Annotated in this window: 47 protein-coding genes, 1 tRNA gene and 3 rRNA genes (1 of these 51 running past the window's edge); 40 read left to right on the forward strand and 11 right to left on the reverse strand. The window is 34.8% G+C overall.

All coding sequences use genetic code 11. The features are described 5' to 3' along the window. The 7 genes from BN1075_RS12615 to BN1075_RS12645 form a co-directional block, all read left to right on the forward strand. Nucleotides 1-52, forward strand: a 16S ribosomal RNA gene (locus BN1075_RS12615); the annotation flags it as partial. Nucleotides 53-403: 351 nt separating this feature from the next. Then, nucleotides 404-3,860: ribosomal RNA gene (locus tag BN1075_RS21955) — 23S ribosomal RNA — on the forward strand. A gap of 251 nt (nt 3,861-4,111) precedes the next feature. Continuing rightward, nucleotides 4,112-4,229: ribosomal RNA gene (gene rrf / locus BN1075_RS12625) — 5S ribosomal RNA — on the forward strand. A 5-nt stretch (nt 4,230-4,234) separates the two neighbouring features. Further along, nucleotides 4,235-4,309 (forward strand) — tRNA-Glu (locus BN1075_RS12630). Between the two features lie 324 nt (nt 4,310-4,633). Next, entirely contained in the window at nt 4,634-4,960 is a 327-nt protein-coding gene (locus tag BN1075_RS12635) for a PadR family transcriptional regulator (protein WP_040193583.1), read from the forward strand. Next, nucleotides 4,960-5,307: a DUF1048 domain-containing protein gene (locus tag BN1075_RS12640; protein WP_040193584.1), complete on the forward strand. Its 348-nt coding sequence runs from the start codon at nt 4,960-4,962 to the stop codon at nt 5,305-5,307. Before BN1075_RS12635 ends, BN1075_RS12640 begins: the two co-directional genes overlap by 1 nt. A gap of 9 nt (nt 5,308-5,316) precedes the next feature. Further along, nucleotides 5,317-5,676, forward strand: coding sequence for a DUF1048 domain-containing protein (locus tag BN1075_RS12645; protein WP_040193585.1), 360 nt, complete (start codon nt 5,317-5,319; stop codon nt 5,674-5,676). Between the two features lie 117 nt (nt 5,677-5,793). Here the strand turns inward: BN1075_RS12645 and BN1075_RS22355 are convergent, their stop codons facing one another. Together BN1075_RS22355 and BN1075_RS22525 are read right to left on the reverse strand one after the other, a co-directional pair. After that, a complete protein-coding gene (locus BN1075_RS22355; RefSeq protein ID WP_040193587.1) occupies nt 5,794-7,092 on the reverse strand; it encodes a M56 family metallopeptidase in 1,299 nt (432 codons plus the stop codon). Next, complete coding sequence (locus BN1075_RS22525) at nt 7,089-7,469, reverse strand: M56 family metallopeptidase (protein WP_148315510.1); 381 nt, start codon at nt 7,467-7,469, stop codon at nt 7,089-7,091. Before BN1075_RS22525 ends, BN1075_RS22355 begins: the two co-directional genes overlap by 4 nt. Nucleotides 7,470-7,663: 194 nt before the next feature. Between BN1075_RS22525 and BN1075_RS12660 the strand changes: the two genes are divergently transcribed. From BN1075_RS12660 to BN1075_RS12670, 4 genes are all read left to right on the forward strand, one after another. Beyond that, nucleotides 7,664-8,047, forward strand: coding sequence for a BlaI/MecI/CopY family transcriptional regulator (locus tag BN1075_RS12660; RefSeq protein WP_040193590.1), 384 nt, complete (start codon nt 7,664-7,666; stop codon nt 8,045-8,047). 192 nt (nt 8,048-8,239) lie between these two features. Next, complete coding sequence (locus BN1075_RS12665; protein ID WP_040193592.1) at nt 8,240-8,524, forward strand: HAD family hydrolase; 285 nt, start codon at nt 8,240-8,242, stop codon at nt 8,522-8,524. Nucleotides 8,525-8,548: 24 nt separating this feature from the next. Further along, the gene (locus tag BN1075_RS21175; protein ID WP_197072313.1) at nt 8,549-8,845 is read left to right on the forward strand and encodes an HAD hydrolase-like protein; all 297 of its coding nucleotides are present in this window, start codon (nt 8,549-8,551) and stop codon (nt 8,843-8,845) included. 94 nt (nt 8,846-8,939) lie between these two features. Continuing rightward, entirely contained in the window at nt 8,940-9,668 is a 729-nt protein-coding gene (locus BN1075_RS12670; RefSeq protein ID WP_040193593.1) for a DUF6994 family protein, read from the forward strand. A gap of 143 nt (nt 9,669-9,811) precedes the next feature. Here BN1075_RS12670 and BN1075_RS12675 read toward each other — a convergent pair whose 3' ends face one another. From BN1075_RS12675 to BN1075_RS12685, 3 genes are all read right to left on the reverse strand, one after another. Then, entirely contained in the window at nt 9,812-10,657 is an 846-nt protein-coding gene (locus BN1075_RS12675; protein WP_040193594.1) for a pyridoxamine kinase, read from the reverse strand. After that, nucleotides 10,614-11,249, reverse strand: a complete 636-nt coding sequence (locus BN1075_RS12680; RefSeq protein ID WP_042387318.1) for an ECF transporter S component — start codon at nt 11,247-11,249, stop codon at nt 10,614-10,616. The genes BN1075_RS12675 and BN1075_RS12680 overlap by 44 nt, the downstream gene beginning before the upstream one ends. A gap of 486 nt (nt 11,250-11,735) precedes the next feature. Further along, a complete protein-coding gene (locus BN1075_RS12685) occupies nt 11,736-12,326 on the reverse strand; it encodes a TVP38/TMEM64 family protein (RefSeq protein WP_040193596.1) in 591 nt (196 codons plus the stop codon). 398 nt (nt 12,327-12,724) lie between these two features. On the opposite strand from BN1075_RS12685, the gene BN1075_RS12690 reads away from it, so the two are divergent. The 5 genes from BN1075_RS12690 to BN1075_RS12710 all read left to right on the forward strand — a co-directional run bounded on the left by BN1075_RS12690 (nt 12,725) and on the right by BN1075_RS12710 (nt 22,455). After that, a complete protein-coding gene (locus BN1075_RS12690) occupies nt 12,725-18,181 on the forward strand; it encodes a M60 family metallopeptidase (RefSeq protein WP_197072314.1) in 5,457 nt (1,818 codons plus the stop codon). Then, nucleotides 18,181-19,563, forward strand: coding sequence for an immunoglobulin-like domain-containing protein (locus tag BN1075_RS12695; RefSeq protein WP_040193598.1), 1,383 nt, complete (start codon nt 18,181-18,183; stop codon nt 19,561-19,563). The genes BN1075_RS12690 and BN1075_RS12695 overlap by 1 nt, the downstream gene beginning before the upstream one ends. A gap of 249 nt (nt 19,564-19,812) precedes the next feature. Further along, nucleotides 19,813-20,673 (forward strand): molybdate ABC transporter substrate-binding protein, encoded by an 861-nt coding sequence (gene modA / locus BN1075_RS12700; RefSeq protein WP_040193599.1) that lies wholly within the window; start codon nt 19,813-19,815, stop codon nt 20,671-20,673. Between the two features lie 67 nt (nt 20,674-20,740). Next, on the forward strand, nt 20,741-21,409 hold the full coding sequence (gene modB, locus BN1075_RS12705) for a molybdate ABC transporter permease subunit (protein ID WP_040195142.1): 669 nt from the start codon (nt 20,741-20,743) through the stop codon (nt 21,407-21,409). Further along, entirely contained in the window at nt 21,406-22,455 is a 1,050-nt protein-coding gene (locus tag BN1075_RS12710) for a sulfate/molybdate ABC transporter ATP-binding protein (protein WP_040193600.1), read from the forward strand. Before modB ends, BN1075_RS12710 begins: the two co-directional genes overlap by 4 nt. A 184-nt stretch (nt 22,456-22,639) precedes the next feature. Here the strand turns inward: BN1075_RS12710 and rfbH are convergent, their stop codons facing one another. After that, the gene (rfbH, locus tag BN1075_RS12715; RefSeq protein WP_040193601.1) at nt 22,640-23,974 is read right to left on the reverse strand and encodes a lipopolysaccharide biosynthesis protein RfbH; all 1,335 of its coding nucleotides are present in this window, start codon (nt 23,972-23,974) and stop codon (nt 22,640-22,642) included. Nucleotides 23,975-24,380: 406 nt separating this feature from the next. Continuing rightward, complete coding sequence (rfbG, locus tag BN1075_RS12720) at nt 24,381-25,463, reverse strand: CDP-glucose 4,6-dehydratase (protein ID WP_040193602.1); 1,083 nt, start codon at nt 25,461-25,463, stop codon at nt 24,381-24,383. Between the two features lie 431 nt (nt 25,464-25,894). On the opposite strand from rfbG, the gene BN1075_RS12725 reads away from it, so the two are divergent. Continuing rightward, nucleotides 25,895-26,869: an aminopeptidase gene (locus tag BN1075_RS12725; protein ID WP_040193603.1), complete on the forward strand. Its 975-nt coding sequence runs from the start codon at nt 25,895-25,897 to the stop codon at nt 26,867-26,869. A gap of 207 nt (nt 26,870-27,076) precedes the next feature. Then, nucleotides 27,077-28,219 (forward strand): beta-aspartyl-peptidase, encoded by a 1,143-nt coding sequence (gene iadA / locus BN1075_RS12730; protein WP_040193604.1) that lies wholly within the window; start codon nt 27,077-27,079, stop codon nt 28,217-28,219. A 168-nt stretch (nt 28,220-28,387) separates the two neighbouring features. Here the strand turns inward: iadA and BN1075_RS12735 are convergent, their stop codons facing one another. Beyond that, the gene (locus BN1075_RS12735) at nt 28,388-29,368 is read right to left on the reverse strand and encodes an AraC family transcriptional regulator (RefSeq protein WP_040193605.1); all 981 of its coding nucleotides are present in this window, start codon (nt 29,366-29,368) and stop codon (nt 28,388-28,390) included. A gap of 177 nt (nt 29,369-29,545) precedes the next feature. On the opposite strand from BN1075_RS12735, the gene BN1075_RS12740 reads away from it, so the two are divergent. The 7 genes from BN1075_RS12740 to BN1075_RS12770 all read left to right on the forward strand — a co-directional run bounded on the left by BN1075_RS12740 (nt 29,546) and on the right by BN1075_RS12770 (nt 37,471). After that, entirely contained in the window at nt 29,546-30,892 is a 1,347-nt protein-coding gene (locus tag BN1075_RS12740) for an MFS transporter (protein ID WP_040193606.1), read from the forward strand. A 65-nt stretch (nt 30,893-30,957) separates the two neighbouring features. Continuing rightward, on the forward strand, nt 30,958-31,812 hold the full coding sequence (locus BN1075_RS12745) for a creatininase family protein (RefSeq protein WP_404988864.1): 855 nt from the start codon (nt 30,958-30,960) through the stop codon (nt 31,810-31,812). Between the two features lie 340 nt (nt 31,813-32,152). Then, nucleotides 32,153-33,751: an amidohydrolase gene (locus BN1075_RS12750; RefSeq protein WP_040193607.1), complete on the forward strand. Its 1,599-nt coding sequence runs from the start codon at nt 32,153-32,155 to the stop codon at nt 33,749-33,751. Between the two features lie 114 nt (nt 33,752-33,865). Then, nucleotides 33,866-34,096: a hypothetical protein gene (locus tag BN1075_RS12755; RefSeq protein WP_040193608.1), complete on the forward strand. Its 231-nt coding sequence runs from the start codon at nt 33,866-33,868 to the stop codon at nt 34,094-34,096. Nucleotides 34,097-34,479: 383 nt separating this feature from the next. Further along, nucleotides 34,480-35,733 carry a chloride channel protein gene (locus tag BN1075_RS12760; RefSeq protein ID WP_040193609.1) on the forward strand — a complete coding sequence of 418 codons (1,254 nt, stop codon included), beginning with the start codon at nt 34,480-34,482 and terminating at the stop codon, nt 35,731-35,733. A 297-nt stretch (nt 35,734-36,030) separates the two neighbouring features. After that, on the forward strand, nt 36,031-36,408 hold the full coding sequence (locus BN1075_RS12765) for a thioesterase family protein (RefSeq protein WP_040193610.1): 378 nt from the start codon (nt 36,031-36,033) through the stop codon (nt 36,406-36,408). Between the two features lie 172 nt (nt 36,409-36,580). Next, complete coding sequence (locus BN1075_RS12770; protein ID WP_040193611.1) at nt 36,581-37,471, forward strand: DMT family transporter; 891 nt, start codon at nt 36,581-36,583, stop codon at nt 37,469-37,471. A gap of 80 nt (nt 37,472-37,551) precedes the next feature. On the opposite strand, the gene BN1075_RS12775 is transcribed toward BN1075_RS12770, so the two are convergent. Further along, nucleotides 37,552-37,779: a hypothetical protein gene (locus tag BN1075_RS12775; protein ID WP_040193613.1), complete on the reverse strand. Its 228-nt coding sequence runs from the start codon at nt 37,777-37,779 to the stop codon at nt 37,552-37,554. 236 nt (nt 37,780-38,015) lie between these two features. Further along, nucleotides 38,016-38,933 (reverse strand): LysR family transcriptional regulator, encoded by a 918-nt coding sequence (locus BN1075_RS12780; RefSeq protein ID WP_040193616.1) that lies wholly within the window; start codon nt 38,931-38,933, stop codon nt 38,016-38,018. A 404-nt stretch (nt 38,934-39,337) separates the two neighbouring features. On the opposite strand from BN1075_RS12780, the gene BN1075_RS12785 reads away from it, so the two are divergent. Continuing rightward, nucleotides 39,338-40,645, forward strand: a complete 1,308-nt coding sequence (locus tag BN1075_RS12785; protein WP_040193617.1) for an NCS2 family permease — start codon at nt 39,338-39,340, stop codon at nt 40,643-40,645. An 11-nt stretch (nt 40,646-40,656) separates the two neighbouring features. After that, nucleotides 40,657-42,384 carry an adenine deaminase C-terminal domain-containing protein gene (locus tag BN1075_RS12790; protein ID WP_040193618.1) on the forward strand — a complete coding sequence of 576 codons (1,728 nt, stop codon included), beginning with the start codon at nt 40,657-40,659 and terminating at the stop codon, nt 42,382-42,384. Between the two features lie 66 nt (nt 42,385-42,450). On the opposite strand, the gene BN1075_RS12795 is transcribed toward BN1075_RS12790, so the two are convergent. Next, nucleotides 42,451-43,011: a TetR/AcrR family transcriptional regulator gene (locus BN1075_RS12795; protein WP_040193619.1), complete on the reverse strand. Its 561-nt coding sequence runs from the start codon at nt 43,009-43,011 to the stop codon at nt 42,451-42,453. Nucleotides 43,012-43,157: 146 nt separating this feature from the next. Here BN1075_RS12795 and BN1075_RS12800 point away from each other — a divergent pair, with 146 nt between their 5' ends. The 13 genes from BN1075_RS12800 to BN1075_RS12850 all read left to right on the forward strand — a co-directional run. Then, complete coding sequence (locus BN1075_RS12800) at nt 43,158-44,885, forward strand: NAD(P)/FAD-dependent oxidoreductase (protein ID WP_040193621.1); 1,728 nt, start codon at nt 43,158-43,160, stop codon at nt 44,883-44,885. Further along, on the forward strand, nt 44,875-45,189 hold the full coding sequence (locus BN1075_RS22190) for an FAD-dependent oxidoreductase (RefSeq protein ID WP_052406536.1): 315 nt from the start codon (nt 44,875-44,877) through the stop codon (nt 45,187-45,189). The genes BN1075_RS12800 and BN1075_RS22190 overlap by 11 nt, the downstream gene beginning before the upstream one ends. Further along, entirely contained in the window at nt 45,174-45,923 is a 750-nt protein-coding gene (locus BN1075_RS12805) for an FAD-dependent oxidoreductase (protein WP_052406537.1), read from the forward strand. Before BN1075_RS22190 ends, BN1075_RS12805 begins: the two co-directional genes overlap by 16 nt. Further along, nucleotides 45,923-46,363: a DUF1667 domain-containing protein gene (locus tag BN1075_RS12810; RefSeq protein ID WP_081911587.1), complete on the forward strand. Its 441-nt coding sequence runs from the start codon at nt 45,923-45,925 to the stop codon at nt 46,361-46,363. The genes BN1075_RS12805 and BN1075_RS12810 overlap by 1 nt, the downstream gene beginning before the upstream one ends. After that, nucleotides 46,356-46,940: an FGGY family carbohydrate kinase gene (locus BN1075_RS22195; RefSeq protein ID WP_235777799.1), complete on the forward strand. Its 585-nt coding sequence runs from the start codon at nt 46,356-46,358 to the stop codon at nt 46,938-46,940. The genes BN1075_RS12810 and BN1075_RS22195 overlap by 8 nt, the downstream gene beginning before the upstream one ends. Then, nucleotides 46,937-47,890, forward strand: coding sequence for an FGGY-family carbohydrate kinase (locus BN1075_RS22200; RefSeq protein WP_235777800.1), 954 nt, complete (start codon nt 46,937-46,939; stop codon nt 47,888-47,890). The genes BN1075_RS22195 and BN1075_RS22200 overlap by 4 nt, the downstream gene beginning before the upstream one ends. A 124-nt stretch (nt 47,891-48,014) precedes the next feature. Next, complete coding sequence (locus BN1075_RS12820) at nt 48,015-49,757, forward strand: FAD-binding oxidoreductase (protein WP_040193622.1); 1,743 nt, start codon at nt 48,015-48,017, stop codon at nt 49,755-49,757. Nucleotides 49,758-50,063: 306 nt separating this feature from the next. Further along, nucleotides 50,064-51,455, forward strand: a complete 1,392-nt coding sequence (locus BN1075_RS12825) for an APC family permease (RefSeq protein WP_040193624.1) — start codon at nt 50,064-50,066, stop codon at nt 51,453-51,455. A 15-nt stretch (nt 51,456-51,470) separates the two neighbouring features. After that, nucleotides 51,471-53,087: an amidohydrolase gene (locus tag BN1075_RS12830; RefSeq protein ID WP_040193625.1), complete on the forward strand. Its 1,617-nt coding sequence runs from the start codon at nt 51,471-51,473 to the stop codon at nt 53,085-53,087. Between the two features lie 128 nt (nt 53,088-53,215). Then, nucleotides 53,216-54,778, forward strand: coding sequence for an amidohydrolase (locus BN1075_RS12835; RefSeq protein WP_040193627.1), 1,563 nt, complete (start codon nt 53,216-53,218; stop codon nt 54,776-54,778). Continuing rightward, on the forward strand, nt 54,772-55,941 hold the full coding sequence (locus tag BN1075_RS12840) for an AfsR/SARP family transcriptional regulator (RefSeq protein ID WP_040193628.1): 1,170 nt from the start codon (nt 54,772-54,774) through the stop codon (nt 55,939-55,941). The genes BN1075_RS12835 and BN1075_RS12840 overlap by 7 nt, the downstream gene beginning before the upstream one ends. Before the next feature lie 414 nt (nt 55,942-56,355). Continuing rightward, nucleotides 56,356-57,414, forward strand: coding sequence for a BMP family ABC transporter substrate-binding protein (locus BN1075_RS12845; protein WP_040193629.1), 1,059 nt, complete (start codon nt 56,356-56,358; stop codon nt 57,412-57,414). 219 nt (nt 57,415-57,633) lie between these two features. Beyond that, on the forward strand, nt 57,634-57,671 hold the 5' portion of the coding sequence (locus tag BN1075_RS12850) for an ABC transporter ATP-binding protein (RefSeq protein WP_404988881.1). 1,498 nt of this gene lie beyond the right edge of the window; 38 of the gene's 1,536 nt are visible here — the first part of the coding sequence; its start codon is at nt 57,634-57,636; its stop codon lies beyond the right edge, outside the window.

Raw genomic sequence — 57,671 nt, forward strand, 5'->3', positions numbered from 1 at the left:
GAAGTCGTAACAAGGTAGCCGTAGGAGAACCTGCGGCTGGATCACCTCCTTTCTAGGGAGTCGACATAAGGTTAATCCCTTATGACACTACTGGTACTTATTACTCTGTTTAATTTTGAGAGACTAACTCTCAAAATGTTCTTTGAAAATTACACAGTGAAAGTTAAATCTTTAAATTAATTTTAAAGTTATAATTTCGTCAAGAATTTTAATGAATTCTTTGTAGAATTAATAGTTTTGGAGTGATTTTATCGCTAAAATCATGAAAGAACAAGATTACGAAGATAGAAGCGAGAAGTTCAAGGAAGCGAAGGCGCGAAGCGGCGAGCTTACTTTAGGGTAAGTGAGCAATGAGCAACTGAAGCTGACGCAGAAATTCGAAGCTTATATCGTAGTAAAGATAGGTCAAGCTACAAAGGGCGCATGGTGAATGCCTTGGCACTAGGAGCCGATGAAGGACGTGATAAGCTGCGATAAGCTTTGGGTAGGCGCAAATAGCCAGTGATCCAGAGATTTCCGAATGGGGAAACCTACATAGTCAACACTATGTACTGTATACTGAATAAATAGGTATATAGAGGTAAACCCGGGGAACTGAAACATCTAAGTACCCGGAGGAAGAGAAAGAAAAATCGATTTCCTGAGTAGCGGCGAGCGAAATGGAAAGAGCCCAAACCTAAGTCTTTGACTTAGGGGTTGAGGACAGAACATAAATGCACAAATTTTTTAGTCGAAGACAGCTGGAAAGCTGCTCCGCAGAGGGTAATAGGCCCGTAGGCGAAAGAAAATGAGTGAAAGTTCTGCTCCAGAGTACCACGAGACACGTGAAACCTTGTGGGAAGCAGGGAGGACCACCTCCCAAGGCTAAATACTACCTAGTGACCGATAGTGAAGAAGTACCGTGAGGGAAAGGTGAAAAGAACCCCGGAAGGGGAGTGAAATAGAACCTGAAACCGTGTGCCTACAACCGGTCGAAGCACTTTATATGTGTGACGACGTGCTTTTTGTAGAACGAGCCAACGAGTTACGATATGTAGCGAGGTTAAGTACTTAAGGTACGGAGCCGAAGGGAAACCGAGTCTGAATAGGGCGCATAGTTGCATGTCGTAGACCCGAAACCGGGTGACCTATCCATGGCCAGGATGAAGCGACAGTAAAATGTCGTGGAGGTCCGAACCACGTTGGTGTTGAAAAACCATGGGATGAGCTGTGGATAGCGGAGAAATTCCAATCGAACTCGGAGATAGCTGGTTCTCCTCGAAATAGCTTTAGGGCTAGCGTCGGTTAATTGAGTAATGGAGGTAGAGCACTGAATAGGCTAGGGGGCATAGCGCTTACCGAACCTTATCAAACTCCGAATGCCATATACTTGTATTCCGGCAGTCAGACTGCGAATGATAAGATCCGTAGTCAAAAGGGAAACAGCCCAGACCATCAGCTAAGGTCCCAAAGTGTAAGTTAAGTGGTAAAGGATGTGGGATTTCTAAGACAACTAGGATGTTGGCTTAGAAGCAGCCACTCATTTAAAGAGTGCGTAATAGCTCACTAGTCAAGAGATCCCGCGCCGAAGATGTCCGGGGCTAAAACTTACCACCGAAGCTATGGATGTGTACTATGTACACGTGGTAGAGGAGCTTTCTGCATTGGCTGAAGTCGTACCGTAAGGAGCGGTGGACGATGCAGAAGTGAGAATGTTGGCATAAGTAGCGAGAGCAAGGTGAGAATCCTTGCGGTCGAAAACCTAAGGTTTCCTGAGGAAGGCTCGTCCTCTCAGGGTTAGTCGGGACCTAAGCCGAGGCCGAAAGGCGTAGGTGATGGACAACGGGTTGATATTCCCGTACCACTTGCAGACGTTATTACAAACGGGGTGACGCAGGAGGATAGGTTGTGCATACTATTGGATGTATGTCTAAGCATTTAGGAGTAGCTAGTAGGAAAATCCGCTAGCCGAATCTGAGGTGTGATGGGGAAGCCCTACGGGGTGAAGTAACTGATTCCACGCTGCCAAGAAAAGCCTCTATGGAGGAAGCAAGTGCCCGTACCGCAAACCGACACAGGTAGGTGAGGAGAGAATCCTAAGACCATCGGAAGAACTGCTGTTAAGGAACTCGGCAAATTGACCCCGTAACTTCGGGAGAAGGGGTGCCTACGCAAGTANATGTACTATGTACATGTGGTAGAGGAGCTTTCTGCATTGGCTGAAGTCGTACCGTAAGGAGCGGTGGACGATGCAGAAGTGAGAATGTTGGCATAAGTAGCGAGAGCAAGGTGAGAATCCTTGCGGTCGAAAACCTAAGGTTTCCTGAGGAAGGCTCGTCCTCTCAGGGTTAGTCGGGACCTAAGCCGAGGCCGAAAGGCGTAGGTGATGGACAACGGGTTGATATTCCCGTACCGCTTGCAGACGTTATTACAAACGGGGTGACGCAGGAGGATAGGTTGTGCATACTATTGGATGTATGTCTAAGCATTTAGGAGTAGCTAGTAGGAAAATCCGCTAGCCGAATCTGAGGTGTGATGGGGAAGCCCTACGGGGTGAAGTAACTAATTCCACGCTGCCAAGAAAAGCCTCTATGGAGGAAGCAAGTGCCCGTACCGCAAACCGACACAGGTAGGTGAGGAGAGAATCCTAAGACCATCGGAAGAACTGCTGTTAAGGAACTCGGCAAATTGACCCCGTAACTTCGGGAGAAGGGGTGCCTACGCAAGTAGGTCGCAGAGAATAGGCCCAAGCAACTGTTTAGCAAAAACACAGGTCTCTGCTAAAGCGAAAGCTGATGTATAGGGGCTGACGCCTGCCCGGTGCTGGAAGGTTAAGGGGAATGCTTAGCGCAAGCGAAGGTGTGAACTTAAGCCCCAGTAAACGGCGGCCGTAACTATAACGGTCCTAAGGTAGCGAAATTCCTTGTCGGGTAAGTTCCGACCCGCACGAATGGCGTAATGATTTGGGCACTGTCTCAACAGCAAATCCGGCGAAATTGTAGTACCAGTGAAGATGCTGGTTACCCGCGATTGGACGGAAAGACCCCGTAGAGCTTTACTGTAGTTTAGCATTGAGTTTCGGTATTGTCTGTACAGGATAGGTGGGAGACTGAGAAGCATGGCCGTCAGGTTGTGTGGAGTCAACCTTGGGATACCACCCTGACAGTACTGGAATTCTAACTGGAGGCCATGAATCTGGTCACAGGACATTGCTAGATGGGCAGTTTGACTGGGGCGGTCGCCTCCTAAAAAGTAACGGAGGCGCCCAAAGGTTCCCTCAGAACGGTCGGAAATCGTTCGAAGAGTGCAAAGGCAGAAGGGAGCCTGACTGCGAGACCTACAAGTCGAGCAGGGACGAAAGTCGGGCTTAGTGATCCGGTGGTACCTCGTGGGAGGGCCATCGCTCAACGGATAAAAGCTACCTCGGGGATAACAGGCTGATCTCCCCCAAGAGTCCACATCGACGGGGAGGTTTGGCACCTCGATGTCGGCTCGTCGCATCCTGGGGCTGAAGTAGGTCCCAAGGGTTGGGCTGTTCGCCCATTAAAGCGGCACGCGAGCTGGGTTCAGAACGTCGTGAGACAGTTCGGTCCCTATCCGTCGCGGGCGTAGGAAATTTGAAGGGAGCTGTCCTTAGTACGAGAGGACCGGGATGGACAGACCTCTGGTGCACCAGTTGTCACGCCAGTGGCACAGCTGGGTAGCTATGTCTGGAAGGGATAAACGCTGAAAGCATCTAAGCGTGAAGCCCACCCTAAGATGAGATTTCCCATAACGTAAGTTAGTAAGACTCCTGGAAGACTACCAGGTTGATAGGTGAGGGGTGTAAGCATGGTAACATGTTCAGCTGACTCATACTAATAAGTCGAGGGCTTGATCTAATAAATTGACGAAACAATATTCACTGTGTAATTTTGAGAGAACATTTTTCTCTTACAATAATTTTATTGATAGAAGCGAGAAGTTCAAGGAAGCGAAGGCGCGAAGCGGCGAGCTTACTTTAGGGTAAGTGAGCAATGAGCAACTGAAGCTGACGCAGAAATTCGAAGCTTATATTTTTAAAGGAATACAAATTGCTAAAGCAATTTGCATAAGTGACCATCACAAAAACAAGTTTTTGGATGTCTACTTATCTGGTGATGATGCTCTTAATGGATACACCCGTTACCATACCGAACACGAAGGTTAAGCATTAAGAGGCCGATAGTACTGCACGGGAAGCTGTGTGGGAGGGTAGGTGGTTGCCAGGTCATAAGGCTCCTTGGTCAAGCGGTTAAGACACCACCCTTTCACGGTGGTAACAGGGGTTCGATTCCCCTAGGAGTCACCATATAACACTTCATTATGAAGTGTTTTTTTATGCAATGAAATAAATATTTCATTAATAAGCATATTAAAATGAAGATAAGTCATTAGTTTATATAAGTAAAGAATTGTTTTAACTCCTTCCAAGGATTGATTGGAAGGAGTTTTTATTTTTTTAGAAATAAAAAAGAGCCATGTTTTAGCATTATAGTATGATTTTATTTTAGTGTGATAAAGATAAGTTAAAAGAAGATCATTAAGTTGACATTGCGACTACTAAGTGTTACTATATAGTAGTAGTAAGTAATACTGAATACCGGTAATACTAGATAGTGAAGAGGTGACCTATATGGAGAATATAACAGAAATGCTAAAGGGAGTATTAGAAGGCTGTGTCCTTGAGATTATCAGCCATGAAGAGATATATGGTTATGAAATTACCAAAAGGCTTAATGCCCTTGGATTTTCAGAGGTTGTAGATGGTACAGTTTACACCATCTTGGTGAGGCTTGAGAAAAAGAAGTTAGTTGAAACTAGCAAAAAGCCATCTGAAATGGGACCTCCTCGAAAATTCTTTACCCTTAATGATGCTGGACGTGAAGAACTGAAGAGGTTTTGGGAAAAGTGGGAATTTGTATCATCAAAAATTAGTGAGTTAAAAAAGGAGAGGAAATAATGAATTTCTGGGAAAAAATCACGGGAAGTGATATGAATAAGGAATTTAAGATTTTTGAAGCACGAGCTGAAAAGTTGCCAGAGGATTATAAGGGAGCATGGGAGGAAATTAAGAGTAATCTTTGGATTCATTCAGACTTTACCGGTCGTAATCTCATGCCAATTCTTGAGGATGTTCTAGGCATGCTGGAGGAAAAAGCTGCAGATGGCGTTAGTACAAAAGAAGTTTTTGGTGAGGATATCAAGGGTTTCTGCGCAGAATTAATGGGAGGTGAAGGCGCAAATTCCTTTAGAGATAAGTGGCGTAAGCAGCTAAATAATAATATTGCTAAGAAGTTAGGTAAATAGGAGGACAAAATGGGAATAAAAGATATGATAGAAGACAAGAGAGCGTGGCGAGCGCATACTGCTCGTGTGAAAGACCTTCCTAAAGATTATCAAGTTGTTTATAAAGAGATTCAAAAATATCTTTTTAAGGTTGGACCTGTTGAACTAACAGAGGGAATTGAGCTATTGTCAGGGATTGTTGATTTATTCGAAGAAGGTGCAGCTTTAGGAAAAGGTGTTCTTGAAGTGACAGGCAAGGATGTGGCAGCCTTCTGTGATGACCTAGTTAAGGATTCTAAGACCTATGAGGATGTGTTTCAAGAATCTGTTGCTAAGGAAGTTGATAAGGCAATGAAAAAAGCTATGCATAAAGTAAAGCAAAGAAGTTAATGTGTTGCACATATATTAGTGAATATTTAACAAGATTTTAAGTAGGAAAAAGTATACCTATATGAGAAAGTGGTATGTAAATAGAATTTGCATACCACTTTTATTATAGGATAAAATTTATTTTAAAACTGATTTTAAAGCTTCTCCAAGTTCTGTTATTAGATAAGTACTTTGCTCTCCATTTATACTGTCAGTTCCTACGTCTATAATTAAACCCTTTATACCAAGTTCCTGATTATAACGATTAATTCCTTCTTTATATTGCTGAATTCGAGTCTTAACACCATTATTATCAAGCTCGGTGCATAGAGCTTGAGCTAATTCTAGGTTTTCTTCAAAATTTGAAGCAGATTCACTTAGAAGTATAGTAATCATTTCAGGGAATTTGCTATTTTCTCGAACATCTCTATGAATATCAAGTAGAATTCTTTCAGTATAATCATTACTATTGGCTTTAATGAGTTCTTCTGATTTATAGTAGGAAGCATTATACTCTACCGTTGGATCACATTCTATAAATTCAGAGTCCATTCCAGATTTATTTAAGTTTTCATTTAAAAGTTTAGCTGTATCAATAACAGAAGAATTATCACTGTATGTCTCACCAGCATGGCTATTATATATAAGAACTTTACTATTACCAGTATAGGTACTTAGCTTTATATTAGTTTTTCCATTTAGAAAAGTGTTAGTTACATCATTTGAATTATCTTTAGTAGTAGCTTGAACATTTGATTTGCCGCTAGTTAAAGCTAGCACGGAGATTATTAGAAGAATAATAACCCCTCCGGCTATATTTTTAATTCCAAATTTTTTATTATGTCCAATCATACTAATTCTCTCCTTTAAACTTTTTTTATTGTTAGCAATAGAAGTTACACCGATTATAGAATTAGATTTATTTATTAAACTAAATACCTTTAAAATCGTATAACCATAATTTAAATTTTCATCATTTTTAAAATTTGATATCACCATATTATCGCAGGCTATTTCACAATCTTTTCGCATAGTGTTTAGAGCAAAGAAAATTACAGGATTAAACCAATAGATAATTTTTAAAAGATAGATAATCCAAGTTATTAATATATCTTTTCTTTTATAGTGACATAGCTCGTGGAGAATTATATAGTTTATATCTTCGCCCTTCATATTTTCAAAGATATTTATAGGTATTAAAATCTTAGGGTATAAAACTCCACATAAAGCGGGACTACTTATATTTTTTACAACTAATATTTCAATATTTCTTTTGATTTTTAACTTATTTAATGCATTATTTAAGACGGCATAATTATTTTTATTAAGCTTATAAAGCATTGAACCTTTAATTTTTAAAAGCTTAAAGTAGGATATAACAGCTAAAAATGTAGCTATTAAAGCCCCAAAGCACCATATACAGCTAAGTAATCTCATAGAAAGATTGCTAATGAAGTATCTATGGGTGGGGAATAAGTAGTAATATTACTATCAGATGGTATTTTTTCAAAATTCATATTATTAATAGTTTGTGAATTATCTGTAGTGGAATGATTAATTTGTAAATCTTCACTAGTGATTTTCCTGGAAAGCTTATTAGGGATATTATAAATACTTAGTTCACTTTGTTGTCCATAGGGGATTATTAGCTTTATAATAAGTATTAACCAAAGACAAGAAAGAATCATAGGCCCAAAGAATCTTTTTATTATTGGTCTTATACAAAATATTATGAGGGCAAATACAGAGCCCATTAAAGAAATATTAATTAAATTCTCAAATAAATCTACTATATTAATAGAAATCCCCCCCACTTTATCTATAGATGTAGTTCATAATTTAAGTTTACAATTGTAAACGGTACAAGTCAATATAAAATTTACTTTATTTTACAATTAAATTTTATTCTATGACTACTTATCTTACTATGTATTTATATTGACAGCCTAAGATTATATACTTAAAATTAAATTATAGATTACAAATGTAATTGAAAGAGGGGTTGAGAGTGAGTGAATTACCTAAGATTGCAGATTCTGAATGGGAAATAATGAAAATAATTTGGAAGAGTCCTAATATAACTTCTACTGAAATAATAAAGGAGGTACAAAACACAAAAGACTGGAAAGCCTCAACTATTAAGACTTTAATTAATAGACTATTAAAAAAAGAAGTTATAAGTTTTAATCAACATGGAAAAGAATATTCTTATTTTCCATTAGTAGGTGAAGCTCAATGTGTTAATGAAGAAAGTGAAAATTTTATTAATAGAGTTTTTAATGGATCAATAAATTCTATGCTTGTGAATTTTGTAAATTCTAATAAGTTGACTAATGATGATTTAGAAGAATTAAAAAGTTTGCTACATAAGGCAAAAGCAAATGAGGATTAATGTAAAGTATCTAGTAATTAGATACTTTTTATTTTTAAAGAATCAAAGATAGAAGGTTGTTTTTAATGGTAAATATTGTTTGTTTATTTCTTAAGCTAATATATAATAAATGTATTATTATTTAAGTAAATTTAGTTCCTAGACTAAGTTATAAATAGGATTTTAACGAATAGATTAAAAAAGGAGTCTAAGATGATAAAAGCAATATTATTTGATTTTGATGGAGTTCTAACTATTGATAAAACGGGTTCTGAATCAATTATTAGGTTTATTTCAGATAAAAGTGGAATTCTATTAGAAGTTGTTAAGACAAACTACTATAAATATAATAGAGAGCTATTATATGGGGAAATTACTCATAAAGATATGTGGAATAGTTTTTGTAATGACATTGGTCAAAAGTTAGATTATAACATATTGATAGAATCATTTAAAAACACTTTACTAGATAAGGAAATGATTGAATTTTTAAAATAGTTAAAATTAAATTAATTAATAGCATTGGTAACTGATAACAAAGTTGATAGAATTGATACTATTTTAGAGTATAGTAATTTAAAGAAATATTTTGATGTAGTTTCAATTTCAGCAAAATTACAGTCGGGGAAAGATAAAAGGTATATTTTTGAAGATACTATATTAAATCTTAAAATACAACCAGAAGAATGTGTTTTCATAGATAACACAGATCGAAATTTAATAATTCCTAAAAGTACGGGAATATGCACTATATTGTTTGACGATGAAAGAAGATGTATTCATAAGGTTAAACAAGATCTAATGTCATTAATAAGATAAATACAAATTCCAATTGTCAGTGAGTTTAAGTTAATGAGAATAAATTTATTTAATATAAACTAAGAGAAAAATAGGAATTTATCGGGAGGTTTTTATGAACAGAAATGAAGCTCAAGCTAATTATAATCGTAAAGTTGAAGTGACCTTAAAGCAAGATTTTTGGAATTATGAATCAAAAGAAGAAGTATTTGATGCTATAGAAAAATACGGAGTATATACAGATCCAGATGAAGCGTATGAAGTTTCATTTTCAGCATATGAAAATATTATTCTACAAAATGAGAGTGAAAAATCTAATATAGTGGAAAGTATTACTTTATCATCAGATGGGTTATGTGGCATAAAAAAAATTATACAATTTAGCAGTTCGGTAAAAGAGGCTAAAGAAAATTATAAATTGATTAGAGAAGGTATGTTTGAATGTTTAATATGGCCAGCTCATGTACAGAGTATTAATATATGTAGGGGATTTAAATATCCCTTTGATGATAGAATTGATTTAGCTCTTGTTGATATTCAGAGTTTTTATGAAAAAATTGATAATGAGAAGAAATTATCAGTATCATTAATAAATAGTATAAAAAATGATAAAAGAAATTGTCTTTTTGATAGGGCTTATTTGAATTTAATGACATTTACTTGGCTATGTTCATTTGGTAATTTTAATAATTTTATAGTAGAGAGAAACTTAGAAGCGTTTGTGAATAATACGGAAGGTAAATTAAAAGCAGAACTATGGACTGAAACAAAAAAATTTGATGAAGAATATTTTAAAAAGTTAATAAGTAAAACACATAAATACAGAACTAAAAATATTAACTAATGCAGAAACAGAAGAAGCACCACTATAAATTCCAAGTTAGCGAGTAAATTAATCTTATTCCCACATTATTTTAAAACAAAGCTAATAAAAACAAGTAAAAGAAAAAGCTCTCCAAGGTAAGCTGCTACCAAGGAGGGCTTTTACTATAACCCTATTAAATTTGATAAAAATAGCTCTAAGGCAACTCCTTCTTGAACTGGAATGTTGAGCTGTGAAGTTGCAGATGTGCAGGCTCCAATGAATTCACTTGCTCTATTTACTGCATCAACCAGGTCATATTCACGAAGTACTAAGGCAGAGATAATACTTGCAAAGATATCTCCCGTGCCAGGTCTTGATTCACCTGCAATTGGAGTCTCCATAAGTATGTAATTATTATTGTGTTCATAAATGAAGTTGTAAAAATTATGGTCATCCTTTATGCCTGTAATAACTATCTTGGAAGCACCTAACTCCTGAAGTTTTAAGCAGATTGAAAGAAGTTCCTCTTCGGAATATCTGCAAGGGTGATAGGCTGTCTCTGTAAGAATACAGGCTTCTGTAATGTTAGGAGTTATAATATCTGAATAAGGAAGTAATGAACGCATTTCATTACAAAATTCTGGGGTAATAGTGCGATAACAAGTGCCGTGATCACCCATGATTGGGTCAAGGATAACTAGCGGATTGTATTCTTCCTTGGATTTCCTTATGTAGTTACCCACAAGCTGTATTTGTTTCATAGAACCGAGATAGCCACAATATATGCCTTGAAAATCAACAGGCACTTTAGAAAGTCCCTCAAGATAAGAAGGCAAGGCATCAGTTAAGTCTTCCTTAAAGAAGTTAGGAAAGCCCGTATGATTTGAAAATACAGAAGTAGGCACTGGACACGCTTGTACTTTACAAGCTGAAATAACAGGGATAGCCACTGTCATAGAACAGCGGCCAACTCCTACCATATCGTTAATTACAATTAGCTTTTTTGGAGGCTGCAGATAGTTTTTCATTACTTCCACCCTTTCCGATTTTGAACATCATCCCATTTCTTATTAAAACAGGTCTAAGTGCCATATAAATAGCTACAGCTACGATACAGGAAATTACTGCGTTGATGCTGGTGGCACCAATGTTCCACGCAAGGGTAATGTCTGCAGCCGGCTTGCCAAGGATGAGTAGTTTATAAAAGTATCCTATTAGTGGATCGAAAACTACATTAAATAATAATCCACCTACAGCTGCAAGGACAGTAAAACGGAATACATGTCCTTTATCAGTAGAGGTAGATATTTTACCAATACGATGAGCAATTACTCCAGTTATTAATCCGATACATAATTTTAAAATAAAAGTTTTTGGAGCATATACAATATAAATTGGGTCAAATAAGTCTCCGATGGTCATACCTAGTGCACCACCGATTCCTCCGTAGGTTCCTCCTAATATTAGGGCTCCAAGGACACAAACAGCGTTTCCAAGATGGATGGACGTTGCATCTCCTCCAGGTAAAGGAATTTTAATTTGTAAGAACGTAAATACAACATAGGATAGTGCTGCAAATAGAGCGGTGATTACTAGTTTAAAAGTTTTTTCTTGTCTCATTTGTTTACAATCTCCCTTCCTTATAAGAGTGCCAAAGGTGACACTCTAGAAGTTTCATTAAATTTACATTTTTATTTTGAAACTTCATATTTGTTCATTTTTATTTAGTTCATAGGAATTTAGTCCACAGAGTGAAATAGAGTTTCCTTATAATAGTATCCAAATATTAATTTGAATCCCATGAAGATTTTCTAGTTAACAAAATAATGTGGAGTTTCCTTTTTATACTATTTATTATACGGAAAATTGACGTTGTTAAAATATCCAGATTTGTTTATTTTTTAGAGTACAGTTTAAAAGGATTAATTTGAACATGAGAAAACGCAGAATACGATATTAAAGCCCTGAAAAGTTTTTTGACTTTTCAGGGCTTTAACATCTATAACATAAGCAGCATTATCACTTCTTTAGCTTTAATTTTTTATAAATACTTAAAATGTTTAAGTAATGCAGATTAAATTTTCATAAAAATAAGTCAGAAATATATTAATTTAAGGCTAAGTTTTTTTCTGCAGCAAGTTCCATTCTATTACTTACCTTTCTGCCAAGGATAAAAGCAATAGTAATGATAGATAAAGCGATAACTATTTTTAATGGATTAGTTATAAACCCTACAATATCATTTCCTATATAACTAGCAACAGAAAAAAAGATTAACTTTCCGCAAAATAATCCAGGTAAGAATTTTTGTAAACTCTTTTTTGATACACCTGAAGCAATAGTAATTAAAACATCAGGTATAAAAGGACACGCATAACATATTGTCATTGGCACAAAGCCTTGCTCTCTAACCCAGCAAACAACTTTATTTACCTTAGAGTTATTTAATTTTTTCATTAGTTTACTGTTTCCAAACTTCTTACATAGAGTGAATAATATTATTGAACCTAGAAGAGAACCAAGGATAGATGCTGTAAGTCCAGGGAGAAACCCTAACAATATTGAATTTGTTACAACTATACCTATTATAGGGAGTGGGGAAAAGAAGGGTTCACTAAAGGCTGCAAGAAATCCAATTGCAAAGGTTAAAATAAAATTGTTTTGGGCTAATTGAAATAATCCATCTATAAATTCCATAAGGGTTCCTCCTTTAATTCAAATAATCATTAATACAAGATTTATTTTAAAGTATTAATCTTACAAAGTGACTATTATAATTCTTACAATTTCCTTACAGACGCACTTTATGGATATGAGGGGGAGTGGTAGGTATATGGGGAAACAGGTTAAATCTTGTTTTATTAAGTGAAAAAGACGACTGAATATATAAATGTAAAGAAATGCAATATGTGACCGATAATATAATTGACTGATTTATTACAATTAGTATAATTTGCAGATAAATATGTTATATGATGTAGATATTTGTATTCATGTTTTGGTAAGGAACTTATTTATGAAGGTCTCACACAGATTTGAGAATCTAATTTATGGAATTTGGAATATTGATCACAGGGAAAGGAATGATAATTAATATGAAGAAAAGGTATATTATTTGTACCCTTGCTTTAGCTATGACAGTTGCAGCAGCTCAAAATACTTATGCAAATGAAATGATTGAAGGAGAGCTGGAAAATTTATTGATAGAAGAAAATAATGGAGAAATTAATCATAAAAGTGATTCCTATAAAATGCTAGGCAGCTTAGAGTTAGATATTAATTTTTCATCACCAATAAATAGTGTTGAAAATGGAATAATCGTAGAGCTTAAGAAAGAAGGTACGTTAATAGGGAAAATTTATTTAGATAAAGATAGAGAAGGCTCAATTGGAACAGTTGATGGAAGTGATGCAACGTATAAAATAGAAGTGTTAGATCATAAAAAGTCACAAATAGAAGAGGGCGAGGAAAACATAAACTATTACCATATTACTTTTACAAACCTACCACAAGGAAATTATAACTATACCTTAACTGGAGAGGGCTTTAATACTTTATCAGAAGATATTTCTATAGATACTCATTCTAAAAGGGTGAAGATTGGAAGTAGCAAAAATGAGTTAGGATATAAAACCTCTTTCTTGTTAGGTGATGTTAACAATGATAAAAAGGTTTCAGAAGAAGATTATAATGAAATTTATAATAATAGGAGCTCCATAGTTTCAGAAGAAACAAAGAAATATGATTTGAACAGAGATGGAAAGATTGACATAACAGATTTAACTTACGTACATAAAAATATTGGACAAGTAATTGAAGATTCCGTTGTTGAAGAAACTAATCCAATAGTAAATTTAAATGAGGTAGAGGTATCAGCACAAGGGGTAACAGTTCAAGAGGGGTTAAGTCTAAAGGATATATTAAAATCAAATGATACTCCAATTAAATTGGAGTTAGAAAATGGACAACCTATATCTAAGGAAAACCCAATTGAAATAAAAGTAGATTTAACTGCACAGTTAAATAGAAGCGATACCATGTATATGGATAAGGTTATTATCAAGGCTTCTGGAGAAAATGCTCCAAGTGAAGGTGTAATAACTTTAAATGGGAAAGAGTACAGTTTTAATAATGCAGCTAGAAGTATTGGTGACAATATTATTATAGAACTAGGAGAACAGGTGGCTGTAAGTGAGATTACAATTAAAATTACAGGAAGCAAGGGAAATAAAAATTTAGCTGAAATAGCTCAAGTGGAGTTCTTAAATAATGTATACAAAGAAATACCACAACCTGAAATGAATATACCAAAGATTGATAATATCAAGACCTCCACAGCGGTTCATAATGAGAAGATAATTTTATCTTGGAACCATGAGGTGAATGTAACTGGTTATGAGGTTAAGGTTGAGAAGCTGGGTGAAGGTGGTAAGGTATTAGAGACTAAGATATATCAAACTACAGATAACACCTTAACGGTTTCAAAGGTGGATCCTTATGGAATTTATAGAGTATCCATGCAGTCACTAAATGGAGAGTGGAAAAGTGGAGAAAAGATAAATCCAACAAAGGAAGATAAGGATGGAATTCCTGAAAATGTTGATGGCAATTATAATGAAACAGGCTGGGTTTCAACTACTGGGAAACTTGAGACACCGGATAGTATTGTTGAGATTCAAGTAGTTCCAGAATCAGTTCCTGAAGGACCAGAAGGGCTTTACATAAAGGGTGGCTATGGAAATCTTAATGTAAGCTGGAAGGAGCATAAGAAGGCAAGAGAGTATAAGATTTATTATAGGAAGATTGGAGAAACTCTTTGGTCGGATGCAACTCCAGATAAGTGGTTAAAGGGAACGAGTCATACTATTTATGGTTTAGAAGAAGACAGAACCTATGAGGTTCAAATGAACGCTAAAAATCATCATGGAGAAGGTCCAAGAAGTAAAACCTATATTGGAACAACAACCTCACTAATACCTCCAATATCATCAAATTATAAGGTGATAAACACTCCAGGGGCTAAGGGTGAGTTAACAAACAATATTGAGAGTATTGAAATGGTTACAGGGGAATATGTAAGTCCTATAAGTATAGCAGATAATGATTATTCAACTCACTGGGTGGTGAATGACTGGGATACGGCTCAATACAGCAAAAGAGGTCCAATCATAACATTTAATGATACTTATGAATTAGATACTATTATGATTGCCACTAGATTAGATGGCAGTGGCTTTGGATTACCATACTACTTTAATGTAAAGTACTGGGATGAAAGTGGTAAAGAGAATTTAGTAGGCGGTAGAATAGTAGATAAAAAAGATGCCCAGGGGAAATGGTATTCTAATCTTGTATTAGATGAACCAATAAAAACTAAAAAGCTTCAAGTAAACCTTAGTGTTTATGGAGGAAATAAAGTAAGTGTTTCAGAGATGAAGTTTTATCATTATGATTCCTTAGAAAAAGAGGTCAAGAATCTATTTAAGGATGATTTAAGGATTGAAATAAGTGATGAGGTAACGACGGAAAGTATTAAGGATCTAAGGGAGAGAGCCAATACTATAGACGAGGTTTCTGGAGAGTATCATCCTAATAAGGAAAATCTTCTAAAGGAAATACAAAGAGCAGAAGAGATATTAATGGATAAAAACCTTACTGAAGATATATTTACCATGGATACTTCCATACAAAATGGAGGCCACAAAATTGGTATGAACAATAACTGGCAGTCCACAGGCTATACTGTGAAGTCAGGAGAGGAAATTAATATATACCTTGGAACAAGTGATACAGGTAGAAAAATAGAACTTGGCATTCGTCAGCATTATGGTGAAAGTGGAAGGTATATGAGTAAGACTTATACTCTTCAATCAGGAAAGAATACTATAACTATACCTAAAATTCATAGCTTAGATGCTGAAAATGGTGGAACCTTATATGTTAGGACTACCTGGGATAATGAAAATATAACGCCAAAGGTTAAGTTAAGAATAAGTGGCGCTGAGAAAACTCCCTATTTATCTGTAAATAACTTGATTAATGATGATTCAAAGGAAGCTGAAGCAAAAGAGTTAATCAGAGAATATATAAGAGGGCTAAAGGACTATGTAAATAGCCTTGAAACTAAGTATCCATCCAAGGAAGAAGAGGATAGAGAAAATAATATTTATAGCTATGATGAGAAAACCTCAATATTAAATACAACGGATATAGAAGGAGATAGATTTACCTTAACTGTACCAGCCACAAAAGCTTTAGAGGGAATATCAAGTGGCTTAACAACAGAAGATGAACAGGTGGAAAGACTTTATAACTCATTAAAAGCCTGGGAGCAGCTTATGGAAATTACTTATGCTAAAAAAGGAGTTTACGAGGAGCCAATAGACTTTAACGATAATGGTGAAATTGATAATGTATTTGATGAAACCACAGGAGTAAATGAACGAGAGCACTTTAACACAAATAGAGCTCCAAGAAATAGAATGAATATTAAATATCAAAGAATGTTCACAGGAGCATTTATGTATGCATCTTCAGACCATATAGGAGTTGAGGGAGGTTCCGTTCCAGCTTTAATGCAAGGTATGCCTTATGAATTTGATGATAACGGAAATATAACGAATCCAGATGCCGGCAATTTATTTGGATGGGGTATATCTCATGAAATTGGACATGTTGTTGATATAGGTAAGAGGACCTACTCAGAAACTTCAAATAATATACTTTCGTTACTTACTCAAACCTTTGATGGTAAGGATCACTCACGCCTTGAAGATGGGGGAGTATATGAGAGAATTTATCATAAGGTAACGTCACAAACCTTGGGCTTGCCATCAGATGTATTTACCCAGCTGGGGATGTTCTGGCAGTTGCATTTAGCTTATGATAGTGCTCCAACCTCAGCTATTATTATAAATAATATTGATACAGACATATCTAATGATTCTTACTTTACAAAGATGAACAGGTTATACAGAACACTGCCAAGTGAAATGCAAAACTTAGATAAGGACCAACTGTTAATAAGAATAGCTTCAGATACTGCTGGAAGGGATTTAAGAGAGTTCTTCTTAAATTGGGGAATTGTAGCGGATGAAAACACTAATATCTATCTGACTAAAAAGGGCTATGAAAGAGAAACCAGAAAGATATGGTATCTAAATGATGAAGCTAGACGTCAGGTTTTAAGTGGAATACAGAATATTTCAGCTGATACTTCAGTTCAAGCTTCCTTTGACAATGGTATAATTGATGGAACCAGAATAAATGATAGGAAGGTTGATTTAACGTTAGATGTGACAAAGGAAGATGAGAAAATTTTAGGTTATGAGATTATAGTAAATGGTGAGCCAAGTGCCTTTGTTGAAAGAGATAGAAATAATGAAGTTACTAAGTATAGCTATATGCCTGAAACTATTAATAACAGAACCTTATCCTTTGAGGTTGTGGCCTATGATTATAATTTAAATGCTACGGAAAAGGTTGATTTAGGAACAATTAAAATCTCCCATGATGGAAGTATAGCTAAAAATAATTGGATTATTGATACTAACATGAATACAGGAGATGTTAATAACTCTGAAGATACAACAGGTCCAGTAATGAATTCAAATACCAATAAAATAAAGGATAATGATGTTACTTCCGTCTTTGAAGGAACTAAGAAGGCAGCAGCTGATCCATATGTAATAGTAGATATTGGCGAAGAAGCTCCAATAGTTGGCCTTAGATATACAACAGCTATTACTGAAAATACTGGATTTATTTCTAAGATGTTTAATAAGAAAAAGGTTCAAGAGGGTACTATAAAGGATTATGTTGTAGAAGTTAGTGAAGATGGTACAAATTGGACAAAGGTTAAGAATGGTGTCTTTGACCTTTCACCAGAGAAAACTTCTCAAGAAATATTCTTCAATAAAGAAGGTGTTGATGGTGGAAATCAGTATTGGATGCATAACGTAAAATATTTAAAGCTAACGGCTAAGGGAGCAACTGCCATGACTATCGCTGAGCTTGATATACTTTCTCCAACAGGGGACAATATTGAAATTGGTGTAGATAACAATGATCAAGTATATGAAAATGGAATAGGTATCTTAAAGAATGATTATGTATATGCAGAAGGTAAGATGATTCCAAAGGGGTCACTAATTGTCACAGGAGAGTACAAGGGAAATCCGGCCTTTAATATTCCTCTAATATTAGATGAGAAAAATGAAAATATCGCCTATAATGCTAAGGCCATACTTTTAGCAGAGGTACCTGAGAACTCAGTGCCAACAGAGATTGCAGAAGGAAATTATGTATACTTTATAGAGCCAGAAAACTTAAGTGAGCTTACTGCAGCTAAAATAAAAGGAGAGCTATATAGAGTAAATGATCCTGCAACTTTACAAGGGCAAAGACTGGTTTCTGATACATTCTATATTCAGGTTCCAGAAGTTCTACCGGAAATTGATTTAAAGGGTGGAACAGGAGAAAGGGCAATACAGGAGATAATTGAGTTTGAGGAATTGAAAATTAAGGAGATAAATGAAGGGAGAGCAAAATAATGATGAAGAAAAGCTTAGGGTTAAAGATAGTAGCTCTTTCAATTTTAGCGGCAGGTACCTTTACAGGAGTAGCCTTATCCAGCACAAAAGAAAAGGAAAGAGCAATTTCAGCTGAAAATGGAGTGGAATTATCCATAGAAAAAGTTGATAGAGACACAGTAAGAGTAGCACTAGATAATGTAGAGGATATAGTTAAATCAATAGAGCTATCCCTTCAAGTAAGTGGTGATATAACAATTAAAGAAAATGGAGTAAAGTGGGCAAATGTTGAAAATGCAATTTCCAACTATAAGTATAATGAAGGTGAAAAAGCATTAGATTTAATAGTTACTTCTCTTGAACCACTAAAAAAAGAGGGGAATAAAATATATCTATGTGAAATAGATATTGATTCCACAAAAGGTGAGGGAACAGCTCCAAAGTATAAGATTACACCTAAAAATAATGATGTTTATAAATATGTTACGTTAACCGATAAAGAAAAATCAGGGGATAGTGTAGTATTTGAGGATACAGAATTATCCATGAATACAGCTCCAACTATTGAGTTTAAAGGAAAGCCTGATGGAGTATTAACAGCATTACAAGGGGAAGAATTTGATTCTAGTACTCTTGTGGAAAAGGGAATGATAACTGCCTTTGATGAAGAGGATGGAGACCAGGTAAAGATAGAAGCTGTTAATAAAATTGACACTTCAAAGCTAGGCACAGTAGAAGCTGAGTTTAAAGCTATTGATTCACAGGGAGAGGCTTCAATATTAAAAGTTCCTGTGGTTGTTGTTACAGAGGAATTAAAGGTAAAACCGACAATCGAAGGGGCAACGAATAAAACCATTAATGCAGGTGAAGCCTTTGATCCATTAGCTGGAATTATTGCAAAGGATAGTAGGGGAGAACCACTAGACGTTGAAGTTAAGGGTGAGTTTGATACTGAAAAGCCAGGAGAATATTCACTAACTTATAAGGCTGAAGATAGATATTATAATGAAGAAGTAGTTGCTACTAAATTGAAAGTCAATGAAAAGGATAAGCCAGTAAAACCAGAAGTGCCTGAAGAACCAAGTAAGCCTGTTATTCCAGGTGGGCAAGAAAATCCAAATGAAAAAGAGGATGCTTTAGTAGCTGGAGAAAGTGGAGCAGGAACAAGTGGAACGGAAAATACCACTAATAAAGAGTCTTCATCAAATAACAATTCAAATGAAATTGCTAAAAATGATGTTGATTCAAGTAAAGATACAGCGTCAGATAAGTCTGAAAAGGAAGAGGCAGAAGCGAAGGGTGATGATTCAGAAAAGAAGTCAACCTCAACGGTATTGTTGATATTTTCTTTAATTATAGGTTGTGGAGTTGCTTTATCTGGAATGTATAAATTTAATAAGTAAATTCAATAATTCATGTAAGATATAAATTATCAAAATTAAAAAGATTAACTCCTTGATTGTGTCAGGGAGTTTTTTTATGCAAAAATTTATTGAGATACATTGAAAATAAGTACAATGCTCATCTTGTTTAAAATGGAATAAATGTTATATAATGTAATAAAAGTATCCTGAGAGTTAAATTGCTTATCTGGCATGTAAATCCATGCTGATAAAATATATTGCCCTGAAAAATGGGAGAAGGAGAAAAAGATGAAAAAACTAGTATCTTTATTTATGGCAGGGGTTCTTGCTCTTAGCCTTGTTGGTTGTGGTGTAAAATCATCAGAGCCAGATACTGAAAAGGATCAAGCAAAAGAAGATCAAACAAAGGAAAATGTTGAACTGGTTATTTTTGCTGCTGCATCAATGACTGAAACTCTCGAGCAGATTGCAGAGAAGTACAAGGAAGTTGCACCAAATGTAACTTTAACCTTCAACTTTGATTCCTCTGGTACCTTGAAAACACAAATTGAAGAAGGTGCTGAATGTGACATTTTTATTTCTGCAGCACAAAAGCAAATGGATCAGTTGGATATTGAGGGAGCAAAAGACGTTAATACAGCAGGGCTTGATTTTGTAGATAGTTCTACACGTATAAATCTTCTTGAAAACCGTGTTGCCTTAGTTGTACCAGAAGGAAACCCTAAAGAAATAAAAAGTTTTGAGGATATGGCTTCTAAGTTAAAAGAAAAAGAAATGCTTTTATCCATGGGGAACAGTGATGTGCCAGTGGGACAATATACACAGAAAATCTTTAAGTTTTTTGACTTAAGTGAAGAAGAGCTTGCAGCCAGTGGAGCTATAACCTATGGAACAAATGTAAAAGAAGTTACAACGCAAGTTAAAGAAGGTAGTGTAGATGCGGGAGTAGTGTATTGCACAGATGCTTATAGTGCAGGACTTACCGCCCAGGATTATGCAACATCGGAAATGTGTGGACAAGTTATCTATCCCGCTGCAGTAATGAAAAGTAGTAAAGCAAGTGAAGAAGCAGCTGCATTTTTGAAATATTTACAAGGGGCAGAATCAATGAAGATATTCGAGAAGGTTGGTTTTATCGCAGCTAAATAATTTTGAGGCAGGGATGTATTTCCCTGCTTTTTATGGAAACTCACTTACAAGGGGAGGCGTTAACTTTATGGATTGGTTTCCTTTATTAAATTCTCTTAGAATTGCAATCATTAGTAGTTTTATTGTGTTTTTCACTGGTATTGCTGCAGCTTATTATGCAGCAAAGATTCCAAGGGTGTTAAAGGGTATTTTAGATGTGGTTTTAACCTTACCATTGGTGCTTCCACCAACGGTATGCGGGTATTTTTTATTACTTATGTTTGGAAATAAAAGACCCTTAGGGATTTTTTTATCACAGTTCGGTATAAAATTTGTTATGACGTGGTATGGCGGGATTTTAGCGGCGGTTATTGTTGCTTTTCCTCTTATGTATCGTACTGCAAGGGGAGCCTTTGAGAGTTTTGATGAAAATCTAGGCTATTCTGGACAAACCTTGGGGTTATCTAATACATATATCTTTTGGCGTATCCGCATGCCTGCCTGTAAGCAAGGAATTATTGCAGGGGTAGTGCTGGCCTTTGCAAGAGCTTTAGGAGAATATGGTGCAACAAGTATGTTAATTGGTTATACCCCAGGGAAAACGGCAACCATATCTACGACAGTTTATCAGCTTTGGCGTACTAATAATGAGGGAGAGGCATTTAAGTGGGTGCTAATTAACCTTGCAATTTCGGCGGTGGTGCTCCTTATAGTTAATCTCTTAGAAAGAAAAAAGGGCCAGGAGGTGAGACCATGAGCTTGTATGTGGATATAGAAAAAAAGCTAGGTGACTTTAATTTAAAAGCAAAATTTGATACTGATGGCGGAGTCATGGGGCTTCTTGGGGCATCGGGCTGTGGTAAAAGCTATACCTTAAAGTGTATTGCTGGGATTGAAAAGCCTGACAGAGGAAAGATAATTTTAAATGGGGAAGTTTTATTTGATTCTGAAAGAAAAATTGACTTAAAGCCACAACAGCGAGGTGTTGGATATCTGTTTCAAAATTATGCTTTGTTTCCAAATATGACGGTTAAGCAAAATATTCTCTGTGGACTTTTTAAGGAAAAGGATAAGTCGTTGAAAAAGCAGGAGCTAAACAGAGTAGCAGCAATGCTTCAATTGGAGGATTTATTAAATCACCGTCCTCATCAGCTTTCAGGGGGACAGGCACAGAGAGTTGCCATGGCAAGAATTTTGGTGAATAAGCCAAGGGTACTGCTATTGGATGAACCCTTCTCTGCTCTAGATGGTCATCTCCGTGAACAAATTCAAATGCAGATGAAAATTTTACTTAAGGATATTGGCTATGATGTGATTATGGTTACCCATAGCAGGGATGAAGCTTATCATCTTTGTGATAGAATTGCAGTAATGAATGAAGGTGAGATAGTGGTTTGCAAGGAGACAAAAGCTTTATTTGCAGAGCCGGAATATGTTCATGCGGCAAGGCTTACAGGGTGTAAAAACATTGTAGCAGCACAGAGAATTGGTGAGAATGAGGTTTTTGTTCCAGAGTGGGGGATTAAACTGAAAACAAGCTCTCCAGTGGAAAAGGACATAAGTGCAATTGGAATTCGTGCACATTACTTTAATGTGAAGGCAGCAGAAAATCAGTATCAGGTTGAGTATACTGGAGAGATGGAAGAACCCTTTGAATGGATATTACGATTTAGGTATAAAAATCAACCTAAGGAATCCAAGGATATATGGTGGCGGATGGCAAAGGATAAGAGGCTTCAAAGGTTTCCAGATACAATCGGGGTAAATCCGAAGAATATACTTTTATTAAAGAATTTAAGTTAGCATGGAATATTTTATGCGAAAGTAATAATATTAAGGAGTTACTAGTATTCAATAAATTAAATATAGTAGCTACTATTACTCAATAAATAAAATATAAAGGTTGAGAAAGAAAAGAACACATAGTATGTAATATATTACATACTATGTGTTTAATTTTTACAGGTTAAAAAATAACAGATATTTTTTATTTAAGAAAAAAATCATGAATGGTTTTTGAAATATACTCTATCATATCATCATTGATACCTGGATAAACTCCAATAAAGAAGGAGGAGTTCATTACTATATTAGTATTTTCAAGATTGCCAACTACTCGGTATTTTGTTTCATCATCCCGAATACTATTAAATAGAGGCTGTTTAATGATATTGCCTGCAAAAAGTAGCCTTGTCTGAATGTTCTTTTCCTCTAGATACTCCAAAAGGTCTCTACGATTAAAAGCAGGATTTATAATGGTTAAAAGAAGGCCAAAAGCACTTATTTCAGTATTTTTGGTTTGCTCAGGAAGAAGAAGATAATCTCCAAGGTCCATGAGTTTGTTTTTTAATTTATTATAATTGTAATTTCGTTTTTCAATAAAACCAGGTAATTTTTTTAACTGAGCACATCCAATGGCTGCCTGCATTTCTGTGGCTTTAAGGTTGTAGCCAAAGTGTGAGTATACATATTTATGGTCATAGCCAAAAGGAAGATGGTTATATTCATTTGAAAATCTTCTTCCACAGCTGTTGTCATGGCCAGATGGGCAGTAACAATCCCTGCCCCAGTCTCTGAAGCTTAGAATTACTTTGTGTAAAAATGGGTCATTAGTATAAATTGCACCACCTTCTCCCATGGTTATATGCTGGGAAGGATAAAAGCTTGAAGTACCTATATGTCCAACAGTACCTGTAAACTGCATTTCACCATCTACCAAAGCTTTAGCTCCAAGGGCATCACAGTTGTCCTCAATTAGCCAAAGATTATTTTTCATACAAAAGTTTTTTACAGCTTCTAAATCAAATGGGTTTCCAAGGGTATGGGAAAGGATTACAGCTTTAGTTTTTGAAGAAAGCGCTTTGTCTAAATCTTTAACATTAACATTAGCAGTTTCTAAGTTAACATCAACAAATACTGGAACAGCACCAAACTGCAGGATTGGAGCTATAGTAGTAGGAAAACCTGCAGCTACAGTTATTATTTCATCACCCTTTTTTATTCTTCTCTCACCAAGCTTTTCACAAGTTAATGTCATGAAAGCTAAAAGGTTAGCAGAGGATCCAGAATTGGTTAAAGTGCAGTATCGAACTTTCAAAAAACGGCAGAAGGCTTTTTCAAAGGATTCACAGAACCTTCCAGAGGTGAGCCAGAAATCAAGAGTTGCTTCAGCTAGATTTTCCAGCTCTTCTTCATCAAAAATTCTTCCACCATAGGAAATCTTGTCGCCTTCTTTCCATTTACATTTATTTTTATATATTTTATCATGATATTCTTTAACGTCTTTTAGTACTTTTTCTCTTAGTTGAATTTCTTCATTCATCAAGATTTTTACCCCCTCTTATAAAGAAACTGTACTATATCTAAAGTGAAATCTATTAAAAAAGTTCTTTCTTCCATTAGTACTAAGAGCGCAAAGGCAAGTTTGACTATCTCAATACGGAAAGAAATTTTCTTGAATTCACAACACAATAGTTTAGTGCTCTTTGAATCCTAAACATTTTGAGTAAGTGTTAAGAATTACTTCAAAGAAGTTATAAAAGAGCACCAATTGAATGATTTTGAGGAACTGAAGTATATTTAAAATAAATATTTCAGTTACATAAGATTTATTTCTATCGCCTTAATTGGGAGAGAAATATTTTAGTAAGTTTAATATTTATTTTTTAATTTGTATTACTATTTAAGATATTAAAGTAGAAAGTTAAATTTTTTTACCATAAAGAATTCTATTCATTGAAAGGAGTAATTTTTTCTACAAACCATTTTATTTCTTTATGGCACAGTTCAAGTACGCTGGCATTTTTATAATTTAAATACCAATCCATGGTGAGAGCAAGGGCTTCACCATAGGTTAGATAAGGGTGCCACCCAAGTTTTAAGTTGCTTTTAGTAATGTCTAGTAGAGGTCGCTTTGGAATAGATAGATTTTCAAAATCTTCAATATCAAAGTCTAAGCGTGTAGGTAAAAGTTCATTAATTTTATCTGCAATGTCTTTAAGAGTATAAGAGTATTGCATATCTGGACCAAAGTTAAAGGCTTCGCAGTAGCTGGTTGGATCTTCATAAAGTTTTTCAGCTAAAGTAATATATCCGTGGACAGCGTCTAAAACATGAATGAATGGTACTACGGTTGATGAACCTTTTAAGATTACAGATGACATGGTTTCATGAGCTCGAATTAAATCTGGAATTATTCGCCCAGTAGTCCAGTCACCACCACCAGCTAGATAAGAGGTTCTCGCAGAACCTATGGATTTTAAGTGCTGCTTGTAATCCAAGGGATTAAAAAAGCTTTGTCTGTAAGAGTTTATCAATACTTCGCAGCAGGTCTTTGAAGAGCTAAATGGATCATCTCCACCTAAAGCATCGATTTCACGACATCCCCAGAGATTATCTGTATTATCATAGATGGTATCTGCTGTGATGAAAACACAGGCCATTTTCCTCTTTTTATTTCTCATAGCTTCGAGAATAGATAGGGTGCCCATTAAATTAACTTCGTAGGTTGAAACAGGATTATTTAAACTTTCTAGAGCAGAGGGCTGAGCTGCAAGGTGAAATATAATGTCAATGTCCTCCTTATTAAAGACCTTTTTTACAGTATCATAATCAGTAACATCTACACGCCAATCCACAATGGTTTTGCTGAGATTAGTTAAATTGTAAATACCCTTTGAGGAACCGTAATCTATAGACAGGCCCGTAATTTGGGCTCCCATTTTTTGAAGCCATATTGCAAGCCAGCTGCCTATAAAACCGGTGTGTCCAGTTATAAGCACATTTTTGTTTTTCCAAAAATCATTTCTCATAAGTCGCTCCAATACAATTACTTAGTATAATATTAATATGAAAATCACCAAGAATAATTGACTATTTATCAAGAGTTTAATTGTTAAATATTTAAGTTGAAGTAATAAATTATAGTTAAAAGATATAACACTTCACAAATAGGTAGATAGTTCAATTAGTGTAAATATACACCATTATTATGAAAGCATATATCATAAAATAAACAGGTTTTATAATTGAAATTTGTATATGGAGGAAATAATAATATGCTAACATTATTTAAAGTTTTTTTATTTTTAGATAGAAATCATGTGATTGTAGGAGAAATTATATGAAGAGTTAATATGAAAAATTCATGTAAAATATTTGCTTTATGGTAAAATATAATTAATTAGTAAAATAATTGTTAGAGGTGATTAGAGGTAGAAAATTTATTGTTGGGGGAGATAAGGTGAAGAAAATATTCATGTCTAGAGGAGCAAGTAAAATTGTTAATGTATGTGTTGGGGTTAAACCTAATGAAACGGTATTGATAGTAACAGAGTATTCGAAGATGTCCATTGCAGAAGCTATTGCAGCAGAGGTATATCGAATTGGAGGAGAGCCAATTATAACAGTTATAAAACCAAGAGAGATTGACAGTCAGGAGCCACCCCTATGTATTTCCGAGGCAATGAAATCCTGTGATGTATTTATTTCTGTGGTTGGAAAGTCAATTACAGATACCCATGCTGTAAAGGATGCAATAAAGAATGGTGCTAGAGGGGTTGTATTAACTCAGTTTTCCGAGGAAATGTTAATGAAGGGTGGAATAGAAGCAGACTTCAGAGCCATTGCACCATTGTGTAAGGAGATGGCAAAGAGAATTGCGAATTCTAAGGAAGTTGAATTAACAACAGATAATGGTTCAAGCTTAAGATTTTCTTCCCTTAACAGGAGAGGAAACGCTTTATATTGCATGGTTGAAAAGGGTGAGTTTTCAACTGTCCCTACAATAGAAGCTAATGTATCCCCAGTTGAAGGTACTGCATCAGGAGTTATTGTCGCAGATGGAAGTATTCCATATCTAGGCATTGGAGTATTGGAAGAGCCGGTGACATTTAAAGTAGAAGAAGGGATGATTACTTCTATCAAAGGTGGAAGACAAGCTGACATATTGAAGAAGGATTTAGAAGAAAGAAAGGATCCTAATGTATATAACATTGCTGAAATGGGAGTTGGATTAAATCCTTGCTGTAAATTTGTTGGATTTATGCTGGAGGATGAGGGCGTTTATGGCTCAGTTCATATTGGAATTGGAACTAGTATAACCCTTGGAGGAAATGTAAAAGCAGCATGTCACTATGATCTAATAATGAAGGATGCAACTATAGTGGCTGATGGGGAGTTATTGATGGAAAAGGGAAAGGTTCAATTTAATATTTAGAGGGATAATCATTGGAATAAAGAAGCAGTTCAGCAGAGTTCTGAAGAAAGAGTTCCTAAATATGAAAAGGATGAACTAGATTAGTGGCGAATAATATTAAATTGTAATTCTTATGGTGTAGACTAAATGAGCAAGTTTTTATTATTCAAATGAAGGATTTGGATGCTGAATTGAAAATATTATAATTACTTATGCAGGAGGCAGAGAATGATTCTTATAAAAAATGTGGAAGTTTATAGTCCAAAGTTTCTTGGAGTAAAGGATATTCTATTGTGTGGAGAAACCATTGAAATTATTGACGATAACATAGAAATAAACCATGAAAGAGTTAAAGTTATAGATGGTAGTGGGAAAAAATTACTTCCAGGTTTTATTGACCAACATGTTCATATTACTGGAGGTGGAGGAGAGGGCAGCTTTAAGTCCAGAGTTCCAGAGATAACATTATCAAAGTTTATTGAAGGCGGAGTAACTACAGTTGTGGGGCTTCTAGGTACAGATGGGGTTACAAGAAGTGTAGAAAATCTTGTGGCAAAAGCAAAGGCTTTAAAGGAGGAAGGAATTTCAGTATATACTCATACTGGATCCTATGGAGTACCATCCGTAACACTTACAGGATCTGTGGAAAAGGATATAGTTTTCATTGATGAGATAATAGGGGTAAAGGTAGCGCTAAGTGATCATAGAAGTTCTCAGGTTACTTTTGAAGAGTTGGCAAGACTTGCTTCAGAAGCTCGTGTTGCAGGGATGGTTTCTGGGAAGGCTGGTATTGTTGTGGCTCATATGGGACATGGAAAACAGGGATTAAGCTTAATAAAAAGAGTTGTAGAAGAAACTGATATTCCAGCAAAAGTTATTAGGCCTACCCATGTGTGTAGAAAGGAAGAACTTCTTAAGGAAGCTTTTGAATATGCAAAGATGGGTGGTATCATTGATTTAACCTGCAGTAGCAGCAAGACTGTTAACCCAAGGAGAGTAATAGCAAGGGCAAAGGAAGAAAATGTTCCAATGGAAAACATAACAATCAGCTCAGATGGTTATGGCAGTTGGTCTAAATATGATGAAAGAGGAAACTTATTAAAAATGGGTTATTCCTTAGTGGATGGCCTCTATAAAGAGTTTAAAGATATGGTTCAGGAGAAATATTTATCTATTGAAGAAGCTTTAACTTTTATTACATCTAATGTGGCAAAGGCTTTGGAACTATATCCTAAAAAAGGAGCTGTAGAAGAAGGCAGTGATGCTGATTTATTGTTAGTAAACAGTGATTTGGAACTAGATACGGTAATAGCAAGAGGCAAGGTGCTAATGGAAAATGGAGTTATAAAAAAGTATGGAACCTATGAGTAAAAGGTGATGAAAGGCTGAATCTTTAAATAGATGAAAAGTTGTATCTTTAAATAAATGATAAGTTTAATTTTTAAATTAATGCAAAGTTAAATCTTTAAATATATCATTTGATTTTAAGATTTAGCATAAAGATAAAGAGAAAGATAACTCTAGATTTTGATTCTAGGGTTATCTTTTTAATTGCTGCTGTAATGAAAAATATTCTTTGGGTGAGATTCCATATTCTTTCTTAAAGAGGCGATAGAAGGAGGAATACTCTGAAAAACCATAGCGGTGACAGGCTTCTGTTAAGGAAAGGCCTTGAGTGATTGCTGTTTTGGCAGAGAGCAATCTAATTTGAATAATATATTGGTAAAATGATATTCCTATTTGTTGTTGAAACATATGAGAAATCTTAGATTTACTTATGTGAAAATAATTTGCCACACTGTCCAGGGTGATTTTTTCACTTAGATGAGTATTGATATAGGCAAAAATATTGTCCATCATAGAATCGTTAGTACCTATATGTTCTAGGGCTTCATTATTGTGATAAATTCGCCCCATTTGTACGACTAAATTCAGAGTTTCAGTAGCGATGCAGAGCTTCCAGCCAGGTCTTAATTCACAGCTTTCATGATAGATAGCTTCAAAGTGAGTTCGAAGGTTACGGCTGATATGTTCATGGGTGCGTATTAAATATTTTTGATTAGCATTGCTTTCCTGAAGAGCTAGTCCAGCATCGGGATATTTTTTTAAAACATCCTCCAGGTATGAGGTATCTATCCATAAGGAATAACGTTTATAGGGGTTACTTAGAGATTCAGATATTAAGGGTTGATGTGGAATGTCAGGAGGGATAATTACCACGTCCCCGCCTTGTAACACATAAGAACGACTTCCAATGAGATAATCTACTTTTCCATCTAAAACAAAAATAATTTCATAAAAACTGTGACTGTGTAAGGGCACTGCATCAGCAGTTAAATCAATGCTTAAGTTCATTATAATCTTTTCATTTTGTAAATGGAGCTGTTGAAACATATCCTGTAGAGAGATATCTTTTTCTAACAACTCAATCAATTGTGAAGACAGAACTTCCATATAATAATTAGATTTATTCTTTTGAGCGTAATCTAATTGAGTTAAGTATTTTATTTTATCGTCCAAGTGTTTCCCAACTTTCTTATTATGTTTGACTTTAATATAATATATTTTAATACATTTTTCAATATTCAGAATAGTTTGCGAGAATTGCAATGTTTATTGTTAGATTAGCAATTAATATATTGCAAAAAGTGTACTAAGATATGTAATATATTAAATAATAAAAAGGGGAATGATATTATGAAAAAATTTGGAGCAAAAGATCAATTTGCTTATGCCTTAGGAGATACAGGCGGATCATTTGTAAACCTTTATGTAGACGCTTACTTTATGGTTTTCTGTACATATGTTTTAGGAATCAGCCCATATTTTATGGGAACGTTATTCTTAGTATCTAGACTTTGGGATGCCATTAATGACCCACTAATTGGTTCTTTACCTGACCGTTTTAAAATAGGAAAAAGCGGAGACAGATTTAAGCCTTATATTAAAATCTTTATGGTACCTCTTGCTTTAAGTGGAATATTCTGCTTTACTAATGTATCTGGACTTAGCAGTATGTGGAGACATGTATGGGTATCATTTGCTTATATTATGTATGGAATGTGCTATACAGGGACAAGTATGCCATATGGTAGCTTAGCATCAGTAGTTACTTCTGATCCAGTAGAACGTACAAAATTATCTCGTGCTCGTAGTGTGGGTGGTATGATAGTTGGTATTGCTTTAGCTTTAGTTCCACAATTCATTTGGCAGGTAAATGCTGATGGTACACAAAGTCCAGTTCCTTCTGCATTCCTTATAATTGCAGTTATTTTTGGTATAGGTTCTCTTGCAGCTTATACAGGCTTACTTTCAGGAACTACTGAAAGAGTTAAATATGAACCATCTAAAGAAGGTTATAGCTATAAGCGTGTTCTTAAGGGAGCTATAAAAAATCGTCCATTAATCGGTGCAATGATTGCAACAATAGGTTCTTTAATTGCAATTACAGGAAGCAGTCAATTTGGTTCATATTTCTGGAAGGAATATTATCAAGCACCACAAATGGTAACATACATAACTTTATTATCAATGCCTATAATGTTATTACTATTCCCTGTTATTCCAGGTTTGGTTAAACGTTTTGGAAAGAAAAAGACTATTTTAATTCCATCAATAGTAGGTTTTGGAGTATCATTAATTTTAGTATTTATACCAATTGCCAACCCATGGGTATTCTTTGCTTTAAATATAGTTGCAACTTTTGGTAACTCAATATTCTCAATGCTTGTTTGGGCACTTGTTACAGATTGTTTAGATTATCAGCAAAAAATTACAGGTGAGCGTGCTGACGGAAGTGTGTACTCTTTATTCACTTTTGCAAGAAAGCTTGGAAGTACAATAGCTTCAACGGTAGCCAGCTATGCCTTAGGATGGATTGGATATAATTCTGCATTAACAACTCAAACTGCAGAAGTAGCAGGACGTATTCGTATTTTATATACAGCAATTCCAGTTGTTACAACAGTTCTAATTATAATTGGTCTTGGTCTTGTATATAACTTAAAAGAAACAGAAGAAGATGAAATGGCTAAATCAGCTTAATTTTATAGAAATAAAATTTTAATTATTATAGAATTATTTATATAGTTTTGAGAGGAGTATTTATAATGGAAATGAGAACAAGAATTCTTCCTAAAATGTTAAACAATGAAGTGGAAGAGTATTTAGACCGCAATGATATAATCATAGTTCCAGTTGGGACAGTAGAAACTCATGGAGGTTTTCCATTAGATAGTGAAACTGTTATAAGCGAGGCGTTTGCTCTTCGTATGGCAGAAGCTTGTGATGGATTAATATTAACTGGGCTTCCATACTTTTATGCAGGAGCTACAGCAAGTGCAAGAGGAACTGTTCAATGCAGCATTAGACAAGGAATTGATTATCTAAGTGCTATTGCTCACAGCTTATTAAGACAAGGATTTAAGCGTCAGATATATGTAAGCTTCCACGGACCAGCTCATATGACAATAAGCCCTATGATAAGAGATTTCTTTGATGAAACTGGGGTGCCAATATTATATCTGGATTCTACAATGCAGATGTTCCAAAATGCAAAAGATTTATTTAAGTCTTTAGACAGCTTCCACGATATAACGGTAGGTGCTTATCAAGTAATGGATAGATTAAAGGATGTACCACTAGTAACTGGTCATCAGCACACTGATAAACAAACAGTTGAGAACTTCAATGATGTGTTTGGATTAGCATATCAAAGCGGAAGTGTTGGTTATAACTTTGGGGATCCAAGAGATCACATGTCTACTCCAGATGTACCAACAGAAGAAGTACGTCAAAAAATGGCTGATGATGGTGAAGCTTTAATCAATGCAATTGTTGATAGAATGAATATGCCACATGTGGTAGAACAGCTAAAAAATATAGAAGGTTTTGCTAATGACTTAGCTACAAAACGTCCTTGGACACCAGCAGCTTATAGCAGAAATCCTTACAATCAAAAGTAAGAAAAGATGGATCTCCCGGGGCATAAATTTACAGGTGAAAACTAGATTTGCCGGGTGTGAAATTTTAGAGTTAAGGCACAGAAAATAATTAATATTTTCTGTGTCTTTTTGCATTATAAAGTTTTTACTTGTTTCAGCTAGTAGAAAGTCTGTAATAATGCTGTCTATCCTTGAATTATTCTAAATATGATATGATAGAAGAGAATAATTAAAATTGAATTTAAACCGTTGAAAATAATAAGAATAAATAATAAATTTGAGGATAAATTTAAGGAATTCTTGTAAGGGGTAACAAGAGTAATATGAATTGATAAAGAGAGTATATGAAGGAGTTGGGAAAATGGATAAAATTTTATTTAATGGTGTCATTAAATCCATAGATGACAAGGATAATGTTTATGAAGCTGTTGGTATAAAGGATGGAATAATTGAGTTTCTGGGAACTAATGAGGAAGCTTCCCAAATATCAGCAAAGGAAAAAATAGACCTAAGGGGAAGGTTAGTTTTACCAGGGTTTATGGATACTCATCTTCACATGCTTTATTACTCAATTCTTAAAGATAACGTGGACCTTAGGGATTGTACATCAGTGGAAGCTATAATAGAAAAGGGAAAAAACTTTGCTGAAAGCAACGTACCTTCAAGGGGATGGTTACTAGGAAATGGATGGAATCAGAATAATTTTGAACAAGAAAAACGTCTTTTAACAAAGGCAGATTTAGATAAGATATCCACTGATTATCCAGTGTTTTACTCACGTGTTTGTGAACATACAGCGGCAGTAAACAGTCTTGGTCTTAAAAAAGTTCTAAGTATGCCAGAAGCTAAGGAAATTGAAAGCTACATTGATAAGGAAGCGGGAATTCTTTATGAATCAGCCTGCATGCTACCAAGTAAAATAATGAGTGAAATTTCTATAGAAGCTGCAAAGGAGTATGTGGTTAAGGGGGTTAAGGATTTAAATAAATGTGGAATAACTACTATTCATAGTGCTGATTTCCTTGGACTTCAGGCCAATAGATGGCAAGAGGTATTAAGAATATTTCAGGAGTTGGAAGCTGAAGGCAGACTTAATGTAAGAATCTATGAACAGTGTATGTTCCTGGATAAGGAGAATCTGAAGGACTTCTTTAATAGAGGGTATAAAACAGGGGATGGAAGTCCTATGGTTAAAATAGGACCACTTAAGCTTATTCTTGATGGTTCTTTAGGGGGACGTACTGCTGCCATGAAGGAACCTTATGCTGATGATCCAACTACTAAAGGTTTACTAAACTTTGGTTATGAGGAGCTTTTAGGGATAGTGGACAGAGCTTATGAAAATGGATTCCAGCTGGCAATTCACGGAATTGGTGATAAAGCCATTGAAATGATTATTGATGCTTACGAAGTTATGGATAAAAAGTACTCTGTTAAGGATAGAAGAAATGGAGTTGTACACGCTCAGTTCACTAATAAGGAATTATTGAGAAGAATGAAGGAAGGCAACGTGCTTGCTTTAATTCAGCCAATCTTCATTGATGATGATATGAAAGTTGCGGAACAGCGTGTTGGTAAGGAGAGAATGGAAGCCGTATATGCCTGGAAAACTATGAGAGATATGGGCATACATACTGCAGGAGGTTCTGATGCACCGGTTGCTTCCTTTGAAGTGTTAAAAAACATCCACTGTGCAGTAAACAGCCAAAACTTGAAATCTCAGCCTGTGGGGGGATGGCAGCCTAAGGAAAAGCTTTCTGTGGATGAAGCAGTAAGACTTTTTACAATTGATTCAGCTTATGCTTCTTTTGAAGAGCAGGAAAAGGGTTCTTTAGAAATTGGGAAATATGCTGATATGGTGGTGCTGGATAAAAATATTTATGAAATAAACAATGAGGATATAATAAATACATCAGTTGAAATGACAGTATTAAATGGAAATATTGTATATGAGAAATAATAGGGGTTAACAAAGGAACCACATGGTACTATGTAGTAATGCTATGGAACATGTGGTTCCTTTGTTAATGGAAAATATATTAAAATATAACAAATGAGATTAGGGAGTGAAAGTATGAAAAAGAAAATTATTTGGGGAATAATTATTGTAGTAAGTATTAGCTTCATCATTTGGAGGGATATACCCTATTTAGTAACCACTCGTAATGTAATTTCTAGTAAAGACATTGATTATGTGTATGAACGCATAAGCATATATAATTACAAAGATGTTGACGAGGAGGAATTTTTTCAAATTGAAGGTGAAAAAATATTGAAGACGTCATTAAAAAAATTGATGGTTTAAAATTAAGAAGAATTAAAGGGGATAGAGGCAGGGATTATGTTATAGATTTTTATGGAACCTATCATATGGAGGAACGGGTTACTTACACAGGTATAATGTATAGCATAGTAATTGGTGAAACAAAGGATGGATATACCGTAACTTATCATCCTCATGAAAACTCAAAAAAATAACATATAAAATATTAGATAAGGATTTTGATGTTGATAAATTTATGGAAGAGATAATGGAGAAGAAATTATAATAAGTATACAGTTATCGCTAGTGGTTTAATTGTATTTAATCGTTTCCTTTTGTATACAATGCATATGTGATACAATATATACGTGAAGTTTTAAACTTTATATTGAAGTGTTTACATATAATTGAAGGAAGGGCAGAGCATGAAGAGTTATAAAGTCTTTTTAGCGGAATCAAAATTTTTTATTAGATGGATTATTATATCGGTGATTATTGGTATTTTAGCTGGAAGTGTTGGGGCACTATTTAACCTGTCATTAAAGGTAATTAGTGAGTTTAGGGATTTATATCCTGCAGTAATATTAGGCTTACCCATAGGTGGTCTAGCAATTGTTTACCTTGGAAAGGTTACAAAGGATGCTGGTCAGGGAACAAATTTGGTTATAGAAGCTATTCACAATAACGAGCAGTTGCAGCTTAGGATGACTCCAGTATATTATTTGTATACCATCATAACACATCTTTTCACAGGTGGTTGCGGTAAGGAGGGAACTTCCCTTCAAATTGGCGGCAGTATAGGAAATAAAGTTGGAAATGCCTTTTGTGTTAATGAGAAGAATAAAGCAATTGCTACCATGTGCGGTATGAGTGCGGCCTTTGCTGCTCTTTTAGGAACACCAATTACCGCTGCGATATTTTCTATGGAAATCGCCAGTGTTGGGATAATGTATTATGCTGCATTGCTGCCATGTTCCATATCAGCGTTAATCGGATTTGGAATTTCCAGGGCCATAGGAGCAGAATTTTATAATTTCCCGATAATCCAAATGCCATCTATTGATTATATAGTTATGTTTAATATAATTATTCTAGGCATAATTTGTGCCATAGCTAGTATGCTCTTCTGTGGAACGATGCATAAAGCTAGATTTTTATTTGGAAAGTATTGTAGGAATAAGTATATTGGAATTTTTGCGGGAGGAACTATTGTGGTTCTTCTTACAATACTATTGCAGAATCAAGATTACATGGGCTCTGGGATGCGAGTGATTGAAAAGGCTCTTAATGGACAGGCTACTATGATAGATTTATTATTAAAGGTCCTCTTAACCTCTATTATTCTGGGGGTTGGTTATAAAGGTGGAGAAATTATTCCTGCTTTATTTATTGGTGCAATTCTAGGATGTTGTGTTGGAAGATTTATGGGGATGAATCCATCATTATGGGCTGCGCTAGGTATGATGGGGTTATTCTGTGGAATAACAAACTGTCCCTTGGCATCCTTATTACTTAGTATGGAGTTCTTCGGATATGTGGGAGTGCCATGTTTTCTATTAGTGGTAGGAGTAAGCTATATGTTATCTGGATACTCAAGCCTCTATAAATCACAGAAAATCCTTCACTCAAAGGTTATTGCAAAAAACATAAACCGTCAAGAAGAGGCAAAAGTTAGTTAGTCTTTTAAAAATATCAGTGAAAAGTTAACTATAAGTGAATGTCCAAATCTATGATTTGGCTAACATGAACTTAAGTGAGAGTCTAAATCTTTGATTTAGTCACTCGAACTTACTCTTCGAGCACTCCTTTGAATGAAATGAAAAGGAGTTTCCTTAATAAAAGTTTCTACATAATATTCAATATGTCCAATGTGGAACTGTTGGATGTACATGGTGAAAGTGATATAATTTGGATAGGAAAATAGCTGTTTTAAGGAAACAGGTAAAACATATTAAAGGGTAAGGAATGATAAGAATATGGAAATAGGAATAGCAGGAAAACAAGAGATAGTTGTAACTAAGGAATTAACAGCAGAGGTAATTGGAAGTGGACTTCTTCCAGTGTACGCAACTCCAAGTATGATTGCACTTATGGAGAATACAGCAAGCAAAAGTGTTGAAGAGTTTTTAGAAGAGGGTCAAGGAACCGTTGGAACTTCCTTAAACATTAAACATCTTTCAGCAACAGCTGTGGGAAAAGCTGTAACCTGTGAATCAAAGCTTATAGAGGTGGATAGAAAACGCCTTGTATTTGAAGTAAAGGCATTTGATGAAGCAGGATTAATTGGAGAAGGAATCCATGAGAGATTTATAATAGATAATAAGAAGTTTATGGAAAGAACTTTAAACAAGTAATAATGACAAGCAAGTAGATTTGTACATATTAATCTACTTGCTTTTATTTATCCCATTAAGCAGGGGATTTTTATTTATAATTTTCAACTAAAGTCTTATAGATTAAGGAAATATTGAAACTAATGTAAAATAAGTTTATAATTATCAAAGTTAATCATTTAAGGAGGAGAGCATGAAAAAGTTAATTGTTTTACTAGGGGTAATTGGGGTGTCTTTGTCAGCTATTTTTGTGAGGATTTCAACAGCACCTTCAATAATTTTGGTGCTGTACAGGGTTTGCATAGCTTCATTATTGCTATCTCCCTATGTATTTATTAAAAGTAGGAAAGAGTTATTTGAATTAAGCTTAAGAGATGTTTTACTTTGTATGGTTAGCGGAGTATTCTTAGGCTTACATTTTACTGCATATTTCACTTCACTATCCTTTACTAGCATTGCCTCAGCAGTTGTTTTGGTGGATACAGAAGTATTCTTTGTTGCTTTTGGGTCGATTCTTTTGTTAAAAGAAAGAATATCAAAAGGTGCCTGGGGTGGAATTTTATTGACCTTTGCTGGAAGTGTAATAATTGCAATGGCTGATGCAGGAATTGGAAGTGATGTGATAAAAGGTGATATCCTTGCATTTTCAGGGGCGTTTTTCATGGCGGTTTACACTATGATAGGTGCAGTCTGTAGAAAAAAGATATCTACTACGGTATATACTTTTCTAGTGTATACGTCAAGTGCTGTAACTATGTTAATGATTAGTATAATGAAGGGGATTCCGCTCATGGGATATGACAGTATCAATTGGATTAGTGCCTTAGGGATGGCTGTGTTTTGTACATTAATGGGACATAGTATATTCAGCTGGGGACTTAAATATCTACCGTCATCCTTTATTTCAACCATAAAATTATTAGAGCCTGTATTTGCATCAATTCTAGGTTTAATCTGTTTTGGGGAAGTACCTGGCATTTATGTAGCTCTTGGAGGAATTATTGTTATTGCAGGAATTTGGCAATATAGCCGCCGTGCAAGGCAAAGGGACGTGGCAGAAAGTGTTACTTGCAGTGAGGTGTAGCTATTAAAAAAGTTATAAAGTTTATCAAATTTCATAGAGCAATATAGTTATTGTATTTACATGTTTTATTGTATAAAAAATTAAACCGCATAATACCCATCATAATTGTTGGTGTATTTGCGGTTTCTTTTTAATAGTTCTTTTCTTTTTTTATTTTCATGAGCACCAGTACCTCTAAAAGTTTCCTTGGAAAGTGCATTTCTTTCAGTTTGAGAAATTCCTGTTAAAGAAGAAACGTATCCACCTTGTAGAGTTTTATTATTTTTCTTGTTTTTTTGTGTTGTAGTATAGATTTTGTTTTTAGACATTAAAGTCACTCCTTTATTATAAAGTATTGATAAATTAATATACAAACATGTGGTTTATATATTAGTATTCCTCTTCGAATGAAATGTGAAGAAGCTTTATTACTAATTATACATTAATTAAGCTAAAATGAAAGGAAATTATTTTAGCTAGGTGGCATAAATGTTTTTGTTTCTTAAAATTTTGATTAAATTCAATAAAGATAATAGAAAAATTAGATGAATATCAAACGACTTGTTTAATATTCATCCATAAACTCTTTTACAAGAGTTATAAAGTATTTTGCATAATTAGGGAGATATTCACCCTTCCTATATATAGCTTTAAGTTCAACTTTAATGAGAGGTTCTCCTATGATGAAGCAGGAAACATCAATATCTTTTATAGACTTTCTTACATAGCTTTGAGGTGCAAAACATAAGCCGGTTCCTAGTGACACCATGGAAATAGCTACTTCAGGACTTCTAGTGTTAAGGATGGTTTTAGGAGTTATATTATATTTTTTTAGAAGTTCAGCTGCTATAATTCCAGAGTTTTGATCAGGATAATGAAGAATGAAGTTTTCATCCTTAAATAGACCTAAATCTATAAAAGGTAAATTTTCATTTGGTATTTTATATCCATTTTCATTTAAATAATGATTTTTAGGTGTTACTAGGACAAAAGGCTCTGAACCAAGAGAGATATAGTCTAAAGAGGAGGAGATATCCTTTGTATTATATATTGCAAAGTCAATATCGTTTGAAATAAAGCTCTCCTTAGAGATAGAGTGACTTTCCTCCTTTAAATTAATTTTCACGTTAGGATATTTCTCATAAAACTTATGAAGAATCTTAGGAAGAATACAGGAGCTTCTAGTCAGAGGTATAGCGATGTTAAGCACACCTTTATTGTTGTCTACTAGTTCACAGTATTCTCTTTCCCATTCATCTCCAAGTAGAATTATTTTACTTGCATAATCAAGGTATCTTTTACCGAAATAGGTATGGATATATTCATTCCCAATTCTGCTGAACAGTGCATTTCCAAGTCTTGACTCCATGTTTTGTAAATATCGGCTTAAAGATGGCTGAGAGATATAAAGTTCCTCCGCTGCTTTTGTTATGCTTTTATTTTTATATATGCTTAAGATGTATCTTGCTTCTTTTAATTCCATAAACATTCTCCTTAAGTGAGTGTCCAAATCTATGATTTGGTCACACGAACTTACTCCTTCGAACGTATGTGAGAAGGAGTTTCCTTTTAAAATAGTAATCTATGATTTGGTCAACACGAACTTACTCCTTCGAACGCATGTGAGAAAGAGGTTCTTTTTTTATGAGTAGTAACCTATGCTTTCATCACACGAACTTACTCATTAGCATAGTGACAAATTTGCATTGGAAATAGCGAGTTATGACCTATTGAACACGAACTTATTTCTGAAAATATAAAGTAAAATTTGAGTTTTCTTCTTTATTATAGCATAAAGCTATAATAAATATACTTTTTATGCATTGGATTTATAGTTGAAATAATTATAAAATTAAGGAAAATGAATGTAATACTTAAGGGGGAAATATGAAAAGATTTTTGGAGACTAAATTTAAATTATCGGAATTTAACACGTCGATTAAAACAGAGTTGATTGCTGGAATTACGACCTTCCTAACAATGGCATATGTATTAGCAACAGTTCCTAATATTTTGGGGAATGCAGGCTTTGACAGGAGTGCCGTTCTTACCGCTATGATTATACTTATAATTATCACAACTGTGGCCATGGCACTGTATACAAATCGTCCTTTTGCACTTGCACCGGGACTTGGAAGTGTCAGTATTGTTGCAGGTATGGTTGCTAATGATGGAATTCCCATGGATATTGCTGCAGGAATTATTATTTTGAGTGGAGTACTTTTTATATTAGTTTCCTTTTTAGGCTTCAGAGAGGCTGTAATAAAGGTTATTCCTAAGAGCTTGAAGTTCGCTGTTAGTGCAGGAATAGGACTTTTTATTGCTTTAATCGGAGCTAAAAGTTGTGGACTTATTATAGCAAATGAAGCTAAAAATACCTTAGGATTTGGAAATTTAACCTCTCCTCAAGTTATATTAGCAGTTATAGGATTTATTATTATATTAATTTGTAAGGCTAAAAAGATTCATGGAGATATGATTATAGCTATTTTAATTACTACAATTATTGGTATTCCATTAGGGGTTACTACTGTTCCAAATTCTTTTATGGCAATGCCATCTGGAGTTGGGGAACTATTTATGAATATAGATATTAAAGGTGCCTTGAACTTTGCCTATATTCCATTTCTTATAGCACTATTTGTTCCAGACTTTTTCTCTACTTTTGGAACGGTTTTAGGGGTAGGTGCTAAGGCTGGATTCCTCGATGAAGAAGGAAATTTACCGGATATAGATAGATGCTTTAAGGTTGATGCACTTGCTACAGCTTTTGGAGGATTATTTTGTATGCCATGTATGACTACTTATTTAGAGTCGTCAGTAGGAGTTGAATCTGGAGGAAGAACTGGACTAACTGTAATTTCTACAAGTATAGCCTTTGCTCTAGCTTTATTCTTCGCACCTATTGCATTAATGATTCCAAGTGCGGCAACAGCTTCAGCAATGATTTACATTGGTGTTTCAATGCTTAGTTCAATGAAAAATATTGATTATGATGATGTGACTGAGGCTATTCCAGCATTCATATGTGTAACCTTCACAATTTTTGCAAATAACATTGCAAACGGAATTTGCATCGCTTTACCTGTTTATTTAATTATGAAACTAGTTTCAGGTAAAAGAAAGGAAGTTTCACCAGTGCTATATGTAGTAGTAGGAATCTGCTTACTTTACTTCTGGAGCATTATAGTATAGGTGGCAAAATTATGAGAGATAATAAAGTTGATTTAATTATTAAAAATATAAATGTATATAATAGTTATTTAAAGTCCTTTCAATTAGCTGATGTAAGCATTTTAAATGGGAAAATTCTTCATATAGATAAGAATAAAGAAGCAGAATTAACTTCTGAAACTAGTGTTGATGGTACTGGGAAATATATGATTCCGGGGCTTATTGATATCCATATGCATATTGAAAGTTCAATGATGGTGCCAGAAACATTTTGTAATCATGTTGCAAAATGTGGTATAACAACACTTGTTGCAGAGCCTCATGAAATGGCAAATGTTATGGGATACAAGGGAATCACAGATATGATTGAAGCAGGAGAAAACTGTGATATTGATATTTTTATAGGAATTCCAAGCTGTGTACCCTCCACTAGTGATGTTTTAGAAACTACAGGTGGAATTATTGACTTTAGCACCATGGAAGAGCTGAAAAAGCTGGAAAAAGTAATCTGCGTTGGCGAGGTTATGAACTATAGACAGATAATACAGGAAAATGATTTAGAGATAACTAAGTTTTTAACCAAGTTAAGAGAAGAAGACAAAAATTTTCCTATAGAGGGACATTGTCCAAGTCTCATGGGATTAGATTTATCAAAGTTTTTATATCTTGGAATCAATGCAGATCATACAGAGCATAGCTTTGAAGAAATAAAAGAAAGATTTGAAAATGGAATGTTTATAGAGATTCAAGAGAAGATGTTAAAAAAAGAGATTTTGGAGTATATCCATGAAAATAATCTATATGAACATTTTGGTTTCGTAACAGATGATGTTATGGCAGATACTTTATTAGAACAAGGACAGCTAGATGGAGTTATGAGAAAAGCAATAAATCTTGGAATGAGAGTTGAGGATGTAATATATAATTCAACATTCACTAATGCTAGAAGGATGAATCTTTTAGATAGAGGTGCTATAGCTCCAGGTAAATTGGCAGATTTTGTATTGCTTGAAGACTTGAATAACCTTAAAGTTTATGCAACTTATAAGGCTGGAAAGTGTATTTTTCATAAAAACTTTAAGTCAAATCTAAATGAAAATGAAAGCTATAGGTTTCCGGGGGAGTACTATAAAAGCATTAATATGCCTGAACTAACAGAAGAAGCTTTTAAGGTTAAAGCTAACATAAATTATGGTTATGTTACTGTCAGAGCAATGGAAATAAAGGATGGAAGTACAAAAACAGAGGAAAAACATATAAAGTTAAAAGTAGAAAATGGTTATATGGATTGGGAAAACTCTGAGTGTAGACTAGCTGTAGTTGTTGAGAGATATGGTAAAAATAAAGGTGTTGGTTATGGTTTTGTATGCGGAGATGTGATAAAGACTGGAGCAGCAGCCACTTCATATGCGCACGACAGCCATAATGTGTTAGTTATTGGAGCAAATATTAAAGATATGTCAATTGCTTTACACAGCATAGATATCATGCAGGGTGGTATGGTAGTTGTTGAAAACTTAGAAATAAAAGGCGCATTACAGCTTAATGTGGGAGGAATACTTTCAGATAAGCCAATCGAAAATATCAGCAGGGATCTGAAAATGGTTAGAAATGCATTAATAAAACAAGGGTATAAGCATTATAACCCCATAATGTCACTTTCTACTATAACTCTTCCTGTTAGTCCAAAGTTGAAGCTTACAGACAAAGGACTTGTGGATGTGGTGTCAGGTACAATAGTATCCTTGGTGGTAGAATAATTAAAAAGAGAGTAAGGAATGTGAAGAGTAGATAGATTTGTTAACACACAAATCTATCTACTCTTTTTATTTTGTCATTAAAGAAACAGTTTTACAGATAAAATCATTAGAATCAAATTCAGGGTTGTTAAGCTGCCTTTGAATTAGGATGCCATCCATGACAGTGAGCAGTAGCCAGGCTAAATATTCACCGTCAGACTTAGGAAGTCTTTCTATAATTTTATCCTTTAGGGTATTTTTAAAGTAAATATATCGCTCTATATATTTTTCACGAAGGTTGGAATTTTTAGATACGCAGGTACCGATAAGATAGAGTCTAAGGTTGCCACAGGTATCTTCAGTACTGCGTTCTAGTACATATTTAAAAAGTCTGTGGATACTGGTGTCCTTATCCTTGTTTTCCACCCACACTATAAGATCTTCGGCAAGGTTAGAGAGATATAAATCAATGATATCAAAGAGGATATCTTCCTTATTGTTGTAGTAGTAATAGAGGGTTCCTTTACTTATCTTTGAGACAGCAGCAATTTTGGCAAGGCTTATATCCTCAAAGGAGGTTGTCTTTAAAAGGTCCAGGGTATTGTTTAAAATTTTTTCTTTTACATTGGAATTAAGGGTTGCAGCCATAGATAATCCTCCTTAGGTGTTTGTTTCCGCTTCTACTGAAATTTTGTTTTGTGAAATTATTACTATATATGAATTAAATTATTTTTTTAGAATATAATTTAGTAAATAATTAAGTCGGTTGGCTGACCGATAAAGGAGGCGAGCTAGTGGCATCGCTTAAGAAGCTTAATAAAACTTTGAATAAGCTTTATGGGGAGTCAGTTAGTGCAAGCTATAAAGAGGATGTTATTACTTTAATAGGAGAATTGGATAAGTGGGAAGATGTTGTTAAGGCAGGACTTTTGGCTGCTTCGGGCCATTATGGAAGTCATGTGGTTAACAATATTCAGTGTACAAGTATAGAAAAGCAGAAGATGAGGATGCCAGCTTTAAAGGATGAGAGTCTTGAGGGAAAGAAATATGATGTGGTGATTATTGGGGCAGGTATTGTTGGCTGTGCCATTGCTAGGGAGCTTAGCCGGTGGGACTTAAAGATACTGCTTTTAGATAAGGAGCATGATGTGGCACTTCATGGCTCTAGCAGGAATGATGGAATGATTCATCCAGGAATAGATTTAAAGAAGGGTCAGATTAAACAAAAGTACAATGCCTTAGGAAATAAAATGTATGACAAGGTTTCAAAGGAGTTAGATGTACCCTTTAAAAGAACGGGACAGTATTTAGGATTTAAAAAGGAATGGTACAGCTTTATGCTACCCCTAGCCACACGGTATTGGAGGAGTATGAATGTACCTTGTGAGTACATTGGCAGGGAGGAGCTCTTTAAAAGGGAACCTAATTTAAGTAAAGACATTCAGTGTGCTTTATATTTCCCAACAGCAGGAATTATTTGTCCCTATGGAATAACCATAGCTTATGCGGAAAATGCGGTGGATAATGGGGTGAAGCTAAGTCTTGATACTGCAGTACTTAATATGGAGGTGGGGGATGGAGTAATAAGATCAGTATCCACTAATAGAGGGACTATTTATCCAAGGGTTGTGGTAAATGCTGCTGGGGTATTTAGTGAAGAGATTGCTAAGCTGGCAAAGGATCATTTCTTTTCCATTCATCCTAGAAAAGGGACTAATTCTATTTTAGATAAAAAAGCTGCTTTTCAGGTGAGAACTATTGCTTCATTAATAGGAACTCAAGCTACTACAACAACTCATACGAAAGGTGGAGGCATTGTATCAACCATTGACCACAACCTTCTTATTGGACCAGATGCAGTGGAAACCTTTGAAAAAGAAAATTTCAGTACTAATGCTGAAAGTATAAATAACACCTTTGAAAAGCAAAGAGCGGCTTCACCAAGTCTTAAAACCTCTGATATCATAACCTATTTTACGGGAATCAGAGCTGCCACCTATGAAGAAGACTTTGTTCTTCAGAAGGGTAAGTTCACTAAAAATATTGTTCATGCGGCAGGTATTCAATCCCCTGGTTTAACTGCGGCACCTGCTATAGGCGTGGACATTGCAAAGTATACGGTGGAATTATTAATGGAAGAGGGAAGTGTAAAGGAAAATCCAAACTTTAATCCTTATCGAAAAGGAATCCCAGATTTATCTGAAATGTCACTTAAAGAAAGGGATGCTTTCATAAAAAGTAATCCTGACTTTGGAAGTATTGTGTGCAGATGTGAAGAGGTAAGCAAGGGGGAAATACTAGCTGCTTTAAATCGTTCTGTGCCTTGTGACAGTGTTGATGGAGTAAAAAGACGGGTAAGGCCTGGAATGGGAAGATGCCAGGGGAGTTTTTGCGGACCTTTGGTTGCAAGGCTTATTGCAGAGGCGAAAGGAATACCTTTAAAGGAAGTAATAAAAAATGGTGAGGGAAGCAATATAGTTTTCGGTGACACCAAGGAGGCTGGGGCAAAGGATGGAGAATAAAAAATTTGATGTTGCAGTTATTGGAGGAGGACCTGCTGGGCTGGCAGCAGCACTGGCAGCTGAAAAACAAGGAGCAAAGGTGATTTTAATAGAGCGTGAAAATAGTCTAGGAGGCATATTAAAGCAGTGTATTCATGATGGTTTTGGACTTATAAGATTTAAAAAGAAAATGGCAGGACCTGAATATGCCCTTAGTTTTATAGAAGAAGTAGGAAAGTCTTCTGTTAAGGTTGAGTTGTTAACTTTTGTAACTAAAATTACAAAGGCAGTGGAGATATTGGACTTATCATGGCAAGGAGACTGACTCTTGAAGGAGCCAAGGTTCTTGGGGTATACGAAGCAAAGAGTTCACCAAGTGGTCTTAGAAGAAATATTTCTCAATGTCTTTATGATTTTAATATTCCACTTTATACAAGCCATACAGTAACAAGGGTGTTTGGACAGGATAGGCTGACTGGAGTTGAAATTTCCAAGGTTGATGGAAAAATGCAGCCTATAAAAGGTACTGAAGAACTTTTAGAATGCGATAGTCTTATTTTATCAGTAGGATTAATCCCAGAAAATGAACTGGCTGAAGGCTTAAATATTCCATTAGACTCAAAAACAAAAGGACCTATAGCAGATCAAAATTACATGACCATGGAACAGGGGATTTTTACCTGTGGCAATGCTATGCATGTAAATGATTTGGTAGATTATGTGTCTGAAAGTGGGGAGGCTGCAGGGAAAGCAGCAGCTGAGTATTCAAAGGGAAGAAGAAAAATTGCAAAGGTTAACTGCGGTGAAAATATCCTTTATGAAGTTCCACAGATTTTGAATTTAGAAAATATAAAAGGCAAAACAGTAATGTTTTTCCGTGCTGATAGAGACATGGGGCCAAGTGAATTAAGGGTAACTGTTGATGGAAATGAAGTTTTTAAGAAGAAGTATAGAGCTTTAAGACCGCCAGAAATGGAAAGAATTCAGGTGGATTTTCAAGGCGTTGAAATAAATGAAAAAAGTAATATTCAGCTTTCCTTAAGAGAGGTGAAGGAATAATGGAAATCATATGTATTGGTTGTCCTATGGGATGCAGCCTTAAGGTGGAGGTTAATGGGGAGCAGATTTTAGTTGAAGGAAATCAGTGTAAAAGAGGAGAAAACTTTGCTAGAAATGAGGTTAAAAACCCTACAAGATCGTTGACCACAACTGTAAGAACTATTTTTGAGGAGATGCCTTTACTACCAGTTCGGACTGAGGTGGAAATTCCAAAAGAGAAGATTTTTGAGGCAATGGAGGTTTTAAATAAAGTTCTTATAAAGGACAAGGTAAATTGTGGAGATATTATTGTTAAGGATATCCTGGGTACAGGGTGTAATGTAATTGCCACCAGCACAATTAATGGCGACTTCTTCTCACCTGTATCCAAAGGAGAAACTTCTGCGGACCAAATCAATAGATTTGAGGTGACAGTTAGGGGGATAAAGTGCTATGAGTAAGCCTTTAGTATTAACCTTTGATATTGGAACACAAAGTACAAGAGCAATGCTGGTAGACAGCCAAGGAAATATTGTTATAGAAAAGCAGAAAAAATATGAAAAACCTTATTATTCAAAAGAGCCACAGTATGCAGAGCAAAGTGCTGACTTTTATTGGGAAGCTCTTTGCGAAACTAGTTTAAGTCTTAAGGAGGAAGCAGGGGATTTATGGCAGGAGGTAATTGCTGTAACCTGCACTACCATTAGAGACAGCTGTGTCTGTGTTGATGAGGATGGGAAGCCTTTAAGAGATGTGATTTTATGGCTTGATAAAAGGGAAACCACAGATATGGAACCTTTAAATCCTGTTAAAAAGCTTATGTTTAATGTGGTTGGCATGGGGGAAGCTGTTGAATTACAGAGAAAGGTTTCAGCCTGCAATTGGATAAAAAACTATGAAAGAGAAATCTGGGATAAGACCTTCAAGTTTTTAATGATATCAGGATATATAAACTACAAGCTACAGGAAAGTTTGTTGACTCTTGTGCCAGCATCATTGGCCATATACCCTTTGATAGTAAAGCCAGAGGGTGGATGAAGGACAATGATTTAAAGCGGTGTATATTCGATGTGGAGAAGGAAAAGTTATGTGAGATAATTGAACCAGGAGAAGTTATTGGTTGTATTTGTGAGAGTGCAAGTGAAGCAACAGGTATAGATAGCAGCTTGGAATTAATAGCAACGGGATCTGATAAGGGCTGTGAGACTTTAGGTCTTTCCTGTTCAACACCGGATAAGGCTGCCATTAGCTTTGGGACAACAGCGACGGTACAATTTACAACGGATAAGTATATGGAGCCCTTACCTTTTATTCCTTCTTATCCTGCAGTGTTGAAAGATCATTACAATCCAGAGGTTCAGATATATCGAGGATATTGGCTTATTTCTTGGTTTAAGAAGGAATTCGCCAATAAGGAAATACAGGAAGCTAAGGAACTTGGTATTGATCCTGAAGAGTTATTAAATATGCGGCTTAAAGATATACCCCCTGGCTGCTTCGGATTAATGTTTCAGCCTTACTTTACTCCAGGTGTGGTAATGCCAAAGGCAAGAGGAGCTGTTATAGGTTTTTCCGATATTCACACTAGGATTCATATATATAGAGCAATTATAGAAGGAATAAATTTTGCCATAATGGATGGGTTAAAAACCATGGAGAGGAGAGGCAAAATTAAGGTCAAAAGCCTTTATGTGGCTGGTGGAGGTTCTAAAAGTGATGAAATCTGCCAAATTACAGCCAACATGTTCGGAATGCCAGTTTACAGGATACAAACCCATGAGGCAAGCGGCCTTGGAAGTTCAATTGTTGCCTTTAAAGCAAAGGGAGTTTTTGAAAATATTGAAGAAGCTCTTGAGTCTATGGTTCATATTAAGGATGAATTTGAGCCTGATATGAAGGAGCATGAATTATACGAAAGATTATTTGAAGAGATTTATAAAATGATATTTCCAAAGCTGTTACCACTATATAAGAAAAATATAAATTGAAGTGCAACTTTTGGGAAGAGGTCAGAATAAGGAGATTGCTTAAATTTGTGAGATTCAAGTGTTGTATTTAATCTAAATATTATTTAGAAATTAATAGAGATTATTTTAGAAAGAGGGGAAGGGTATGTCACATAAATATAAAGATTTTGAGCCAAAGTGGGTGGATGAAGCCTTTAGTCCAAAGAGTTATCGTTCCATATTTAAGTGGGGAGAGCCATCAAAAATAAAGCCTCCAAAGGAAAGTTTATATAAGATGGTGAAGGAAACTTTTAACCTAGATGATGAGTTCTTCAAGGATTATAAGGAAGATTTGGGTTTTGAGGAAGTTAAATATGATATTAAGTGTAACTTGTCCCGGAATCAGATAGATAGATTTAAAGAAATTGCAGGAGAAGAATTTGTTCGTACAGATGATTATTCAAGACTTTCAGTGGCCTATGGAAAGACTATGTATGATATTTTAAGACTTAGAAATAAAATTGTTGAAAATATTCCTGATGCAGTTATATATCCAGATTCAAAAAAGCAGATTGAAGAAATCGTTAAATATTGTACTGAGGAAAAAATTCCTGTTTATGTTTATGGAGGAGGCTCAAGTGTTACCCGTGGAGTGGAATGTGTAAAGGGTGGAATTTCCCTAGACATGAGGTTAAGATTTAACAAGGTTATAGAATTTAATGAAGTTGACCAGACCATCACCGTTGAAGCTGGTATGAGTGGTCCAAAGCTTGAAGAAACCCTTAATGATGCAGTGAAATTATTTGGAGCAAAAAGAGCTTATACTTGTGGTCACTTTCCTCAAAGTTTTGAATATTCTTCTGTAGGTGGCTGGGTTGTAACCAGGGGAGCAGGACAGAATAGTACTTACTATGGCTGCATAAGTGATATTGTTATGGGACAAGAGTACAGCACACCTATTGGAAATATAAAGACTGATAAATATCCTCGTAAAGCCACAGGACCAGACCTTGGACATATAATGATGGGCAGCGAAGGAGCCTATGGTGTTTTGACCCATGTAACTCTTAAGGTATTTAGACATATGCCTGAAACTATAAAAAGATTTTCTTTCATGTTTAAAGATTGGGAGACAGCTCAAAAGGCTGCAAGGGAGATAATGCAGAGTGAAGGTGGGTTCCCATCAGTATTCAGGCTTTCAGACCCAGAGGAAACTCAAATCATGTTAAGACTTTATGGAGTTGATGAAAGTCCTTTAAGACATCTCTTTAAGATGAAGAACTTTAAGGAAGGAGAAATGTGCCTATTTCTAGGGTTCACCAATGGAGAAAAAGGCTTCAGCAAAAACTGTGCTAAGGTAGTAAGAAGAGTTGCCAAAGAATATGGAGGTATGTCTTTAACAGGAATTGTAACAAAGAGTTGGGAAAAGGGAAGATTCTCCGACCCATATTTGAGAGATACCATGCAGGACTTTGGAATTGTAACAGATACCATGGAATGCAGTGTAAACTGGAGCAATATGTCTAAAGTTCATAAAGAGGTAAGAGCATATTGTAAGACTCGTCCAAACACAATTTGTATGACACACATGTCTCACGTATATCCTCAAGGAGCAAACCTTTATTGGATCTTTATAGCTAAGATGAGTGACCCTGACGAATATAAAGCTTATCATTCAGGAATCTTAGATGCAATTCAAAGATCAGGAGCTTCCATGAGCCATCACCATGGTATTGGAAAGATGTTTGGTCCATGGCTAGAAGGCTATCTTGGAAGAACTGAATATGATATTATCAGAACTTTAAAGAATCATTTTGATAAGGACAATATCATGAACCCTGGTGGAACTTTAGGTCTTGATATTGAGGAGAATGTAAAAAGATTCTTGGCACCGAAGGAAGAGGAATAAGTTTTAATTAATATGATATAGAAAAGCCCTTAGGGTTAGCTGATTTCAGAGGAGTGAGAAGACTGAAATGAGGTAAAGCTGAGGGCTTTTTTTATTTTATTGAGAAAAAAAGTCAAAAAATTGTGTAAAGTGTTTAGTAAGTGTTTATTAGTTTTAAATAATTTTTAAATAAGGGTTGATAAAAAAATAACATAATAGATTTTATAAACGGGTATGACAACACAATTTCATTAAAATGTAATTATAAACAAAATATGTTGATAATTATTCATTATATTGTTGACATGTTTTAAAAGGGGGATTTTTATGAGTACAGAAAATAATTTACAACAGGTTACTTCAGAGAAGACCGAATTTAAAAGAGAGATAGGTGTATTTGGAGGAGTCAGTATAATTGGCGGAATTATGGTTGGCTCGGGAATTTTTTATTTAGGTTCTTATGTAATTGAAAGAACTGGAATGAATTTAGGCCTTTCTTTGATATGCTGGATAATTGGAGGCCTTATCTCATTGATGGGAGGACTTTGTTATGCAGAGCTTGGCTCAGCTATGCCAAGGGCTGGTGGAAGACTTTTATACTTAAATGAGGCTTATCATCCAAGTGTTGGTTTCCTGGCTGGATTTACCGATTGGCTTTTAGGGGGACCAGGTTCAGTTGCGGCTATTGCTATAGCATTGCCAACGGCATTAAGATTCTTTATTGATATTAATGACACTGGAATTAAAGTTTTTGCCATAGTTTTAATTATTGGATTAACTATTTATAACTGTTTTGGAGTTAAGCTTGCTTCTATACTTCAAAATGTATCTATGATTGCAAAGTTAATACCTATTGTAATTATCATGTGTGGAGCTCTTTTCCTTGGTAAAATAACTCCAGATCTATCTTTAGCATCTGCTTCTGAAGCTGCAGCAGCTAGTGGTGGAAATATTATTACAATGATTGCCTTTGCTGTTGTTGCATCACTATGGGCATATGAAGGATGGACAAATTTAAATACTGTAGCTGAAGAAGTTAAAAATCCTAGAAAGAATCTTCCTTTAGCTTTGATAATTGGTATTGGTGGTATAACTATACTTTATACTTTATTTAACTTCTCAATATTTAAGGTTTTAACTCATGAAGAGATTACAAATATGATAGGAGAAGGTAACTTCTATCTTGGAACAGCTGTTGCAAAAAAGCTTTTTGGAAGTGCAGGTGCAATCATTGTAACTGTTGGTATGGTTTTAGCTATGTTTGGTTCATTAAATGGACTTATTATGGCACAGCCAAGAATGTATTATGCCATGGCTGAAGAAGGTCACTTCTTTAAAAGTTATAAAAAACTTCATCCAAAATATAAAGTTCCAACTACAGCGATTATAATACAAGGAGTAATCTCGATTATATTAGTTATGTCACGTAACTTAGATGAGTTAACTACTCTTGTTGTATTTACGGGTATGATATTTAACTTCTTAACTGTATTAGCGGTACCAATCTGTCGTAAGAAGTTCCCTAATATCGAGAGACCATACAAGGTTTGGATTTATCCTGTATCAGTAATAATTACTGCATTAATATTCTTAGGATTAGTTGTTAACACTTTCTTTGATGATCCTACTAGCGCAATGTTAGGATGTATCGTACCAGTTATTGGCGTATTCTTCTATATTTACTTTGATAAAAAGCTTAAAAAGGAAGAAAAAAGATAGAAAGGGGTACTTAAAATGAAGACTATTTTGTATAATGGAAAAATTTACATTGAACGAGAACAGTTTGCTGAAGCTGTTCTTATTGAGGATGGATTTATAAAAAAGGTTGGTTTAAGTGAGGACATATTAAAAGAAGAACAGTGTGAAGCAATTGATTGTGAAGGTAAAACTGTAATACCAGGACTTAACGATTCACATATGCATCTTTTAATGCTTGGAGAATCAATGTGGCAGGTATCTATTGGGGACTGCACCTCAATAAATGAAATAATAGATAGGTGTAAAGAATTTATTGTAAGGGAACCTGAGAAGGTTAAGCATGGAATACATGCTGTTGGTTGGAATCAAGATTTATTTACTGATGAAAAAAGATGTCCAACTAGAGATGATTTAGATAAAATCTCTACGGACATTCCAATTGCTTTGGAACGTGTTTGTGGACATATACTCACAACTAATACAAAGGCAATTGAAATGTTAGGTATTGATGGAAATTCACCTCAATGGGAAGGGGGAACTTTTGAGTTAGGTGAGGACGGATATCCTAATGGTTTATTTACTGAGAATGCATGTAACTATGTTAAGGCAATTTTCCCAGATTTCACTGTGAAGGAGAGAGAAGAAATGTTAAGCAGAGCCATGGACTATGCAGTGGCTCATGGTGTAACTAGTGTTCAAAGTAACGATATTGGAACTTCTGTATTAGATGTGCCAACATATTTCAATATGTTTCATAGATTTTATGATGAAGGAAAAGGGCTGCTTAGATATAGACATCAAGTATGTTTTAATAACTTAAATGATTTTAAAGAGTATATTGAAGAAGGCGAGTATGTAAAAGGAAAATATGATGAAGATTCATGGCTTACTTTAGGACCATTAAAGCTATTTAAAGATGGAAGCCTTGGTGCTCGTACAGCAATGATGAAACATGAGTATTATGATGAGCCAGGAAATTATGGAATAGAGTGGATAAGCAATGAAGATATGGAACAATATTGTGACCTTGCTTTAAAGGCAAATATGCAGGTTGTGACTCATGTTATTGGGGATGCTGCAATCGAGCAAACAGTAAACTGCTATGAAAAGGCTTTTGTTAATGGGAAAAATCTATTAAGACATGCGTTAGTGCATTGTCAGATTACAGACAGGCCACTCCTTGAAAGAATTGCAAAATTAGAAATACCAGTAATGTATCAGCCGATTTTCTTAGATTACGATATGCATGCGGTGGAATCAAGATGCGGCAAAGAACTGTCATCTACATCCTATGCTTTTAAAACCATGGTGGAATTAGGGGGACATGTTTCCTATGGAACAGATTGTCCTGTGGAATCTTGTAATCCATTCCCTAATATTTACAGTGCAGTTACACGTAAGGATTCTGTGGGATATCCTGAAGGCGGGTTTTATCCAGAAGAATGTGTTGATGTATATGAGGCCATTGATGCCTATACTATTGGCAGTGCATATGCAGAGTTTATGGAGAATAAAAAAGGCAGGATAAAAGAAGGTTATTATGCAGATTTAGTTATTTTAAATAAGGATATATTTACAGTGGATAAGATGGAGATTAAGGATATACTTCCTGTCCTAACTATGGTTGGGGGCAAGATAGTATATAAAAGATAAGCTATTATTAAATATTTCAAGATGAAATGGTTCATTAAAAGTGGTTAATGAACCATTTTACTATTGATATGGTATAATTAACAATAAATACTAATAATGTAATACTTATAATTTTTAGGAGTTTTATTATGAAAGCAGATTTAATAATAAAGAATGGTAAATGCATTCTAATGAATCATAATAAAGATATTGTTCATTGGATTGCAGTTAAAGATGGAAAAATAATCGATATTGGCTATGGGGAAGAGTACAAATCGTTAATTGATATTAATACAGTTATAAAGGATGCAGGAGGAAATTCTGTAATTCCAGGTTTTATAGACAGCCATTTTCACGTTGTGCTTACCGCTTTAAATATTGCGAGTATTGATTTAAGCAGAGTTAAAAGTTTTGATGAAATTGGGGAAATGATAAAAGAAGCAGCAGGTCTTAATCCGGGAATACACATTAGGGGCATCCATCTTCAGGTTGAGCAGCTTATGGAGAAAAGGTTTCCTACACGCACAGAGTTAGATAAGTATTGTAATACATCACCTGTATCCTTACATTCTTCAGATTATCAAGTGAGCATTCTAAATACTTGTGGTATGTTATATTTCAAAATACCTTTTATGGCAGATGGTGTAGAACTTGATGAAAAAGAAATTCCAAATGGAATCTTTAAAAGATATGCCAATGCAATTCTTTATTCCAATACTTTAAAAAACGTTAATGATGATTTCAGAAAAGAAGTTGTTGCAAACATAATGAATAAACTTCTTTCCTATGGTATTACTACTCTTCATGCCATGGAGGGTGGAAGAATGGGTGGGTCTGTAATGTATGACCCTGATTCAGAATTCATTTATAAATATGCAAAAAATTATCCTGTTGATATGACCTTATTTTATCCCACAATAGATATAGAAAAGATTAAGAAAATGGGATTAAAAAGGATTGGGGGAGTAATTTATATTGATGGGACTTTAGGTGAAAGGACTGCGGCACTTACCTTTGATTATGGAGATGCTCCAGGTCAGAGGGGAATAATGTGCATGGCTCAAGAGGATATAAATGAATTTGTACTGAAGTGCTATAAGAATAAGTTACAGCTATCGTTATTTACCTTAGGAGATAGGGCCGTAGAAGCAGCGCTTATTGCTCATGAATATGCTTTTGAAAGAACAGGAATATCAGGGTTAAGACATAGGCTTGAACATATTGAAATTATAAATAGTGATCAGATTGAAAGGGCTAGTAAGCTGGGAATTCTTTTTTCCATGCAGCCTTCATATGAAGCTTACTGGGGGGCACCAGGAGGAATGTATGAGCAAAGGTTAGGAAAGTATTATGGCAACTCCAATAAGCTTAGAGAGATTGAAGATAAGGGCGTAATCATATGTGCTGGTTCAGATAGTGATGTAACGGAACCAAATCCAATTTTAGGAATACATTCTGCTGTTAATCATCCAATAAAAAAACATCGTTTAACTGTGCTTGAAGCATTAAAGGCCTACACTTATAATGGAGCCTATGCGATTTTTGAAGAGAATAATAAAGGAACATTGGAAATTGGAAAAGTTGCAGATATTGTCATACTAAATGGCGATATTATGAAGATTAATGCTGATGAGATAATAAACTTAAAGGTTGTAACAACTATTAAATCAGGTGAAATTTTATATAATGTGGGTATGGATGAAAAATGTTAAATATAAGCTTTTTAGGTAAATTTAAAATTGAATATAATGAACAGGATATAACTGATAAAATAGGTGTTAAAACATCAGCTTTAATAGCATTACTTATACTTCAGGAAAAAAGAGAAATCAGCAGAGAAAAGGTAATTGCCTATTTATGGCCTGACAGCAATGAAGATGCTGCTAAGTATAACTTAAGGTATAATCTGTGGCTGCTAAAAAAGGTAATACCCATAGATGATAAAGGTGAAAGTTTTCTTAGGATCAACAAGGACTTTTGCGGAATAAATTTTAATTATAATTTCCAGTGTGACATATTAAAAGTAGTTGGATTTTGCAGCGATAAAGAGTATTCAGTTAAGGAATTAATTGACCTTAAAAATACCTTTAAAGGAGATTTTTTTGAAGGAAACTATTTTAATAATTGCGATGAATTTAATGAAATTATTATATTTCAGAGAAATAAATTAGAGAATCACAGAATTAAAATCTTAAGAAAACTTGTAGAATTCTATGAAAAAAATGAAATGTTTGACCAGTGTATAGAAACTATAAATGAGATTTTTAATATAGACCCCTATGATGAAAATTTAGCACTTAAAGCCATATCAATTTATCTTGACAATGGAAATAGGTATGGAGCCATAAAGTTTTATCAGGATTTTTCAAATAAGATGATATATAGCTTGGGAATCCACCCTTCACAAGACTTGCAGGAAAAATATAATCAAATAAGAAATGAAAGCTGTGGTCATGAGGAAGCAGAAGCCCATGGGGATATTAATTATAAATCCATAATCACTGATAATAAAAATAAAGAAAATCTTACTTTGAAAATTCAAGGGATTAAAAGTGTTGATTACTTTGGAATTTCTGAAATAGTTGAGGAGCTTATTGAAAAAGGCGTAATTGATCCAGAGATTTCTATTGATAAGGAATATCTTCAAGATTTATCATACATTTCACAACACCTTGCAAACCATTGTAACTTGGATTTTGACAGAAAGGCAGTGGTGCCTGAAGTGCGAGTTGTACGAGGTTTTTTCATCTTAATGAATAAGATAAGTAAAGAATATATTGTTGAGATTGAAGTTAATGATATGAGTAATATGGACAACTGTTCAAGGGAAGTATTGAGATATTTGGAGAGAGCAGAAGGTGTGAAAATATATTAAAGATATAAAGAACTTACTGATAATTTTAAAGTTATTAGTAAGTTTTTTTATTTGTTAAATTGCTTAATTTTAATCGTTTACAGCAATATTATTAAAGATATTTTCCATAAAAATAGCAGGAGTTTTAGTAAAAATCAACATAAATACAGTAATTAATAATATTTCCAAAGTTTCCACAACATTAGTTATTTCAAGAGTTTGTGTGTGGAAAAATCTTTTAGTAAAACGTTTTACTAAACATTGAAATAAAAATATTTTATTGTAAATAAGTCTGTATAGAGAAAAAATTCTAAATATTGACACGATTATATGATGAGGTTAAAATCAAAATATAAGGTAAAACGTTTTACTTAATTGTTTAAAGTAATCGTTTTACAAATAAGTTTATTTAATTTATTGAAAGAGGGGAAAGTTATGAAAAAGAGGTTACTTTGTATTGCTTTAGCCTGCTTAATGATATTTGGATTAGTTGGCTGTGGAAGCAAAAATGACTCAGGAGATTCTGGCAGTGGTGATTCTAAAATAAAGGTTGCCATAGTTTACACAGGAAACTTAGGGGACAAGTCTTATAATGACTCTTGTAACGAAGGTGCAATGAAAGCTAAAAAAGATTTTGGTGTTGAGATCAAAAATCTTGAAGGTACAACTGCTGAAGAATGGGAAGCTAACTTCCTATCAGTTTGTGAAGATGGATATGATTTAGTTATCTGTTCTTCTTCTAACTTAGAGGAATACTTAAAAGAGCACGCTGCAAATTATCCTGACACGAAGTTTGCGATTATAGATACAACTGTTGAAGGTGACAATATAGTATCTATAAGCTTTGCTCAAAACCAAGGTTCATTTTTAGCTGGTGCAGCAGCAGCATTATTTACTACACATACCGAAATAGAAGGAATCAATGATAAAGAAATCATTGGCTGGGTAGGTGGAATGGATATTCCAGTTCTACATGACTTCTTTACTGGATATGAGCAAGGTGCTAAATACATCAATCCAAACATAAAAGTATTACAATCTTTCGCTGGAACTTGGAACGACCCATTAAAAGGAAAAGAGTTAGCATTAGCACAATATGAGCAAGGCGCTGATATTGTTATGAACGTAGCTTCTGGTACTGGTCCTGGTATCCTTGAAGGAGCTAAAGAAGCTGGTAAATATGCTATCGGAGTTGACCTAAACCAAGATAACGATCAACCAGGCTCAGTTATAACTTCAATGATGAAGAGAGTTGATAACGCTTGTTACTTAGCAATTCAATCAGTGGTTGAAGGAACTTTTAAAGGTAACACAACTTCCTATTTAACTCTTACTGATGGTGGAGTTAGTTTAACTGATTTCAGCGTATTCAAAGATGCTGTTGGAGACAAATTCCCACAAGACATCATGGATAAGTTAAAAGAAATCGAAGAGAAAATTGTTAGCGGTGAAATCGTCGTAGAAAACTACCCTGGATTTGGCCAAAATAAATAATTTTTTTAAGGCTAATCAAGCAAAATTATTGTCATAAGTTGTTTCAAAACCCTGTAAACAATATCAATACAAGAAAACCTCTTAATTCTTTAATAAGTATATAGATTTTTACTATAAAGAGTGTAAGAGGTTTTCTATTACCAAATTTAAGTGAATCAATAATTATTGGAATTGAAAAAGTTATTAAAAGTGAACTTTTGAAGATAAGAAGGTGATAGTTTGAGTCAATATGTTATTGAAATGAAAAATATTAAAAA

This window comes from Clostridium culturomicium (assembly GCF_000821305.1).
Taxonomy (GTDB): Bacteria; Bacillota; Clostridia; order Clostridiales; family Clostridiaceae; genus Clostridium_J; species Clostridium_J culturomicium.

Bases quoted from the DNA above. Each gene is read 5' to 3' on its own strand.
- BN1075_RS12635 (WP_040193583.1), top strand. From the start codon at position 4,634: ATGGAGAATATAACAGAAATGCTAAAGGGAGTATTAGAAGGCTGTGTC.
- BN1075_RS12640 (WP_040193584.1), top strand. From the start codon at position 4,960: ATGAATTTCTGGGAAAAAATCACGGGAAGTGATATGAATAAGGAATTT.
- BN1075_RS12645 (WP_040193585.1), top strand. From the start codon at position 5,317: ATGGGAATAAAAGATATGATAGAAGACAAGAGAGCGTGGCGAGCGCAT.
- BN1075_RS22355 (WP_040193587.1), bottom strand. From the start codon at position 7,092: ATGAGATTACTTAGCTGTATATGGTGCTTTGGGGCTTTAATAGCTACA.
- BN1075_RS12665 (WP_040193592.1), top strand. From the start codon at position 8,240: ATGATAAAAGCAATATTATTTGATTTTGATGGAGTTCTAACTATTGAT.
- BN1075_RS12670 (WP_040193593.1), top strand. From the start codon at position 8,940: ATGAACAGAAATGAAGCTCAAGCTAATTATAATCGTAAAGTTGAAGTG.
- BN1075_RS12675 (WP_040193594.1), bottom strand. From the start codon at position 10,657: ATGAAAAACTATCTGCAGCCTCCAAAAAAGCTAATTGTAATTAACGAT.
- BN1075_RS12680 (WP_042387318.1), bottom strand. From the start codon at position 11,249: ATGAGACAAGAAAAAACTTTTAAACTAGTAATCACCGCTCTATTTGCA.
- BN1075_RS12685 (WP_040193596.1), bottom strand. From the start codon at position 12,326: ATGGAATTTATAGATGGATTATTTCAATTAGCCCAAAACAATTTTATT.
- BN1075_RS12690 (WP_197072314.1), top strand. From the start codon at position 12,725: ATGAAGAAAAGGTATATTATTTGTACCCTTGCTTTAGCTATGACAGTT.
- BN1075_RS12695 (WP_040193598.1), top strand. From the start codon at position 18,181: ATGATGAAGAAAAGCTTAGGGTTAAAGATAGTAGCTCTTTCAATTTTA.
- modA (WP_040193599.1), top strand. From the start codon at position 19,813: ATGAAAAAACTAGTATCTTTATTTATGGCAGGGGTTCTTGCTCTTAGC.
- modB (WP_040195142.1), top strand. From the start codon at position 20,741: ATGGATTGGTTTCCTTTATTAAATTCTCTTAGAATTGCAATCATTAGT.
- BN1075_RS12710 (WP_040193600.1), top strand. From the start codon at position 21,406: ATGAGCTTGTATGTGGATATAGAAAAAAAGCTAGGTGACTTTAATTTA.
- rfbH (WP_040193601.1), bottom strand. From the start codon at position 23,974: ATGAATGAAGAAATTCAACTAAGAGAAAAAGTACTAAAAGACGTTAAA.
- rfbG (WP_040193602.1), bottom strand. From the start codon at position 25,463: ATGAGAAATGATTTTTGGAAAAACAAAAATGTGCTTATAACTGGACAC.
- iadA (WP_040193604.1), top strand. From the start codon at position 27,077: ATGATTCTTATAAAAAATGTGGAAGTTTATAGTCCAAAGTTTCTTGGA.
- BN1075_RS12740 (WP_040193606.1), top strand. From the start codon at position 29,546: ATGAAAAAATTTGGAGCAAAAGATCAATTTGCTTATGCCTTAGGAGAT.
- BN1075_RS12745 (WP_404988864.1), top strand. From the start codon at position 30,958: ATGGAAATGAGAACAAGAATTCTTCCTAAAATGTTAAACAATGAAGTG.
- BN1075_RS12750 (WP_040193607.1), top strand. From the start codon at position 32,153: ATGGATAAAATTTTATTTAATGGTGTCATTAAATCCATAGATGACAAG.
- BN1075_RS12755 (WP_040193608.1), top strand. From the start codon at position 33,866: ATGAAAAAGAAAATTATTTGGGGAATAATTATTGTAGTAAGTATTAGC.
- BN1075_RS12760 (WP_040193609.1), top strand. From the start codon at position 34,480: ATGAAGAGTTATAAAGTCTTTTTAGCGGAATCAAAATTTTTTATTAGA.
- BN1075_RS12765 (WP_040193610.1), top strand. From the start codon at position 36,031: ATGGAAATAGGAATAGCAGGAAAACAAGAGATAGTTGTAACTAAGGAA.
- BN1075_RS12770 (WP_040193611.1), top strand. From the start codon at position 36,581: ATGAAAAAGTTAATTGTTTTACTAGGGGTAATTGGGGTGTCTTTGTCA.
- BN1075_RS12775 (WP_040193613.1), bottom strand. From the start codon at position 37,779: ATGTCTAAAAACAAAATCTATACTACAACACAAAAAAACAAGAAAAAT.
- BN1075_RS12780 (WP_040193616.1), bottom strand. From the start codon at position 38,933: ATGGAATTAAAAGAAGCAAGATACATCTTAAGCATATATAAAAATAAA.
- BN1075_RS12785 (WP_040193617.1), top strand. From the start codon at position 39,338: ATGAAAAGATTTTTGGAGACTAAATTTAAATTATCGGAATTTAACACG.
- BN1075_RS12790 (WP_040193618.1), top strand. From the start codon at position 40,657: ATGAGAGATAATAAAGTTGATTTAATTATTAAAAATATAAATGTATAT.
- BN1075_RS12795 (WP_040193619.1), bottom strand. From the start codon at position 43,011: ATGGCTGCAACCCTTAATTCCAATGTAAAAGAAAAAATTTTAAACAAT.
- BN1075_RS22190 (WP_052406536.1), top strand. From the start codon at position 44,875: ATGGAGAATAAAAAATTTGATGTTGCAGTTATTGGAGGAGGACCTGCT.
- BN1075_RS12805 (WP_052406537.1), top strand. From the start codon at position 45,174: ATGGCAAGGAGACTGACTCTTGAAGGAGCCAAGGTTCTTGGGGTATAC.
- BN1075_RS12810 (WP_081911587.1), top strand. From the start codon at position 45,923: ATGGAAATCATATGTATTGGTTGTCCTATGGGATGCAGCCTTAAGGTG.
- BN1075_RS22195 (WP_235777799.1), top strand. From the start codon at position 46,356: ATGAGTAAGCCTTTAGTATTAACCTTTGATATTGGAACACAAAGTACA.
- BN1075_RS22200 (WP_235777800.1), top strand. From the start codon at position 46,937: ATGAAGGACAATGATTTAAAGCGGTGTATATTCGATGTGGAGAAGGAA.
- BN1075_RS12820 (WP_040193622.1), top strand. From the start codon at position 48,015: ATGTCACATAAATATAAAGATTTTGAGCCAAAGTGGGTGGATGAAGCC.
- BN1075_RS12825 (WP_040193624.1), top strand. From the start codon at position 50,064: ATGAGTACAGAAAATAATTTACAACAGGTTACTTCAGAGAAGACCGAA.
- BN1075_RS12830 (WP_040193625.1), top strand. From the start codon at position 51,471: ATGAAGACTATTTTGTATAATGGAAAAATTTACATTGAACGAGAACAG.
- BN1075_RS12835 (WP_040193627.1), top strand. From the start codon at position 53,216: ATGAAAGCAGATTTAATAATAAAGAATGGTAAATGCATTCTAATGAAT.
- BN1075_RS12840 (WP_040193628.1), top strand. From the start codon at position 54,772: ATGTTAAATATAAGCTTTTTAGGTAAATTTAAAATTGAATATAATGAA.
- BN1075_RS12845 (WP_040193629.1), top strand. From the start codon at position 56,356: ATGAAAAAGAGGTTACTTTGTATTGCTTTAGCCTGCTTAATGATATTT.